Annotated in this window: 54 protein-coding genes and 1 pseudogene (2 of these 55 running past the window's edge); 29 read left to right on the top strand and 26 right to left on the bottom strand. The window is 67.4% G+C overall.

The window, feature by feature from the left end:
* The 8 genes from NFL01S_RS16845 to NFL01S_RS16810 form a co-directional block, all read left to right on the top strand.
* Window positions 1–75, top strand: partial view of a hypothetical protein gene (locus NFL01S_RS16845; RefSeq protein ID WP_062976336.1) — the end only. The gene continues 225 nt to the left of window position 1, outside the view; the window shows 75 of its 300 coding nt (coding positions 226–300); the start codon falls outside the window, past its left edge; its stop codon occupies window positions 73–75.
* A gap of 72 nt (window positions 76–147) precedes the next feature.
* Window positions 148–1,590: a hypothetical protein gene (locus NFL01S_RS16840; protein WP_210744734.1), complete on the top strand. Its 1,443-nt coding sequence runs from the start codon at window positions 148–150 to the stop codon at window positions 1,588–1,590.
* Between the two features lie 126 nt (window positions 1,591–1,716).
* A complete protein-coding gene (locus NFL01S_RS16835) occupies window positions 1,717–1,971 on the top strand; it encodes a hypothetical protein (RefSeq protein WP_062976332.1) in 255 nt (84 codons plus the stop codon).
* Window positions 1,968–2,333, top strand: coding sequence for a WhiB family transcriptional regulator (locus tag NFL01S_RS16830; protein WP_062976330.1), 366 nt, complete (start codon window positions 1,968–1,970; stop codon window positions 2,331–2,333). The genes NFL01S_RS16835 and NFL01S_RS16830 overlap by 4 nt, the downstream gene beginning before the upstream one ends.
* Window positions 2,312–2,734 (top strand): hypothetical protein, encoded by a 423-nt coding sequence (locus NFL01S_RS16825; RefSeq protein WP_062976328.1) that lies wholly within the window; start codon window positions 2,312–2,314, stop codon window positions 2,732–2,734. Before NFL01S_RS16830 ends, NFL01S_RS16825 begins: the two co-directional genes overlap by 22 nt.
* Window positions 2,731–3,015 carry a hypothetical protein gene (locus NFL01S_RS16820; RefSeq protein WP_157116606.1) on the top strand — a complete coding sequence of 95 codons (285 nt, stop codon included), beginning with the start codon at window positions 2,731–2,733 and terminating at the stop codon, window positions 3,013–3,015. Before NFL01S_RS16825 ends, NFL01S_RS16820 begins: the two co-directional genes overlap by 4 nt.
* On the top strand, window positions 3,012–3,470 hold the full coding sequence (locus NFL01S_RS16815) for a hypothetical protein (RefSeq protein ID WP_062976324.1): 459 nt from the start codon (window positions 3,012–3,014) through the stop codon (window positions 3,468–3,470). Before NFL01S_RS16820 ends, NFL01S_RS16815 begins: the two co-directional genes overlap by 4 nt.
* Before the next feature lie 177 nt (window positions 3,471–3,647).
* Entirely contained in the window at window positions 3,648–4,493 is an 846-nt protein-coding gene (locus NFL01S_RS16810) for a phage major capsid protein (RefSeq protein WP_062976321.1), read from the top strand.
* A gap of 372 nt (window positions 4,494–4,865) precedes the next feature.
* On the opposite strand, the gene NFL01S_RS16805 is transcribed toward NFL01S_RS16810, so the two are convergent.
* A complete protein-coding gene (locus NFL01S_RS16805; protein WP_063915970.1) occupies window positions 4,866–6,074 on the bottom strand; it encodes a helix-turn-helix domain-containing protein in 1,209 nt (402 codons plus the stop codon).
* Between the two features lie 166 nt (window positions 6,075–6,240).
* Between NFL01S_RS16805 and NFL01S_RS16800 the strand changes: the two genes are divergently transcribed.
* The gene (locus NFL01S_RS16800) at window positions 6,241–6,564 is read left to right on the top strand and encodes a hypothetical protein (protein WP_062976318.1); all 324 of its coding nucleotides are present in this window, start codon (window positions 6,241–6,243) and stop codon (window positions 6,562–6,564) included.
* Between the two features lie 135 nt (window positions 6,565–6,699).
* On the opposite strand, the gene NFL01S_RS16795 is transcribed toward NFL01S_RS16800, so the two are convergent.
* The 3 genes from NFL01S_RS16795 to NFL01S_RS37785 form a co-directional block, all read right to left on the bottom strand.
* The gene (locus NFL01S_RS16795; protein ID WP_062976316.1) at window positions 6,700–6,921 is read right to left on the bottom strand and encodes a hypothetical protein; all 222 of its coding nucleotides are present in this window, start codon (window positions 6,919–6,921) and stop codon (window positions 6,700–6,702) included.
* Window positions 6,922–7,506: 585 nt separating this feature from the next.
* Window positions 7,507–9,087, bottom strand: a complete 1,581-nt coding sequence (locus NFL01S_RS16790) for a PD-(D/E)XK nuclease domain-containing ATP-binding protein (RefSeq protein WP_174555694.1) — start codon at window positions 9,085–9,087, stop codon at window positions 7,507–7,509.
* A gap of 169 nt (window positions 9,088–9,256) precedes the next feature.
* Window positions 9,257–9,601: an arabinosyltransferase C-terminal domain-containing protein gene (locus NFL01S_RS37785; RefSeq protein ID WP_084492746.1), complete on the bottom strand. Its 345-nt coding sequence runs from the start codon at window positions 9,599–9,601 to the stop codon at window positions 9,257–9,259.
* On the opposite strand from NFL01S_RS37785, the gene NFL01S_RS37780 reads away from it, so the two are divergent.
* A complete protein-coding gene (locus NFL01S_RS37780) occupies window positions 9,551–9,901 on the top strand; it encodes a hypothetical protein (RefSeq protein ID WP_247606189.1) in 351 nt (116 codons plus the stop codon). The genes NFL01S_RS37785 and NFL01S_RS37780 overlap by 51 nt on opposite strands.
* A 126-nt stretch (window positions 9,902–10,027) precedes the next feature.
* Here the strand turns inward: NFL01S_RS37780 and NFL01S_RS16775 are convergent, their stop codons facing one another.
* The 3 genes from NFL01S_RS16775 to NFL01S_RS16765 all read right to left on the bottom strand — a co-directional run bounded on the left by NFL01S_RS16775 (window position 10,028) and on the right by NFL01S_RS16765 (window position 13,034).
* Window positions 10,028–11,890 carry a caspase, EACC1-associated type gene (locus tag NFL01S_RS16775; protein ID WP_168433900.1) on the bottom strand — a complete coding sequence of 621 codons (1,863 nt, stop codon included), beginning with the start codon at window positions 11,888–11,890 and terminating at the stop codon, window positions 10,028–10,030.
* Between the two features lie 5 nt (window positions 11,891–11,895).
* Window positions 11,896–12,261, bottom strand: coding sequence for an effector-associated constant component EACC1 (locus NFL01S_RS16770; protein ID WP_157116604.1), 366 nt, complete (start codon window positions 12,259–12,261; stop codon window positions 11,896–11,898).
* Window positions 12,262–12,398: 137 nt separating this feature from the next.
* Entirely contained in the window at window positions 12,399–13,034 is a 636-nt protein-coding gene (locus NFL01S_RS16765) for a maleylpyruvate isomerase family mycothiol-dependent enzyme (protein WP_062976306.1), read from the bottom strand.
* Between the two features lie 70 nt (window positions 13,035–13,104).
* On the opposite strand from NFL01S_RS16765, the gene NFL01S_RS16760 reads away from it, so the two are divergent.
* Both NFL01S_RS16760 and NFL01S_RS16755 read left to right on the top strand, forming a co-directional pair.
* Entirely contained in the window at window positions 13,105–14,019 is a 915-nt protein-coding gene (locus NFL01S_RS16760; protein WP_062976304.1) for a MerR family transcriptional regulator, read from the top strand.
* Window positions 14,020–14,308: 289 nt separating this feature from the next.
* Window positions 14,309–14,998, top strand: a complete 690-nt coding sequence (locus tag NFL01S_RS16755) for a nucleoside/nucleotide kinase family protein (RefSeq protein ID WP_062976302.1) — start codon at window positions 14,309–14,311, stop codon at window positions 14,996–14,998.
* On the opposite strand, the gene NFL01S_RS16750 is transcribed toward NFL01S_RS16755, so the two are convergent.
* From NFL01S_RS16750 to NFL01S_RS16735, 4 genes are all read right to left on the bottom strand, one after another.
* Complete coding sequence (locus tag NFL01S_RS16750) at window positions 14,955–15,887, bottom strand: PfkB family carbohydrate kinase (RefSeq protein WP_062976300.1); 933 nt, start codon at window positions 15,885–15,887, stop codon at window positions 14,955–14,957. The genes NFL01S_RS16755 and NFL01S_RS16750 overlap by 44 nt on opposite strands.
* Window positions 15,888–15,992: 105 nt before the next feature.
* Window positions 15,993–16,187 (bottom strand): hypothetical protein, encoded by a 195-nt coding sequence (locus tag NFL01S_RS35525; protein ID WP_157116602.1) that lies wholly within the window; start codon window positions 16,185–16,187, stop codon window positions 15,993–15,995.
* 349 nt (window positions 16,188–16,536) lie between these two features.
* Window positions 16,537–17,688: a polysaccharide pyruvyl transferase family protein gene (locus NFL01S_RS16740; protein WP_062976296.1), complete on the bottom strand. Its 1,152-nt coding sequence runs from the start codon at window positions 17,686–17,688 to the stop codon at window positions 16,537–16,539.
* Between the two features lie 35 nt (window positions 17,689–17,723).
* On the bottom strand, window positions 17,724–18,383 hold the full coding sequence (locus tag NFL01S_RS16735; RefSeq protein WP_062976649.1) for a TetR/AcrR family transcriptional regulator: 660 nt from the start codon (window positions 18,381–18,383) through the stop codon (window positions 17,724–17,726).
* A 115-nt stretch (window positions 18,384–18,498) separates the two neighbouring features.
* Between NFL01S_RS16735 and NFL01S_RS16730 the strand changes: the two genes are divergently transcribed.
* Window positions 18,499–19,869 carry a flavin-containing monooxygenase gene (locus NFL01S_RS16730; protein ID WP_062976294.1) on the top strand — a complete coding sequence of 457 codons (1,371 nt, stop codon included), beginning with the start codon at window positions 18,499–18,501 and terminating at the stop codon, window positions 19,867–19,869.
* On the top strand, window positions 19,869–21,014 hold the full coding sequence (locus NFL01S_RS16725) for a serine hydrolase domain-containing protein (protein WP_062976292.1): 1,146 nt from the start codon (window positions 19,869–19,871) through the stop codon (window positions 21,012–21,014). The genes NFL01S_RS16730 and NFL01S_RS16725 overlap by 1 nt, the downstream gene beginning before the upstream one ends.
* Before the next feature lie 214 nt (window positions 21,015–21,228).
* On the opposite strand, the gene NFL01S_RS16720 is transcribed toward NFL01S_RS16725, so the two are convergent.
* From NFL01S_RS16720 to NFL01S_RS16710, 3 genes are read right to left on the bottom strand one after another with little or no spacing between them, the layout of a single operon-like run.
* On the bottom strand, window positions 21,229–22,512 hold the full coding sequence (locus tag NFL01S_RS16720) for an ArsB/NhaD family transporter (RefSeq protein ID WP_062976290.1): 1,284 nt from the start codon (window positions 22,510–22,512) through the stop codon (window positions 21,229–21,231).
* A 27-nt stretch (window positions 22,513–22,539) separates the two neighbouring features.
* Window positions 22,540–22,998 carry a CBS domain-containing protein gene (locus tag NFL01S_RS16715; RefSeq protein WP_062976288.1) on the bottom strand — a complete coding sequence of 153 codons (459 nt, stop codon included), beginning with the start codon at window positions 22,996–22,998 and terminating at the stop codon, window positions 22,540–22,542.
* 35 nt (window positions 22,999–23,033) lie between these two features.
* On the bottom strand, window positions 23,034–23,309 hold the full coding sequence (locus NFL01S_RS16710) for a cation:proton antiporter regulatory subunit (protein WP_062976284.1): 276 nt from the start codon (window positions 23,307–23,309) through the stop codon (window positions 23,034–23,036).
* Window positions 23,310–23,481: 172 nt separating this feature from the next.
* On the opposite strand from NFL01S_RS16710, the gene NFL01S_RS16705 reads away from it, so the two are divergent.
* Together NFL01S_RS16705 and NFL01S_RS16700 are read left to right on the top strand one after the other, a co-directional pair.
* The gene (locus tag NFL01S_RS16705) at window positions 23,482–24,495 is read left to right on the top strand and encodes a sensor histidine kinase (protein ID WP_062976647.1); all 1,014 of its coding nucleotides are present in this window, start codon (window positions 23,482–23,484) and stop codon (window positions 24,493–24,495) included.
* Window positions 24,492–25,151: a response regulator gene (locus NFL01S_RS16700; protein WP_062976282.1), complete on the top strand. Its 660-nt coding sequence runs from the start codon at window positions 24,492–24,494 to the stop codon at window positions 25,149–25,151. Before NFL01S_RS16705 ends, NFL01S_RS16700 begins: the two co-directional genes overlap by 4 nt.
* A 95-nt stretch (window positions 25,152–25,246) precedes the next feature.
* Here the strand turns inward: NFL01S_RS16700 and NFL01S_RS16695 are convergent, their stop codons facing one another.
* The 3 genes from NFL01S_RS16695 to NFL01S_RS16685 all read right to left on the bottom strand — a co-directional run bounded on the left by NFL01S_RS16695 (window position 25,247) and on the right by NFL01S_RS16685 (window position 26,947).
* Window positions 25,247–25,687, bottom strand: coding sequence for an SgcJ/EcaC family oxidoreductase (locus NFL01S_RS16695; protein WP_062976280.1), 441 nt, complete (start codon window positions 25,685–25,687; stop codon window positions 25,247–25,249).
* Between the two features lie 46 nt (window positions 25,688–25,733).
* Entirely contained in the window at window positions 25,734–26,276 is a 543-nt protein-coding gene (locus tag NFL01S_RS16690) for a YaeQ family protein (protein WP_062976278.1), read from the bottom strand.
* 311 nt (window positions 26,277–26,587) lie between these two features.
* Entirely contained in the window at window positions 26,588–26,947 is a 360-nt protein-coding gene (locus tag NFL01S_RS16685; RefSeq protein WP_062976276.1) for a cupin domain-containing protein, read from the bottom strand.
* Window positions 26,948–26,974: 27 nt separating this feature from the next.
* Here NFL01S_RS16685 and NFL01S_RS16680 point away from each other — a divergent pair, with 27 nt between their 5' ends.
* On the top strand, window positions 26,975–27,520 hold the full coding sequence (locus NFL01S_RS16680; protein ID WP_157116600.1) for a hypothetical protein: 546 nt from the start codon (window positions 26,975–26,977) through the stop codon (window positions 27,518–27,520).
* A gap of 108 nt (window positions 27,521–27,628) precedes the next feature.
* On the opposite strand, the gene NFL01S_RS16675 is transcribed toward NFL01S_RS16680, so the two are convergent.
* A complete protein-coding gene (locus NFL01S_RS16675) occupies window positions 27,629–28,291 on the bottom strand; it encodes an MspA family porin (protein ID WP_062976272.1) in 663 nt (220 codons plus the stop codon).
* Window positions 28,292–28,357: 66 nt separating this feature from the next.
* Window positions 28,358–29,005, bottom strand: coding sequence for an MspA family porin (locus tag NFL01S_RS16670; RefSeq protein WP_062976270.1), 648 nt, complete (start codon window positions 29,003–29,005; stop codon window positions 28,358–28,360).
* Window positions 29,006–29,500: 495 nt separating this feature from the next.
* On the opposite strand from NFL01S_RS16670, the gene NFL01S_RS16665 reads away from it, so the two are divergent.
* The 8 genes from NFL01S_RS16665 (at window position 29,501) to NFL01S_RS16630 (ending at window position 43,851) form a co-directional block, all read left to right on the top strand.
* Window positions 29,501–30,526 carry a FecCD family ABC transporter permease gene (locus tag NFL01S_RS16665; protein ID WP_062976268.1) on the top strand — a complete coding sequence of 342 codons (1,026 nt, stop codon included), beginning with the start codon at window positions 29,501–29,503 and terminating at the stop codon, window positions 30,524–30,526.
* Between the two features lie 2 nt (window positions 30,527–30,528).
* Window positions 30,529–31,605, top strand: coding sequence for a FecCD family ABC transporter permease (locus tag NFL01S_RS16660; protein ID WP_062976266.1), 1,077 nt, complete (start codon window positions 30,529–30,531; stop codon window positions 31,603–31,605).
* 81 nt (window positions 31,606–31,686) lie between these two features.
* Entirely contained in the window at window positions 31,687–32,475 is a 789-nt protein-coding gene (locus NFL01S_RS16655; RefSeq protein ID WP_062976645.1) for an ABC transporter ATP-binding protein, read from the top strand.
* A 150-nt stretch (window positions 32,476–32,625) separates the two neighbouring features.
* Complete coding sequence (locus NFL01S_RS16650; protein ID WP_157116598.1) at window positions 32,626–40,305, top strand: non-ribosomal peptide synthetase; 7,680 nt, start codon at window positions 32,626–32,628, stop codon at window positions 40,303–40,305.
* A gap of 78 nt (window positions 40,306–40,383) precedes the next feature.
* A complete protein-coding gene (locus NFL01S_RS16645) occupies window positions 40,384–41,382 on the top strand; it encodes an ABC transporter substrate-binding protein (RefSeq protein WP_062976262.1) in 999 nt (332 codons plus the stop codon).
* Complete coding sequence (entS, locus tag NFL01S_RS16640) at window positions 41,379–42,683, top strand: enterobactin transporter EntS (protein WP_063915968.1); 1,305 nt, start codon at window positions 41,379–41,381, stop codon at window positions 42,681–42,683. Before NFL01S_RS16645 ends, entS begins: the two co-directional genes overlap by 4 nt.
* Window positions 42,683–43,519 (top strand): siderophore-interacting protein, encoded by an 837-nt coding sequence (locus NFL01S_RS16635; protein ID WP_062976260.1) that lies wholly within the window; start codon window positions 42,683–42,685, stop codon window positions 43,517–43,519. Before entS ends, NFL01S_RS16635 begins: the two co-directional genes overlap by 1 nt.
* An 89-nt stretch (window positions 43,520–43,608) precedes the next feature.
* Window positions 43,609–43,851, top strand: coding sequence for a phosphopantetheine-binding protein (locus tag NFL01S_RS16630; protein ID WP_062976643.1), 243 nt, complete (start codon window positions 43,609–43,611; stop codon window positions 43,849–43,851).
* Window positions 43,852–43,898: 47 nt separating this feature from the next.
* Here NFL01S_RS16630 and NFL01S_RS16625 read toward each other — a convergent pair whose 3' ends face one another.
* Window positions 43,899–45,551, bottom strand: coding sequence for a (2,3-dihydroxybenzoyl)adenylate synthase (locus NFL01S_RS16625; protein WP_062976258.1), 1,653 nt, complete (start codon window positions 45,549–45,551; stop codon window positions 43,899–43,901).
* Window positions 45,552–45,637: 86 nt separating this feature from the next.
* On the opposite strand from NFL01S_RS16625, the gene NFL01S_RS16620 reads away from it, so the two are divergent.
* From NFL01S_RS16620 to NFL01S_RS16610, 3 genes are all read left to right on the top strand, one after another.
* On the top strand, window positions 45,638–46,444 hold the full coding sequence (locus tag NFL01S_RS16620; protein WP_062976256.1) for an SDR family oxidoreductase: 807 nt from the start codon (window positions 45,638–45,640) through the stop codon (window positions 46,442–46,444).
* Between the two features lie 9 nt (window positions 46,445–46,453).
* Entirely contained in the window at window positions 46,454–47,602 is a 1,149-nt protein-coding gene (locus tag NFL01S_RS16615; RefSeq protein ID WP_062976254.1) for an isochorismate synthase, read from the top strand.
* Between the two features lie 86 nt (window positions 47,603–47,688).
* Window positions 47,689–48,342 carry an isochorismatase family protein gene (locus NFL01S_RS16610; protein WP_062976252.1) on the top strand — a complete coding sequence of 218 codons (654 nt, stop codon included), beginning with the start codon at window positions 47,689–47,691 and terminating at the stop codon, window positions 48,340–48,342.
* Between the two features lie 43 nt (window positions 48,343–48,385).
* Here NFL01S_RS16610 and NFL01S_RS16605 read toward each other — a convergent pair.
* The 4 genes and pseudogenes from NFL01S_RS16605 to NFL01S_RS16590 all read right to left on the bottom strand — a co-directional run bounded on the left by NFL01S_RS16605 (window position 48,386) and on the right by NFL01S_RS16590 (window position 53,443).
* Window positions 48,386–50,335 (bottom strand): annotated as a pseudogene (locus NFL01S_RS16605) (5-oxoprolinase/urea amidolyase family protein).
* A gap of 50 nt (window positions 50,336–50,385) precedes the next feature.
* Complete coding sequence (locus tag NFL01S_RS16600; RefSeq protein WP_062976640.1) at window positions 50,386–51,003, bottom strand: urea amidolyase associated protein UAAP2; 618 nt, start codon at window positions 51,001–51,003, stop codon at window positions 50,386–50,388.
* Window positions 51,000–51,767 (bottom strand): DUF1989 domain-containing protein, encoded by a 768-nt coding sequence (locus NFL01S_RS16595; RefSeq protein ID WP_062976250.1) that lies wholly within the window; start codon window positions 51,765–51,767, stop codon window positions 51,000–51,002. The genes NFL01S_RS16600 and NFL01S_RS16595 overlap by 4 nt, the downstream gene beginning before the upstream one ends.
* Window positions 51,768–51,802: 35 nt before the next feature.
* Window positions 51,803–53,443: a high affinity choline transporter 1 gene (locus NFL01S_RS16590; protein ID WP_245670726.1), complete on the bottom strand. Its 1,641-nt coding sequence runs from the start codon at window positions 53,441–53,443 to the stop codon at window positions 51,803–51,805.
* 293 nt (window positions 53,444–53,736) lie between these two features.
* Here NFL01S_RS16590 and NFL01S_RS16585 point away from each other — a divergent pair, with 293 nt between their 5' ends.
* Window positions 53,737–54,525, top strand: a complete 789-nt coding sequence (locus NFL01S_RS16585; protein ID WP_062976248.1) for an acyl-CoA thioesterase domain-containing protein — start codon at window positions 53,737–53,739, stop codon at window positions 54,523–54,525.
* Window positions 54,526–54,530: 5 nt separating this feature from the next.
* Here NFL01S_RS16585 and NFL01S_RS16580 read toward each other — a convergent pair whose 3' ends face one another.
* Entirely contained in the window at window positions 54,531–54,998 is a 468-nt protein-coding gene (locus tag NFL01S_RS16580) for a MarR family winged helix-turn-helix transcriptional regulator (RefSeq protein ID WP_062976246.1), read from the bottom strand.
* A 146-nt stretch (window positions 54,999–55,144) separates the two neighbouring features.
* Window positions 55,145–55,904, bottom strand: the 3' portion of a protein-coding gene (locus NFL01S_RS16575) for an NAD-dependent epimerase/dehydratase family protein (protein ID WP_062976244.1). The gene runs 257 nt beyond the window's last position; 760 of the gene's 1,017 nt are visible here — the last part of the coding sequence; its start codon lies off the right edge, out of view; it ends in the stop codon at window positions 55,145–55,147.

Here is a 55,904-nt window from a genome sequence, read left to right as displayed (position 1 = left end):
ACCGGCGGGCCTGCGCTGGACGAATCGGAATCCGCTCGGGCCGCACCGGTCCGGCGCGTCCGCCGAGTCTCGTAACCCGCACGCATCGAAACGGCCCGCCTCCACCAGGTGGGGGCGGGCCGTACGAGCAAAGGAAAGGAGCTGCGAATGACCAACGTTCGCGAGCCCAGCATACCCCAAGGGGGTGTATCGGGTGTGCGTGTAGCCGATCGCCTTCCCGAGCCCACACCGCATTGCGCAGGTCATTCGCACTACGTCCCGGACTGCTCGGAATGCCAGATCGCGTATACCTTGCGATACGGGCCCGTTGCCGCCGAGCGGCCCGGCCTCGATATGTCACCGGCCGCCCCGGTAAGCGATGGAGACACGGATGGCGACCCGTTCGAGTGGATCTGGGACACCAGGCCGGTCCTTGGGGATATCCGAGACTTCGCACGGGCGCGGCAGGCCGGTCCCTGGGCAACCCTGGGCGTGGTGCTCGCACGGGCCGTCGCGGCAACCGAACCGAATATGGTGTTGCCGCCGTTGGTTGGCTCGGACAAGTCGCTGAATCTGTTCGTAGCTCTGGTGGGCTCGTCGGGCGGCGGCAAAGGCGCTGCCGAGGGTGCCGCCGCCGATGCGGTTGAGTTCGTCGACGGTAATGGGCGCCAGATCATCATCGAGGAGTTCCCGGTCGGGTCTGGCGAAGGGGTCGCGCGAACGTTCTTGCCCTCCGATGAGCCGCGCACCCGGGCACTGTTCACCGCGGCCGAGGTCGACACGGTATCGGCGCTGGGTGGGCGCAAGGGGTCCACACTCATGCCTGAGCTACGCAAGGTCTACGCCGGTGAGCAGATCGGTTTCGCCAATGCCAGCAAGGACACCCGAACTCCGCTCGCGGCACACAGCTACCGTGCGTGTCTGACCATCGGTGTGCAGCCCCTCAAGGCTGGGCCCCTTCTTGACGATGCCGACGGTGGCACGCCTCAGCGGTTCCTGTGGTTGAAGGTCACCGACCCGTACGCACCAGCCGGACCGCTGGCCGCCCCCGAGCCGGTACAGGTGAAGGTCAAGGCCTACACCGCCGCCCGAGTACGGGTAACGGTCCCCGATATCGCCCGGGACGCGATCCGCCGGCATCGTCTCGCAGTGCTCCGTGAGGAGGACGTAAATCCTCTGGACGGTCACCGGATGCTGACCGCGCTGAAGGTGGGCGCCGCACTGGCAATCCTCGATGGACGGATCGAGATTACGGAAGAGGACTGGAAACTCGCTGGTGCGATTCTCCGAGTATCGGACCACACCCGCGCTCAGGTTCAGCAATCCGTAGCCGAGCAGTCGCGCAGCGCCAACCGTGCCCGCGCGCTGGCCGCGGCTGAACGCAATGAGGTCATCTCCGATCACGCCGAGCAGCGAGCCCGGGATCGGGTCCGTGGGTCCGTCCTGCGATACCTCGACCGGCGCACCGTGGCGACCAGGAAGGAACTCCGAGTGAATCTCCGCAGCGAGCTTCGGAGTCTGCTCGATTCCGAACTCGGCGAACTGGAGTCGGAAGGCGCGATTTCCTACGACGGAACCGTCTACAGGCGGCCGGAGGGGAGGACGGAATGAACCGGGGGGGAGGACATCGCGTACCCCCCGTCCTGTGCAGGTCAGAAGGGAGGACAGAGGGAGGACGCGCGTCCTCCCCTCCAGTTCTGTCCTCCCGTCCAAGCCCATTCACTGAAGGAGGCTCCTATGTCCGAACAGCACGCCCAGCGGGGCGCATACATCACTGCTGATGACTTGCTCGACGATCGACGCGACTGGCTCTCTGTCCATGTCGTGGAAGTCCAGCCCGGCGCCTACGACATCGTGCTCCGGATCGACGGAACGTATTTCGACCGAGACACCGCGGACGAGGTAGCCAAGTCCTTCACCCGAGACGTTCGCGCCCTGCTCGACAGCCTCGATCCCGATCGGTTCTTGACCCCGCCCAACAACGCGGCATGACCCGCCACCCCAATGCCGGATTCCCGGCCGTGGTGCAGCTGGCCGCCCGGCTCGCCGACGACCGGCTCATCGGTGCCGAGTGCATCGGCTTGGCTCGGCTGTTCGATCCCCGCGGCCAGCACGAGGACGACAGAGCATTCGCCTACCGCACCGCGGCCGCTGGGAAGGTCTGCAACCGGTGCCCGGTCCGGCGCCCGTGCGCCACCGTGGCCGCCGAGCTCGACCGAACCGCGGTCGGTATCTGGGCCGGGGAAGTCCGCGACGCCCCGAAGCCACGCGGCCGGCCGAAGAAGTCCGACCCGTCAGAACCCGCTACGCCCGACTATCGAGAGGAAACCCAATGCCCACCCGTGACGCACTGAACGCAATCATCGTTGCCGCCGAGAACTACGACAACAACAACCAACTGCACGCGGCTATCCGCATCCATACCGCCGGTCTCGGCCCCGCTGGCCTGCTCGACATCATCTCTGGTCTGGCCGGTTTCGCTGCGGCCGCCCTCGCGGACATGCGCCGCGAAGCCTCCGCAAAATACAGCGCCGAGAACCTGAGCACAGCCCGGCGTGAAGCGATCGCCCTTGCCGCTGCGGTGCTCGACTCCCGCGACCGATTCACCCGGGAACTCAGCGAGACCCAATCGGACCCGCGTCTACTGAGCGCGGCCGCCGCCCAACTGTTGGCCTACACCGCACAGTGCATCCCCGGACTCACCGCCGACGAAGTACTGGCCGCGGCCAACGCTGCCATTGGGGACACCCAGTGATCGGCGTAGGGCCCCAGCTGCCCCAGCCGGACCCGCGGGGCTGGCTGACGTTCGAGTCACTACCTGCCGACGTGCAGCGGCTCGAGGACTCGCGGCTCATGGCCGATTTCGAGGAAGCCGAGAACCACCGCGGGAAGTGGACGCGACCGGCTACCGACACCGAGCGCGCCCTACTCGAACACCTCGGCTACGAAGCGCCGGCCGAACTGACAACGACCGTCGACTACAGCGCCGGTATCCGCCGGCGCCGCTGGCTCGAACTGGAAGGAACCGCACCGTGACCACACCGGAACCCACCACGGAACCCGTAGAGCCCACGGTCGACGACCCGGCCGCGGTCGACCCGTCCGAGCAGGACGACGGTAAGACAAAGCCGGGCGCGGAAGCCGCGAGGTACCGCCGGCAGTTGCGCGATACCGAAGCCGAACGGGATTCACTGCGCGAACGCATCACCGGATACGAACGTGGAGAAGCCGAACGACTGGCCGCCGCCGGGCTGGCCGACCCCACCGACATGTGGGCCGGGGGAGTGCGGCTCGACGACCTCCGCGGTGAGGACGGGCAGATAGACCCCGAGAAGGTAGCCGCCGCCGTCTCCACGCTCACCGAGCAGCGGCCGCACTGGCGCCGACCCACCACCCCACGGCCCGACATGCGCCAAGGTGGCGGGCACGCCGACTGTCTCAGCTCCACTACGCCGTGGCACGAAGCGCTCAGCAACCGCCACCGGTCATAAGGGCAACGCCGAACCTCCGCGGCCCCGTGTGAGGTTCGGCGTAGACTCCATGATTGCGAGGACATCGGTAGCCAGGTGCACCGGTCCACCGCACGAAGCCCCAGGACGGGCACCGCGCACAGCCAGGCGCCGGCGCGGGACACACACTCCCCCGTAACTCGTCCTGGAGGAATATCCATGGCTGCCGTGTCCCATACCTCGACCGGAGTAGCAACCGCGTTCACCCCCGACGATGTGGCCGCACTCGTCGTCCAGCCCGCAATTCAGATGTCTGTCGCTATGCAGGCCGCTACCGTCGTGCCTACCGATTCGACCTCGCTGCGGTTCCCCATCATCACCGACGACCCGTCCGGTAGCTGGGTCGCAGAGGGCGCCGAGATTCCCGTGAGCGACGCGGAATCCGACGAGATCGTCGTTACCCCGTCCAAGCTGGCCACCCTCACCGTCATCTCGTCCGAACTGGCCGATGATGGCAGCCCCGAGGCACAGCAGGTGATCGGTGACGGGATCGCGCGAGATGTGGCGAAGAAGATCGACGCCGCATTCTTCGGCAACACCACCACCAATGGACCATCGGGCCTGCTCAGTATCACCGGTGTGCAGACGGTGGACACAGGAGCATCGATAACGAACACTGATGTCTTCGCCGATGCTCTCTCGAAAGCCGAGACAGTCGGCGCGGTCATCACGACGTTCGTAGCCAATCCGGCCGACATTCTGACGCTGGCGAAGGTCAAGAAGGCCACCGGAAGCAATGAACCCTTGCTCGGCAACGATCCGACACAGCCCACGCAGCGCACCGTTTTGGGGGTGCCCCTCGTTCCGAGCGCGGCCGTTTCCGCCGGCACAATCTGGGCCATCCCGCGCGACCGCGTGTTCATCGTGCTGCGCAAGGACACCTCGATCATGATCTCCGAGCACAGTCATTTCACCAGCGACCGCGTGAGTATCCGCGCCATCACCCGCGCCGGCTTCGGCTTCCCGCACCCCGGCGCGCTGGTCCGCATGCACGACGCGGCCTGAGCCAGCCGGCACCATCGCCCCGAACCCCTCTGGGAGTCGACGCCGGGCAACGCTGAGCCAGCCGCCGCCACGCCGACCCCAGGGGGAGGGGACCTCGACCCCCGACCGCCTCCGCCCCGACAGAGGGCGCTAACCCGCGCGGAGGGTTCAGACGTTCACCAGTGCTGGTTTTCGGCCTGCCTGGGGGTGCCTATTGCTCCCCGGGCACCGTTGGGCCGTCGAAGGGTGTCGGTTCGGCAGACACCCTTTGCCGAGTGAGTCCGGCTCACGCTCAACTGTTGCTCCGCGGGCAACGGTAGGCCGGTGCCCCACGGTTCAAGGGGGTGTCAATCTGGCATACCCCCTTGCTGAGGTCAGCTCAGCTGATACCAGCTACTGACCGACGCCGCACCACGCGGCGAACCCGCGCAGGCTCTCGGTGCTCCGCGCTTCCTGCCGCGCCAGCACTCGCACCGTCTCGTGCACCATCGGGTGGTACCGCGTCTGTATCGGCGCGATCTTGCGGGCCGAGTTCAATGCGTCGAGAGTCTTTGCCCGGTCGCCGTGCAGCAGGAAGCCGCGCGCCAGGTCGATATACAGATGACCCGCCCGAGACTTCGGCGTGGACGCCGGCACCGGCAGATTCCGGGCCCGGTTGATCCCCTCGGTACCGTCGAGCATTTCCACGGCCAGCCCGACCGACCAAATACCGACGTTCGTCGGGCCGAAGTAGAACACCGGTTCGTGGTAGTCCGGATCCCCGACCCGCGCCGCAGTTTCCCGAGCTTCGGCAAGGTGCGCATCCGCTGTGTCCCGGTCACCGGCCCGCGCCGCGGCCAGCCCGGATTGCAGGTGCAGACCGCCCCAGCTCACGAGGTGTTCGGTGTCGTCGTTCCCGAGCTCCGATTCCAGTTCGGCCCGGCAGCGCTCGAGGTAGACCAGCGCGGTGTTCCAATCGCCTGTCGAGGTGAGGATGGATGCCCGGAAGTACTGCGCCGAGGTCACCCACAGGCGGCTACCGGTGGACGCGGCCGCCCACCCGAGACGCTCGATAGCCACCGTCATCAGATCGGTGTATCCGAGCTTGTGTGCCAGCCCGCGGGCACACAGGTACATCTCGCACAACAGTCGATAGGCGCGCTGCAGGTTGCCGCCCTGCTCGCTGTGGACCAGGGCCCGCACTTCGGTCATGAGCACCGGGAGATCTTGGGACATCTGCCGCAGACTCGACGCGCGCCGCAAGGTCCGCATCCGCTCCACGTCCGCGGCTACCTCCGCGATCGCCCGCGGCTGGAGTCCTGCCGGCGGAATGTCGTAGGCGGCCAGTTCGCTACGGATCAGCGCGATACCGGAGGACACTTCGGTTTCGTCACGTGTCGTTCGCGGGTACGGCTGGCCGAGGATTTCGGCCGGACTGGTCTTGAATGCCTTGGCGACCGAGGACACGAACGCCGGGGAGGCCGGCGCCCGTCCTTGCTCCACGGCGCGCACCAGCGATACCGACACGTTCGCTTCCTGCGCCAGCCGGGGCTGTGTCCACCCGGCAAGCTTGCGTTCTTCTGCTACCCGCTGGCCTATGCCACGGTCTGTGTCCCTGCTCATCGTGGCTCCCATCGTGGCCGCCCCCTACCAACCAGTGTGACAAAACAATTGGTAATCCACAGCCGGGCCGAGATTGAACCTGAAACCAGCACTCGGGGCGGGTTGAACCCCGACGCCCGCCCCGAGTGTGACCACCACACAACAGAGCAGGGGACAGGGGCGCATCATGGACGGCGTACAGCCGAAGGCGATCGGACTGGTCCGGCGGACAGTGACCGCCCGCGGGCCGGATGTTCACGAGATCGCCGACCGGCACGGATACCGGGTAGTGATGAGCGTTGTTCTCGATACGGGGCCCCTGGTCTCGGCTCTGGTGATCGCCCAGCACGTCTACGAGCATCGGGCCGAGGCCGTGATCGTGCCGAGCTTCGAGCACGCCGACCCGGTGCGGCACATCATCACCGATCTGTGCGACCTGGTGACCCCAATGCAGACCTACAAGCGTGGGTACCGGTGGCCGCTCATCGACATCGACGGGCCGCTGTCCTGATGGCCGCGAATCTCGCCCTGGTCGCGCTCGCGCTCGGGCTGGCCGGGCTGACGGTCGCGCTGTTCCGCGAGTAGATGACCTTCACGGTGAAGGGCCGCTGATGCGTCGGCAAACTAGCTGACCCCTGTGACCAGCTCAGTTGTGCCAGGAAGCCGGTACGGACCGGGTGATTCGGAACGCGCGGCACGAGAACGAGCCCTGGCGCGTCGGATCCACCTCGATATCCACTGGCATGCCGATGTCGGCGGTGCCGTCGTCGAGCGTGGAGATGTGGAACCAGACGAGCGTTCCGGCGTCGGTGCGAACTACGCCGGTGCCCCTGGCCGGGCTCCAGCGCCAGACGATGCCACGGTTCATGCCAAGCCTTTCTCGATGACGCTGTGCCACAACTGCCCAGGTCGCGCAGGTTGCCGGCGTCGACAACCTGCGTGACACCGCGAAGGTTGCCGGGGGTACTCACCATCGAGTACCCCCGGCCGATCATTTTGTCGGCGCCGGCAATATGGTCCCGACCGAGAGTTTTTCGGCGATCGCCGGAACCGTTGAGTCATCGTTTATTCAGCGCGTATGGGTGAGATTCGATGAGCAACGTCACGCTATAGATGACAATCGTTCTCTACGAAATACACTGTGCGACAACGTCATATGAGAAACGATGAGATGTGACGAAACTGGTCGGCTCATAATCCATTGGTCGCGGGTTCGAGCCCCGCCCGCCCCACAAATGGCGCTCTACCAGCGAAAACGTCGGAACGCGGCAACCAATCCGATTCAGAACGTTGCTGCCTCGGCAACGTATTTGCCGGCGGACTGCTTTTGCTGCCGCTGAGAGGCCGACCGAGCCCAGGGCACGATAGCCCGGTTAGGAAACCGGGGAAACGTCACTTTGTGCGAGTGACTTTGCCGGAAGCCGCGGAGGTCGGCCGACCCCCGTCTTCGGGTTCAGGCGCGCAGGAGGGTGATGGTGCGGCCGGAGGGGCTCGTGGCGTCGCTGAACCGGGTGCGTTCGGTGATGGGGGCGGCTTTCTCGCGGCGGTCGAAGATCACCAGGACACCGGTGGGCAGATCCACCCGGTCGAGGTAGCCGTCCAGTTGGGCGAGTCCTTCGCCGAGGGGGTCTTTGTGTTTGTCCCGCCAGACTTTGAGTTCGAACGCTTCGCGCTGTTCGGCGCGCCGGCCGTCGGAATCGGTCCACGGTTGGCGGATGAGCAGGTCGATGCGGCCCCGGCCCACACCGTATTCGCGGTCGATATAACCGCCGCCGTTGACGATCCGGTGTAAGAACGCCATCAGGACCAGTTGTGGGGCGACTTCGTGGTAGCGCTGGTCACCGGCGAGAATTTCGCCGTTGAGTTTCCAGAAGGCGGCAAATTCGGTGAGTAGACGCGGGAAGTCGAGGCGGCCGTCGGGGAGCCGGAATTGGGACGGCCCTGAGGTTATGTTCTCCTCGATGCCCGAGCCGAGGACGCGGACAATGACCTCGTTGTAGATGGGGTTCGCCACTCGCAGGGGTTTCGTTCGCGCGACGAGGCCGAGGTCGCGCACGTAAGCGACGGCGTCGTTGAAGGCGGGGTCGGCGTCGATGTATCGGCCGGCGATCAGGGGCTCGATCACCCGTTGCACAACGGGATCGGTGAGTTTGTCGACCAGGGAGTCCAGGTGGGTGGCGCGGGCGACGATCATTCGCTCCTTGGCTCGGTCGATATGTTCCTCGGTGATGGTGGATTCGATCCGCATCCGGCGGATGATCTCGGAGGCGAGGGCATTTACGAGCCAGGGTTGGCCCTGGGTGTAGTAGTAGGCGAGGTCCAGGGCGCGGGGGCTGAATTCCTGGCCGGTCTCGGCGGTGTGCTGGGTGTAGAGGGCGATGACCTCGTCGCGGGTGAAATCGCCGAGACGGATGGAGTCGACTTTGATGTTGAACGGGCTGGGGCTGCCGAGTCGGGTCGGGTCGCCGCCGGAGGCGGCTTTGTAATCGCGGACGTCGCGCAGCCCGCAGAGGGCGATCGAGTGCACGAAACCGGCTCGGTTGGTGGTGTAACCGGCCCGGAGTTGCCGCAGGGTGTTGAGGAGAGCATCGTCGCGCAGGGAATCGATTTCGTCGAAGAACAGCACGAGTGGGCGCGGGCATTGCGCGACCCAGGCGGCGAGTCCGATGCCGAGAGCTGTGCCGGGTGGAGCGTCGGGCCACGGGCTCGGGGGCATCATTTCCGGTGGTAGATGTGCGATCTGTGCAGCAGCGCGGATCTGGCCGAGGAGAGCTTGTTCAGTGGCGCCGACATCGTGGGCGAAGGAACTGGCGGCCTCGCAGGAGAAGTGCAGTGCGAGGTAGTCGCCGGCGGCGGTGAGCTGCCGGGCCAGGTCGGCCAGGCTGGTGGTTTTGCCGGTCTGCCGGGGCGCGTGCAGTACGAAGTATTCGCCGTGTGCGATGTAGTCGCAGGCGTCGGGGATGCGTTCGAGGGCGGGCAGCATGTAGTGCATCTGTGGATAGCACGGCCCGGCGGTGTTGAAGTACTTGCGCATGATCCTCCCCGAACTGATCACGGGCCGCCCGGTGCGGCCGCGCGGGCGTCAGCCTACTGCGCACCACCGTCACCGGCAGGAACAGTGTTGCCGTGCCGCGTAAGCTGGCCCGTGCCGAGTTACGACGTGGTGACGGCGCATCCCGCGGGTTGGTGACGCAAACAGTCTCCTACCTGATGGCGAAGTTCAGTGGCCCCGGATTCCACAATCCGGAACGACGCACTGTATTTGTGCTCGGCCGTGCTTCGGTGGCTGCCGGGTCGTATGGAACGAGTCTGTGGATCTCACCCCAGTTGCGTTTCCAGTCGTCACGCAGGTATGAGGGCATGACCGCGGAGCGGGTCAGTAGTTCGGCGTAGCCGAGCGGCCCGCCGGAAGCGTGGCTTTGCCAGTTCGTGGTCATGATGGTGGCCGAGAATTCCGGGGTGATGCGGTACTCGGGCGTTTCGGCGACACCGTACCTGTGTCGCATCGGTTGCTGGCACGGGAACTGCAGGCCGACGAGCCGATCCATCAGTACCGGGCGGGTGTGTCCGAGAGCGAGTCGAGGAACTGTAGTCGCGGTACGCGCGGTGGTGTCACGGCCATCCACTGCGCCGGGTCCGAACTGTCGACCGACGCGACGATACGAACCGAATCGGCCTGGGCCGGTAACTGCTCGAGCTGGACTTCGGGGCCGGTCCCCAATGTCGCCGTGGTCCCGCTGGCCGGCGGGCAATGGCAGCCGGCCACGCGTCACGAGTACGGGCTCGCCGTGGTCACTCCCGGCCGTGTCGCCGGTCTGCGCCTCACTGCCGACCTGGTTTCGGCGTGAACAGCGGCATCATGCCGTCGAGACCGGTCGTCACTGGGCCTATGGCTCTGCTGTTTCCGGGTATACCCGGGCACCCGCTCGCGGGGCGGCGCATCCTGGCAACCGACTTTGCACAGTTCGGTTATGTCAATTCTGTTGTCGATTCGGTCCGGGCGGCATCGCCGACCGGGCAGCGTTCTGCCAACGTTCGGCTTCCGCGGGGTCGCCGCGCCGCTTCAGGAGCGTCGCCAATATGCTCATGCCCTCGACCTGACCGGCTTCGGCGGAGGCGCGACACACCCGTTCGGCCTCGTCCCATTGTCCCCGCTCGATATGCAGTTTGACCAGGTCGAACACGCCGATGGTGGCACCGGCCCGGATACCCCTCCGGTACCAGTCTTCCGCCTCGCTGGTGTTGCCGGACTTGTCGTGCAATCTCCCCACCTCGACCATGGCTTGCCCGTCGCCTTTCCGGGATGCCAGATGGAACCACCGAGCTGCTGAGCCCGCATCGCCGTCCGCCATGAGGGCTTTGCCTACCGCAACCATTCCACTGGTGCTGCCTGTTTCTGCGGCAGCATGGAACCAGCGGAGAGCTTCGGCATGCTCGTTGCGTTCCTCGTGCCGGCGGCCGAGATTGATCATCGCGTCGGGTTCGTGTTCGGCAGCCGCCCTTCGGAGCCACGTTTCGGCTTCGACGTTCATGCCATGGTCGGCGCACAACAACCCCAAGCACGTCCATCCGGCCGCGTCACCTGCATTCGCGGCTCGCTCATACCACGATATAGCCTGCTTCAGGTCGCCTCGCCGTTCACACAACGCACCGAGCCTGATCATGGAGCTTGCCAGACCGTCACCGACCGCGGCCCGGTAGAAATGCTCGGCCTCCTTGTTGTTTCCGAGCTTCTCGAGCACCTCGCCCAGCCGTTCGGCCGCTTGCGATTGCCCTGCTGCGGCCGCTTTTCGGTACCACGATTCGGCTTCGTCCAGATCTCCTCGATTGTCCAGGAACAAACCGAGGAAGAAGATCCCGTTGGGAAGTCCACTTCCGGCCGCCTCACGGAACCAGCGTTCGGCCCGCATATCGTTACCCAGTTGCTGGTGGTGGACGCCGAGCATCACCATTGCTTCGGTGTTACCGCGAGAGATCGCCCGCAGGTACAGCTGTGCTGCTGCAGCCGGCTGACCTTCTGATTCGAGTTGGCTGCCCAGCCGGTATACCCCGTCCACGTCGGTGAGGCCGACCGGCTCGCTCGTGCCGCCGGGGTTATGCCAGGAAGCGTTGCGGACCAATGAAAGCCGGCCGATCGTGTCGCTGCCGCTCAATCGTGGTTGTGGCAGTCCGGCACTGCGCAGTCGGTAGCGCAGTTGTTCGTAGAGCGTTGTGATATCGATCAGCTCCGGGCCGTCGGCCAGCCCGGTCCTGAGGATGTCGACGAGCTCGCCGGTGTACGCTGTGAACACAGCCCCCGCCGGAGCCTTGGCCATCTCGTTGTCTTTCGTAGCGGTCAGCACGCAGGTGCCCCTGATGTCGAGTTGGCCGACGACCTGCGTGGTACTTCCGGCCATCATTCCGATGGCTCGCCCACTGAAACAGCAATCGAGTAGCACGACCTTGCTACGAGCTTCGGAAGACAGCATGGCGCGACGTAGGTCGTCGTATGCGAGCGCGGTGAAGTGCGCACGATCTTGCAACGCATGGGAGGTGGCCAAGTAGAGATTGCCGTCAACGGACTGGTCGACAATTCCGTGCCCCGCGAAGTAAACCAAGAGCATATCGGTCGCCTGGGCAGCGATATCCTCTATTCGGAGCGCCAGCTCTTGGGCATTCGCCGGGTCTTGTATGACTACGCAGTGGTCATCGGGGAGACCCGCGAGTGAAGGATCAGTGAGGATCTCGTGGAGCGCATCGAGATTGTTCGGCACCGCCGGTAGATCCGCGAGCTGGTCGTCCTCGGCATACTTGCCCACGCCGATCAGGCATGCCCAGCTCCGGGTGGGATCTGGCATGACCATTACAATTTCTCCGTCGCCTCCCGCAGCGCCTCGACTACGGCGTGTGGGTCCTGGAGGCGCTTCGCGTCCACTTGGACGGTGCCCTTCTTTCCGCGGAAGGTCACCTTCACGTCGGAGGTGCGGTGGCGCACCCAGACACTCAACGATGTGGCCAACACCACGGCACTACCGGAATTCAGCGCTATCACCAGTGTCTCGCTCACCGTGCCCATGTCTTCCGGGCCGGGAGTCGCCGACGCCGGTTTCGGCATCGGCAGGTCATCTTCGCGTTGGAGCCAACGGAACAAGGACCGAATCTCGGCACCGGGATCCGACGTGGACGACACACTGATGGCAACGTCTACCGGATTTTCAGCGAACGACACGATACAACCATACTCGGTGCAGTTCGATGCCAGACGTATTCGATTGAATCCGTTGATTTTTCGGGGTTTGCGCGTCATCGGCTGTGGACAATTGCTCGCCCGGAACTCGATCACAAGCGCGGAGCGAGTTCAATGTTTTATTGCAGTCGGGTTGAACAGCCCGGGCGCAGGTTCGTAACGGATTTCCGGCCGGTCACGAGGAGTAGCATGTCGGCGATCGGGGCGCGCAGTGTTGTGCCGGAGCCTGCGGACCAGTCTGTGTCGGTGGCGGTCAAGTGGTGGGCGGCGAGAGTGCGGCGGGCGTGGAAGGGCCAGCCCATTTCCCAGACCCGGTCGATGGACCAGCGGGCGGCGTCGATCGGCATGTCGCGGTGGATTCCCAGCGGGGCGGCGATGTCGTGGCCGTGTACCAGTAGATCCATCAGGCGATCCACGGCGTTGGTGGCGATCGGCCGGTGCCGGAGGCCGGTGATCGCACGGAGTTCGGTCAGCAGGTTTTCGGGGGAGTTGCGGTCGGCATAGCGGATGGCGGTGCCGAAATTCATCCGGGTGATGCTGCCGCGTGCGCGCGCCGTCTGCCACAGCAGCCAGGGGAGTTTCGCTTGCGAGGTGAGCAGGATATGGGCGACCACATCCCGGACCCGCCAGCCTTCGCGCAGGGAAGGGTGATCCCACTGTTCTGCGGTCAGTTCGTGCAGTAGTCCGGCCGGGCTGGTGCGTTCGGCAGCAACGGCCGTCCAGGCGAGTTCTTCGGTGGTGGCGGTGACGTTCATCGGTCGACCTCCTGTGCTGGTTCGTTTCCGGTAGCGTAGGAATTCCAGTCGGGTGGAGGTTCCAGTAGTTGTGTCCGGCATCACTTCGGGTGCGGTGGGGATCGGGGAAGCGTCCCGGCGCACCGGCGTTCCGGTGCGGACCATCCGCTTCTATTGCGACGTGGGAATCCTCGCGACGCAGCGCACGAGCGGTGGGCATCGGATGTTCATATCGGATGCGCTCGACCGGTTGGTGCTGGTGCGGGAACTGCGCGTGGTAGGTCTCGGACTGGCCGCGATCGCCGACGTGCTCGCGGGCGTGCGTGCTGTTCCGGAGGCTGTCGCGGTGGAGCGTGCTGCGGTGGAGGACGATCTCGCTGCGCTGTCCTGGCGGTATGCGGTGCTGGTCGCGATCGAACAGGCCGATGACCCGCTGGTGTTCACGGAGCTGGCGGCAGTGGCCGAGCGTGGCGCGGCCCGCACCGTCCTCATCGACTTCTGGCGCCGGATCCTGGCCGCCATGCCGGCTTCGATGTTCGACGGTTTCGTCGAGATGGATATTCCCCGGGCGCCCCCGGTCCCGTCGCCGGGTCACGTTATACGGTTTGCCGAACTCGGGCAGCTGGCGCGATCACCGGAACTGGTGCGGGTCGTCTCCCGGCAGATCTGGGGAGCGGGGGAATGGGCGATACGGAACCGGCGAGCGTTTCTCGCCGACCTCGCGCCCGCGCACACCGCTGCGGCGGAGCGGATGATCGCCGACGACCCGCCGGAACCGGGGTCGGAATTGGACCTGTACGTCGCCGCGCACGCGACGGCCCGCGGGCGCCGCGATACCGGGGGTTTCCGGTGCGAGCTGGCCCGCGGTGTCACCATCACCGATCGCACGGCAGCGCGCTATTGGGTGCTCACCGCCGAGGCGCTCGATACCCCCTACACCACGGGCGGTGTCCAGAAGTGGCTGGACACCGCCCTCCTGCGGTCGCTCGAACCGAGTCACGGCTGATGCGGTGGGGCGGACGGGGGTCTGCGGGGTATCAGTGCAGGTCCAGCACTGCTTTGCCGTGGAGACGGCGTGCCAGTAGAGCCTCGATCGCTGTGTCGGCCTCCGACCCTCGCCCTCGCCTCGCTCTCGATATCGCCGTCGCCGCCTTCTGCTGCGCGCTCGACACCTGGAGCGCGGGGCCAGGTGATGCTGGTACGGCCACGCTCACGAGTCATACGCGGGCCGCCTTCGCTGCCGTGCCCGGGGCCCTCACTCTGGCCGTGAACTCGCGGGCGGAAACCGGAGTTCGATGAACGAAGAAACCCGCTCGCTCGTGACGGTCGGCAATCTCGCGCGGCAGGTGGTGTCGGCCGCGGACCGGGCCGGCCCCGGTCGCCGGTACCTGCTGGGGATCGCCGGACCGCCCGGGGCGGGCAAGTCCACTGTCGCGGCGCGACTGTGCGCGGCCCTGAACCGGTCGGACGCGGACCTGGCCGGGGTCGCGCCCATGGACGGATTCCACCGGACCACAAGCGAACTCACTGCGACCGAAGACCTCGAAAGGAAAGGGCAGCCGCAGACGTTCGACGTGGCCGGATTCATCACGAGGCTGCGCGCCATTCGGTATTCGGTGCCGGATACTCCGGTCGGGTGGCCGGTCTACGACCGCGAGAGACACGACCCTGTGCCGGACGGTGTGGTTTTCCATAGGCAGCGGATCGTCGTCGTCGAGGGTAACTATCTGCTGCTCGACGAACCGGGCTGGCGGGACGTGCGAACGTTGCTCGACGAGTGCTGGTACCTGGATGCCGGGACGGCGTTGATCGAGCGGCGGCTCTACGAACGGCATCTCGCCGGAGGGAAGGCTCCGGAAGTCGCGCGCGCACGGATCACGCACAACGATCTGCCCAATGCCGAGCTCGTCGCCGCAACGCGTGCGCGGGCCGATCTTGTGCTCACACCCAGGGGCGAGAAGTACCTCGTCCGGGTAGCTCACTGAGACGAGTGCACCATTCCCGGGTGCCGAAGAACCGGCAGGAGAAACTCGCCACCTCCGACGCCGATGTCAGCGCGCGCACGAAATCGTGGCCGGTACTGGTGAAGTAGGCGAACGCGCCGTGCAGGATATCGCCCGCGCCCAGGGTGTCCACGGCATCGGTTTCCGGGATACCGATGCGGAATTCACGGTTACCGGTGAGTCCGATGATCGGTTTGCCGCCGTTCGTGATCGCGATGTTCTCGACGCCCGCGCCGCGTAGGTATGCGAGCACGGCGTCGGTATCTCCTCCGGCGATACCGGGTGGTGCGAAGGCTGCGGAGCAGATCGCCGACCCGATATGCGGGAGCAGGGCGACGTGGGAGTCTTTGAACCGGCCCGCGTCCAGAACCGTCGCGATGCCGAGTGAGCGGGCCCGCTCGCACAGGCCCGCGGCCAACCCCGGATAGTGCCCGTCGACCAGCACGACGTCCACCCCGGACAGCAGGTCGGCGAGATGCCGGTCGTACTCGACGGCGATCCGGGCTCCGTCGAGCGAGACGATCGTGCGCGTGGCCGCCGATTCCGCAACCACAATGGACGATACCGGGGGCTGGTGGTCACTACCGGCGCAGACATCGACGATCCGCACGCCGTGCGCGGACAGATCGTTGCGGATCAGGTCGCCGAGCCGGTGGGTTCCCACCGCGGTGACGAGGGTGGGGGCACCACCGAGTGCGGCATACGCAACCGCGGCGTTGGTGGCGGGCCCACCTGCGCCGGTGAATTGATCGCGGGCCTGGGTTTTCGTGTCCTCCGCGGGATAGCCGTCGACGAGGTAGGCGATATCCAAGGTCGATATGCCCGCGAACACACCGGTTTTCGGCACACTCGGTGTACTGCCTTGGTTCATCTCGACTCCTGTTCGCTCACGTCACCGATAGCGGCCGGATCGATCCGGCCGGGCTGGTCACCGGCCCACGATGGGGCCGCCCGAATACCACCTCGGTGCCGCCGATCAGTCGGCCGCAGCCAGCGCGGCGTCGTCGGCGGCAGTGTCCGCATCGGTCCAGCCGGTGCCGGACGGTGGGTGTTCCAGATGCCAGCGCACGGACTCGGCGACTCGTTGGAATGGATCGGCCGGTGCCCAGCCGAGGAGTTCCTGGGCACGGGCGACGGAGATCAGCAGATGCTGGGCCGGTGCGCCGGTCAAGGTCGGGTCGGGCGGCGGAAGATGCTCGACCGGAAGCCAATCCGCAGGCTCGGAACGACCCCGGTGAACAAGCAGGACCTGATCGCCGCGTGCATGTAGACGTTCGACAACACGCCGGCCCAGAAACGGCGTTCCGCCGAGGGACAAGAACCCGCATGACGTCACCCTAGTGCGGGCCTGCCGGCGGGTGGTCCGATCACGCGCCGGGGCCCCGGCCGGTCACGATAGTGGCCGGGCAGGTCGGCGACGAGGCGGTTGTGCCGGGTCGCGCTGCCGGCATCCGGTTGCCGCCGGGGAGGCGGCCGTCTTACTCGGTGACAGACAAATAGTTGTACAGCTGCCGAAACTGTTACGGCGGGCCAGCGGCTCTATCGCCTGCCGTCGCGGTGGGCGCGTAGACGGCTCGGGCAAATGTGAGCTTCGCCCGGCGCGCTGCCTCGGCCACGGCAGCGTCGGACCCGGACCCCGCCGGCCGCCGCGGCACCTGATCGAGGTCGTCGAGCATGGTCCAGCCCGACCCGAGCTCGATCAGCGATCGATGTTTGGTGGCATAGAAATCCGCACTGATCGGGATGGCCACACCCGTGGCCCCCGCTGTCGCCGCGACCAGATGCATATGGAATCGCGTGGTCAGCCAGGTCTGCCCGGCCGTGGCCGGTAATCCGTGCTCCCAGATGTCGACGAAGGGATAGAACCGGGCGCCGGGCAGTTGGTGCTCGATGAGATCGAATACCTTCCGGTCCGCACCGGGGATCGCCTCGACCACACCGATCCGTTCCGGCGGAACCTGCCAGGCACGCAGAATCCGCAGTACGGCCGACGCCAGCGCGTCGATACCGATATCGACCTGATCGCCCTGTAGGCAGAGCATCACCTCGGGCGGATCGTCCTCGCTCGTCCGGAGCTTCGGCTGCGCCAGGAACGCATCGTCGACGCCGGGGGTGGTTCCGAGTAGATCCGCGGATGCCCGGTCGCGTACGTCCGCGATCGCGAATTCGGCGGCGGTGGCCCGTACCAGCTCCGCGGCGCCTTCCGGCTCGGGGAACAACCCCAGGCCGGTCGCCGCGCAGCGGGCACCGGAGGCGCGGGCGGCCGCGGCGGCCCCGGCGAGCAGCCCGATATGCCGTGGCCAGATCCGGTTGATATAGCCGCCGCCGAGGAGGTGGAGGACATCGGCGCGGCGTAGTAGTGCGATACCGCGATCCCATCGTGGGGCCAGACCGGGGTCGGCTACGGCCCGGCGCACCCAGGACGCCACCTGCCACGGGTCGTCCGACGGTGCCTCCCAGCACAGCCGCCACAACGTATCGGTGAAGCGCGCTCGCGGATGCAGAGCGCCGAGCAGTACCTGTGCGGGCCCGGGGGAGTGGGTATCGACCCACACCTCCGCCTCGGGCGCGGTTTCGGCGAGGTAGTTCAGCCAGCCGGCGGTGATGAGTTCGTCCCCGTAGTTGGGGTGACCTGCAGGGCCGGCCAGATAGTAGAGCGGTGGTGCGTCCATGCGGCTCCGATCGAGCGAGGAGGCGTCCGGTCATGCTATCCCGGCAGCCCCGGTGTTTCGGCGTCCGATTCGCGCTCGGGTGCTTGCAGGGCCGGGAACCAGATACCGGTGAGAACTTCGGCTGCCTGCTCCGCGGAGACCTCGATGGTGCCCTGCATGGCCCAGCGTGTGAAGAAACGTTCCAGCTGCGCTACCAGCAATTCGATACGTAACCGCGCCTCGTCGTGGCGCGCGGCGGGCCAGCGGTCGAGGTAACCCGGCATGCTGTCGGCGAGGGTCATGATGCCCTCGCGGACAGTCCGGCGAAATTCCGGTTCGAGGGCGGTGGCCTCGTCCCAGGCGGGCAGCATGTCCTTGTTCTCGAAGAACCAATCGATGGCGCGGGCCATCCAGGCCGCGAATTCTTCGCGCGACCGGGTGGTGAGAACTCGGTCGAGATCGGCGTAGAAGAACCGGACGCCGGCCTGCGTGCCCTGGTTGGCAATCGCCCGCAGCACCTCCGGCTTACCGGTGAAATGCAGGTAGAAGGTGGCCCTGCTACAGCCCGCCGCAGCGGCGATGTCGTCGACGCGCACCGCGGAATAGCCCCGGGTTTCGAAGAGGTCGCGTGCGGCGTCGACGATGCGCACGGTGGTCGAGCGCTTCTGTTCCTCGCGCAACGTGCCACGGCGTACTGCGGGCGGTTCGGTCGGCATGAGCACCATTCTAGATGTTGTGAACACTCACTGGACGGTATGTCCAGTGAGTGTTACGTTGTGGTTCAGGTCACGGCGGTGGGGGCCGTTGATCGCGGCCGGACAGGAGTTGTGCATGAATTCACCGGAACTGCCCAAGGTATGCGTTATCGGCGCCGGTCCCTCGGGGATCACCACCGCCAAACGCCTCGCCGAATACGGGATCCCGTTCGACTGCTACGAAGCATCCGACGAGGTCGGCGGTAACTGGTATTTCAAGAACCCCAACGGGATGTCAGCCTGCTATCAGAGCCTGCATATCGATACGTCGAAGTACCGGCTGCAATTCGAAGACTTCCCGGCCCCCGCGGACTGGCCGGACTTTCCGCATCATTCGCAGCTGCTGCAATACTTCAAGGATTACGTCGACCACTTCGGCCTACGCGACCGGATTCGTTTCGACACACTGGTCACCGGCGCCGAACGCGCCGCCGACGGCCTGTGGACGGTGACGACGAGCGCCGGTGACACCGAGATCTACGACGCGCTCATCGTCTGCAACGGCCACCATTGGGACCCCCGATTCCCCGACTATCCGGGCGAATTCGACGGCGTACTCATGCACAGCCACGCCTACAACGACCCCTTCGACCCGATCGATATGCGCGGCAAGCGCATCGTGGTCGTGGGTATGGGCAACTCCGGTCTGGATATCGCCTCCGAGCTGTCGCAGCGGTTCCTCGCCGAGAAACTGTTCGTCTCGGCGCGCCGCGGTGTCTGGGTGCTGCCGAAATATGTGAAGGGCCGGGCGAGCGACCGCCGTTCGATGCCGCCCTGGATGCCGGCGAAGCTCTGCTTGAAACTGCGGCAGCGGTTCGTGCGCAGATACCGCGGGGAGATGCAGAACTACGGGCTGCCCGCACCGGACCACGAACCGCTGGAGGCGCATCCTTCGGCTAGTGAAGAGTTTCTGCACCGCGCCGGCTGCGGCGATATCGAGTTCAAACCCGCTATCACCGAATTGGACGGTGACCGTGTTCATTTCGCCGACGGCAGTAGTGAACAGATCGATGTCGTGCTGTGCGCCACCGGGTATCACATCAGTTTCCCGTTCTTCGCCGATCCCGCGTTGCTCCCGGATACGGAGAACCGGTTTCCGTTGTTCGCGATGATGATGAAACCGGAGATCGATAATCTCTTCTTCCTCGGCTTGGCCCAGCCGCTGCCGACACTGGTCAATTTCGCCGAACAGCAGAGCAAATTCGTCGCCGCCTACCTGACCGGCCGCTATCATCTGCCGCCGCGTGCGGAGATCGATCGGCAACTACGTGAGCAGGAATCCCGGCGCCGCGGGCGGTATTACGATTCGCCGCGGCACACCATCCAGGTCGAGTTCCAGCCCTATGTCCAGCGATTGACCAAGGAGCTCGAGGCCGGTGCCGTCCGGGCTGCCGCCGCGGGCCATGCGCTGCCCGTGGCCGCCGCCGCGATGCAGGGCGCGCGGTGATGGGTGGCTCCGCGGGGTTCTGCCGTGACGAATTCGCGCAGGTGCGTGCAGTATTCGACGAGCAGATCGAATCTCGGGCCGAGCTCGGCGCGGCCTTGTGCGTGACCGTCGACGGGGAGCCGGTACTCGACCTGTGGGGCGGCTACGCCGATCCCGCCCGGACGAGACCGTGGGAAGCCGACACCTTGGTGAACGTCTTCTCCGTCACCAAGACCATGACCGCGTTGTGCGCGCTACTGCTGGTCGATCGCGGTGAACTGGACGTTCACGAACGCGTGGCCCACTACTGGCCGGAGTTCGCCGCCCACGGGAAAGCCGAGATCGAGGTCCGGCATCTGCTGTCGCACACCTCGGGCGTATCGGGCTGGGAGCCACCGATCGAGCTGGCCGATATCTACGACGCCGAGGCCGCCGCCGCCCGCTTGGCGGCGCAGGCACCGTGGTGGGAACCGGGCACGGCATCGGGTTACCACGCACTGAACTACGGCCACCTGATCGGCGAACTCGTCCGCCGCATCACCGGGACAACGCTCGGGCAGTTCTTCGCGGCGGAACTGGCCGGGCCGTTGAACGCCGATTTCTCCATCGGCACCGGCCCCGAGAAGGCCGACCGCATCGCGACCCTGATACCGCCGGGAGCGACGCAGTTCGATATGACAGCACTCGACCGCGACAGCGTGCTCGTCAAAACGCTCACCAGCCCGCTGCTCGATATCGCCGAAACCGCCACCCCGGCCTGGCGGGTGGCGGAAATCGGCGGGGTCAACGGCCACGGCAACGCGCGGTCGGTGGCCCGGGTGCAATCGCTGATCTCGTGCGGGGGAGTGCTCGACGGGCGGCGCTACCTGTCACCGGACACCGTGGCCCTGATCTTCCGGGAGCAGGCCGACGGTATCGACAAGGCACTGCTGACCCCGCTGCGCTTCGGTATCGGCTACGGCCTCCCGCACCCGCAGACCGCGCCGTATGTGCCGGGCGGGCGGGTGTGCTGGTGGTCCGGTTACGGCGGTTCGATGGTGGTCAACGATCTGGACCGCCGGATCACCTTCGCGTACACGATGAACCGGATGGCGACCGGCCTGATCGGCTCCGATCGATGCGACCGTTACCTGAAGGCGGTTTTCGACACGGCAGGTAGCCCCTGATAGCCGCTGCCCGGGAACCGTTCGCAGGTCGACGTGTCGTGCACCGGTGACCGGGCCGCCGATGCACGGTGAGCCGGTACGCCGGTGGCGCCACGGGCGCCTGGACGGCGGAAGTAGCCAGCCCGAGCATCCGAGATGCCCCGGACGGCGAGCCACTCGCCACAGCGCGCAACCCAGCTGGGCGGGCCGGATCGCCGAGCGTACCGGACTGCGGTCAGAAATAGCGTAGGACGATATAAGCCCAGGCGAGCACGCTGCTGAGGGCGGTGACGACGATGCCGTATCGGGTGAACTGCCAGAATGTGATCGCCTGCCCGGCCCGCTGGGCGATCCCGAGCGCGACCACATTCGCGCTTGCGGCCACCGCGGTGCCGTTCCCGCTGAAATCCGCGCCGAAGGCGAACGACCACCACAGCGCTCGGCCCTGTGTCGGGTCGGGTGTCTGTTCGACCAGCCCTTCGACCACCGGCGCCATGGTGGTCGTGTAGGGGATGTTGTCGATGAACGCGGCCACCACTGCCGACCCGAAGACCAGGACTCCCGAGGCCAGGAGCGGGTTGTCGCCGAAGGCGGCGACGGCGGCGTCACCGAGCAGGCCGATGACACCGGTGTGCACGAGACCGGCCACCATCACGAACAGGCCCATGAAGAAAACCAGCGTCGCCCATTCGACTTCGCGCAGGACATCGCGGATATCGAGCCCGGAGATCAGCACCATGGCGCCGGCGCCGAGCAGCGCGACGATCGACGGCGCCACATGCAGCCACGAATGCAGGCCGAATCCGATCACCACTCCGGCCAGTACGAGCATCGACCGGGTGAGCAGCCGTGGATCGGTGATGGCACGACGCTCCTGCAAGGTCATCACCGTGGTGATGTGCTTGGAGGGTTCCCGCAGATGCGCGCGGAACAGCCAGCGGGTGAACAGCACGAACAGGACGAAGATCACGGCCACCGCAGGCGCCATGTGGATCAGGAAATCGTTGAAACTCAGGCCCGCCCGGCTGCCGATGATGATATTGGGTGGATCACCGACCAGGGTGGCGGCGCCGCCGATATTTGCGGCGAGGACCTCGGCGATGAGGAACGGCTGCGCGGCGAAACCCAGCCGGCCGCAGACGACGATGGTCACCGGTGCGACCAGCATGATGATGGTGACATTGTCGAGGAGCGGGGAGGCGACCGCGGTGATGATCATCAACATCACCATCAAGCGGAACGGGCTGCCGCGGGAGCGTTTCGCGGCCCAGATCGCCAGGAAGTCGAACAGGCCGGTGTGTTTGACGACGCCGACGATCACCATCATGCCCAGCAGCAGGAAGATGACATTCCAGTCGATCCCGGCGTGCGCGTTGTAGAAGACGTCCTCACCCGGGACCAGCCCGAGCACCGTCATGGCCGCCGCGGCGATCAGCACGACTTTGACCTTGTCGGCGCGTTCGGTCGCGATGAACCAGAACGCCCCGACGAAAATGGCCACGGCCAGGATCTGATTCATCGGCTACCTCGCCTCGGCCCGGCGGGATCAGTCCTCGGGCCCGGCGACGGCCAGGCTGATCAGCAATCGTTCGAGGGTGATTCCGCCGATGAGGGCGTGCGCGCGGTCCACCACGGCTACCAGAGGGCTGTGCCGCTGCGCCATCAACGCCGCGATCTCCAGCAGAGTTGCATCACGCGGGACGACCGCCGGCCGCGGCGCGTGCTGCGGGAGACAGTCCCCGACGGTGAGATGACCCGGTTCGCGCCAGAACAATTCGGCGTTCAGTTCGTCGATGGTGCGCACGAGAGCCGGATCGTTCTGATAGGAACTGGGAATCGCCAGCCGCAGCACCTGAGTACCGGGCAGCACGGCCACCGGCCGGTCCGCCTCGTCCACCACGATCATGCCGGGCAGCCGGTTCACCACCATCAGGCGCATGGCCTTTGCGACAGGATCCTCGGGCCGGACGGTCGGCAGGTGGACGGCGATATCGTGAGCTTGCATGGGAGGATCCCGTCGCGCGTGCGGGGAAAGCGTGGTCATGGCCGCGGCCCGTCGCCGGTGAGCTGGTCCACCAACCGCTCCAGGCGGGCGACCCGGTCGGGTAGCGGTGCGCTGTGCAACAGGTCGGCGAATTGGTCCGCCTCGTCGGTGTCCAGGGCAACGGACTGGATGGGTGCGTCCTCTGCGCCGTGGTAGACGAGGATGTGTTTCGCGCCGTCGGCGGCGGTGACCAGTGCGAACCGGTCACCACTGCGGGTCCGCAGATGGTGCACGGTGCCCTGGCCCGGTACGGTGCTGCGGTCGATATACACCCGAACGCTCCTCCCGCCCCCGATCGACTCGCATTCAGTTTTCGCGAGCGAGGGTGCCGCCGACCATCGGCACCGGCACCCATCTGTGGTGGCCGGCATCGTGTAGTCCGCGGCCGGAAAATGGGTACCCGCCCTCATGGACACCCCGGCGGTCAGCGGCCAGACTGAGGTCATGGACCGTCCGGGAAGTGGTATCGGCCTGTTCCGGCGGCACACCCGGACCCCGGCGGACGCGCTGTTCCGGCGGATCTTTCTCATCAACGGGCTGGTGTTCACGCTGGGCACGCTGGTGCTCGCACTGTCACCGGCGACGGTGTCGTCGCGGGTGCGGTTGACCGAGATACCGGTGCTGGCGGTGGGCCTCGCGGTCATCCTCACGGCCAACGCCTTCCTGCTCCGGACGAGCCTGGCGCCGCTGGAGGAACTCATCGCCTCCATGCGGCGGGTCGACCCGTTGCGCCGCAGCGGCCGCGTCGACGGCCGAGGTAACGGAGATCTGTCCCATCTGATCGATTCGTTCAACGCCATGGTCGATCGGCTCGAAACCGAACGGGCCGCGGCCAGCGCCTCCGCTCTGGCCGCTCAGGAAGGCGAACGGCAGCGCATCGCTCGTGAACTGCACGACGAGATCGGGCAGAGTCTCACGGTGGCGTTGCTGTCGATGAAACGGGCCGCCGACCGCGCACCCACCGATGTGGTCGATGTACTGCACGGCGCTCAAGAGACGGTGCGCGGCTGCCTGGACGAGGTCCGCGGGATCGCCCGGCGGCTGCGTCCCGATGTGCTCGACGATCTCGGGTTGTCCAGTGCACTGAGCGCGCTGTGCAGTGAGTTCTCCACCACCGCGGGGATCGGGGTACATCGCGAGGTCGATCGGAACCTGCCGCGGCTGGCGCCGGATATCGAACTGGTCTGCTATCGGGTGGCGCAGGAGAGCTTGACCAATATTGCCCGCCACGCCGACGCCGGCCGGGTCGGGCTGAGCCTGCGCGTCGGCGCGGAGGCGCTGATACTGCGGGTCACCGACGACGGCCGCGGCGGGGTGGCCGAGGACGGTGCGGGCATCCGCGGGATGCGCGAACGCGCGCTGCTCGTGAACGCCACCCTCACCATCGATTCACCACCCGGGCACGGCACGGTGGTCTGCCTGACCATCCCGCACCGCGGGGAAGGGAGTGCGCCATGACAGCAGCGGCACCGGCTCGTATCCTGCTCGCCGACGATCACGCACTGGTCCGGTCAGGGCTGCGGATGATCCTCGACGCCGAACCGGATCTCACCGTGGTCGCCGAAGCCGCCAATGGGCACGAGGCCGTCCAGCAGGCCGGAGCCGTGCCGGTCGACCTCGCGATCCTCGATATCGCCATGCCCCGGCTGACCGGTATCCAGGCCGCCCGCGAGATCAGCCGTAACACACCCGGGGTGCGCATCCTGATGTTGTCGATGTACGACAACGAACAGTATTTCTTCGAATCGCTACGGGTCGGCGCCTCCGGCTACGTACTGAAATCCGTCGCCGACCGCGATCTGCTCGAAGCCTGCCGCGCCACCCTGCGCGGCGAACCCTATCTGTATCCCGGTGCCGTGAATTCCCTGATCCGCGAATGGCTGCAACGCGCCGAACGTGACGAACCGGTTCCGCAGACACTGCTCACACCGCGCGAGGAGGAGATAGTCAAACTCGTCGCCGAGGGGTATTCGTCGCGCGAGATCGCGACAGACCTGGTGATCAGTGTGAAAACCGTGGACCGCCACCGCGCCAACGTCCTGCAGAAACTGGGCCTGCGTGATCGCCTGGCCCTCACCCGCTATGCCATCCGGGCAGGTCTCATCGAACCTTGATCAGCGGACCGTGCCGGGAATCTCCGCACGGGCGGGGCCGATCCGGCGGTGAACCGGCGCCCCCGTGCGGTGCGGACGAAGGCGCGGCCCCGCCGCTACGTGCCGGTGGTGCGGCCCGCAGTGAAGTCGTCGAGGCCGTTGGTTCTCGTATTGTGTGCGGCCCTGATGAGCCAGCGGCCCTGCCGTTTCACCATGACCAAGGTGATCAGGCCGCCCCGGTCCTCGGGCGCTTCCGCGCCCGGCAGTCGATGCCCGGGCCAGCTCCAGCGGGTGTGGACCAAGGCGACCTCGGGCGTGATCTCGGCGATGTCCAGCACCTGCTGGGTGTAGTTCTTCTTCTGCGGTAACACCGACTCGGGGACATCCTTGTGGCCGTCGATGTTTTCCTGGCGGGTGCGCCACCGGATTCCGCGGTGGGTGATGAAGTCCGAGTTCTCGGTGAAGTAGGTGCCCCATTCGTCCATCTCATGGCGCGTCCACAGCGCGGTATGGGCTGCGAGCGTCGTCCTGATGGCCTGTTCGTCGTCCGGATGCATACGACAACTCTGAAACCTGAAGTGGGCTTGATGTCAACGGCAGGGGTCAGAGGAGTCTGTGCTCGTCGATCGCGGTGGTGAGGTCGGTGCCGTTCAGTTCGAGATAGAGCTGTCGTTCCAGCACCGACACAGTGGCCGTATTGCGGCGTTGCAGGGCGGCGGCCGCGGCGTCGACGAAGGTGCGGTCGAGGCTGTAGAGCGGGATGGTCTCGCTCCGGTGTATCCGTTTCCCCGGCAGCGCCGCGAGGACCTTCGCGGGGTCGCGGTGGGTGTAGACGGCGACCCGGCCGGCGAGTTTGCTGCCGCGATGGACCCGGTCGGCGTCGGGCGCGCCCACCTCGACCCATGCGGTGATCTGCCCGGTCAGATCCCGGACCAGCACGGCGGGTTCATCGGTGGACGACACCCCGCCGTCGCTGAAGGCGATTCCGTCCTCGTATTCGAGGGAGTAGGCCAGCAGCCTGGTGACCAGGAATTCCGCGGTTTCCGACGGATGCCGGGCCAGGCGCAACTCCAACCCCTGGTAGACGCCGCGATCGACGTCGGAGAGTTGGACTGCGAAGGTGTGCAGAGTCGCGCCGATAGCCATAGGCAGGCCAGCCTAATACTCCGGCCGGCCGAGGTAACCATGCGGATGGACCGCTGCTCGCGGCCCGCCACGCGCCGGCTGATCCGCCGAACATTCCGGCAGTGGCCGTCGGCGAGTTCGAATTCGGAGCCTCCGGTGCGTACCGGCCGCGCCTGGACCCCAGGGCGCAACGAGACCTGGACCAGCCTGCCTGCCCTACGGGCTCCGGTACTGTTCGCTCGCCCTGGGGGCGGAGTCCGGCCGGACGCGTCCATGACATCGGACGGGGCCGGCCGAAGCGTTCCGGGTGCCCGGTGATCTCGGTAGCCGGATCAGGAGGGCGCCGGTCCGGATACGTTGCGGTGCAGGACGACCTGGACCACCGAATCGTCGGTCGCGGTGAGCCGGTGCCTCAGGCTTCCTTCGATATGGAGCACCGATCCCGCCGGGAGCCGGTGGGTTTCCCGGCCGGCCGAGGTGTCGACATCCAATTCGATATCGCCGCTGAGGCATTGGACGAAGATCGGGCCGGGGGCGCGGTGTTCGTCCAGGATCTGACCGCGGCGGAAACTGATCCGGACCATGGTGAGGCCGCTACCGCTCAGCAGTCGCTGGGCCTGCGGTGCGGCGCCGTCGCGGGGTGTCCAGTCGGTCGTGCCGGTGGCTACGGGGCTGGTGGTTTTTTCGGTCATGCCAGCGGCTTCCTGACGATGATTTCGATGGCGGTGAGATGGTCGCGGTGGCGGTTGAAGGTCGCACGCATACTGTTCCCCCGGGCCTGGACCTCGGCACTGGCCCGCTGGATCTTCTACGGTGTCGTCGCCGCCCTGGTCACGCTGATACTGGTGGTGCTGATCATGACGGTGCTGCCGCTGCGCTTCCCGCAGGTATACGGCGCGGTCGATATCGGCAGCCCGGCGGGCCTCCGGTTCCTGTGGGCGGTACCGCTCTACGCATTCATCGCCTGCGGGATCGGTATCGCCGTCGGCTCGCTGGTACGTGCCCCCGCGGCGGCCGTGGCGGTGGTGCTGTTCTGGGTGCATCTGGCCGAGAACTCGATCGGTCTGCTGCCCAACGGCTATGCCCTGCAGGCTTATGCACCGTTCCTCAACAGTGTGGCGGCGACCGGGCAGGAGATGGCGTTCCTCCCGCGCTTCGGGCCGGCCGGATCGCTCATCTACTTTCTGACCGTCGCGCTCGTGCTGTTCCTGCTGTCTGCGGTGGTGCGGGCAGCCGCGCCGCGCCGGCCGCGCCGGCGACGGTGAGGCGCCCGGGCGGCTATCACCGGCACACCGGCGCAGCGCACCCGCGAGATGACGACAGCCCCGGCCGAAAGGCCGGGGCTGTCGCTGTTTCCTCGAGGCTGTGCTCGATCAGCCGAGGCTGAACGGCTGACCCCAGACACGGAACTCGGAGGTGCCGTTATCGGTGGCCACCTCGACGCGTACGAACGCGCGGGCCTGAGCGTAGCCACCGCATCCGTTGAGGGCGATGGTGCTGTCGGACCAGGTCACCGAGCCGCTGGGACCGGTGAACTTGGTGGCGAACGTATGGCCTTCGTTGCCGTACACGTCCGGCTTCTCGATATCGAGGAGCAGGAACGAGGTGGCCTGGCCGGGGCCCAGGGTGAGGTTGCCGCCGGTGCTGAGTTTGCCCGTGACGGTGTCCCCGTTGGTGGTCGCGTCGGCGCCGCCGTTGGCGCCACCGCCGCTGATATCGACCTGGCAGCCCACGACATAACCCGGGGTGATCTTGGTGCCGTTGTGCTCACCGTGCACCTCCACCTGCGCGCTGGCCGATACCCAGGCGTTGCGGTGCAGCGGGGTGGAACCCATCGAGGGGTTGATCAGTGCGGATTCATGGGCGATCCGGGCGGTGACCCCGAGCCCGTTGGGCAGGGTGTGGTGGAGTTCGGCGCCGGGCAGCGGCACGAACGTATCGGCGTTGGCGGCGCCGGTCGAGAACAGACCGACAGCGGCGGCGGCCGCGGCGGCGACGCTCGCGATGCGCACGGCGCTCTTCTTCACTACAGACATGAGATTTTCCCTCTCGGAAGAGATATTCCGTTCAGCGACGGATTGATCGACCAGTGGTGACGAGCGTCAGCCGATGCTGAACGGGGCTCCGTACAGGGTGGACTTGGAGTAGTGGTCACCGATGATTTCGAGAACCGTGTAGGACCGGGCCTGGGCGAAGCCGCCGCAGCCCTCGATGTTCATCTCGACATCCTTGTAGTCGATCCAGTACGGACCGGGCTTCTTGATGTCGACGCCCTCGATGTGAACGAACTTCACTTCGCCCGGGCCGAGCTTCACACTCAGGGATCCGCTGCCACCCAGGGTCGAGGTGCTCAGGGTGCCACCGATACCGGCCTGGAAGGCGTTCTCGGCGATGCTGACCTGGCAGCCGACGATGTAGCCGGTGCTCAGCCGCGAGGAGCCGTGGGTGGAGGAGTTGTTGGTACCCGGTGCGTTGGTCGGGCCCTTCCACGGTCCCGGGTCGCCCTCGGGGGTCTGGGTGACGTCTGCGTGAATCTGTCCGGTCACCCAGGCGACCCGGCCCGCGCCGTTGGCCGACATCGACGGCGAGATCAGCGCGCTCTCGTTGACGCGCGCGACTTTCCCGTTCGGCCCGGCCTTCTCGCCGCCGGGCAGCGGCACGAAGGTGTCCGCGGTCGCCGTTCCACCGGCAACGCCGAGTACCGCCGCCGCCGTCATCGCCGCGCCGGCAGCAATCCCTTTGATGTTCATCGTGTGTCCCTCATGGTCTAGCGAATGTCGCCGGATACGGCCGTAGCCGCGGGAGCCGGCGAAAGCGGCAGCACGGAATTCCGGATCGGGACACGCGAAAACGCGAGTCAGGTCCGGTTGCTGCGCACTCGCAGGTGAAATCCGGTGGGTACGGAATGCCCACCGGCGGTTCGGATCGTCTCAACCTGGGCGATCAGGTGACGAAATGCTGCGCCATCAATCCCTCATCCCTGTGTATCTCTTACAACCCGGCCAGGTGTGGCCGGCGGCCCCACGCCGGGACAGAGCGGATGGGGACGCGTTACAGCCGGCAGCGGAGTGCATCCCGTCATCCTTTCGCTCCTCGGCACAGTCTGTTGCTAAGCCTGTTCAGGTTAGGTTAGCCTGCGCTCACTATAAAGGTTAGTTAACAAAATTTGTGAGCTATGACCGTGACGTATCTCATATACGCCGGGAAGGGACGGGTTCGATGCACAGTTCCTGTAGCACCGCGTCATGACGGCCGGTTCGTCCTATGAATACCACACTCGGGTCTCGGTCCGCAGGTGGATCGGCTGGTTACTTGCCGCGGCCTTTCTGGTACTTGCCTGCGTGCTCAGCCTTGTGGTGGGGGTCAAACATATTCCGATCACGGAAATCATTACTGCGCTGTGGCAGCCCAACGGGTCCCCGGACGACCTGATCATCAGCGAATACCGCCTGCCGCGTACCCTGCTGGGCCTGCTCGCGGGTAGTGCGCTCGGGATCGCCGGATGCCTCATGCAGGGGTTGACGCGGAATCCGCTGGCCGACCCCGGGCTGCTCGGGATCAATGCGGGCGCGGCCTTTGCCATCGCCGTGGCCGTGGCCTATCTGGGCGCCAGTGGTATCGGCTCCTACGTCTGGTTCGGATTCGCCGGTGCGGCGGTAGTGTCGGTGGTGGTGTACCGGCTGGGGACCGTCGGTCGCGGTGGTACCGACCCGATTCGCCTCACCCTGGCCGGCGTTGCGGTGACAGCCGTGCTCACCGGTATCACCAAGGGGCTGATCCTGCTGAACTCGAGCGCTTTCGAAGAGATGCGGCAGTGGGACGCCGGTGCGCTGACCGGCCGCGGCTACGACGTACTCGCCGGCGCGACCCCTTTCATTCTCGTCGGGATCGTTTTCGCCGCCGCCGCCGCCCGCTCGCTCAACGCTGTGGCGCTCGGTGACGATATGGCGCGCGCACTCGGCGTACATGTGACACGGACCCGCGCATTCACCGCCCTGGCGCTGATTCTGCTGTGCGGAACGGCAACCGCCGCGGTCGGGCCGATCACCTTCGTCGGCCTGGCGGTGCCACATATCGCCCGCTGGATCGTCGGACCCGACTATCGCTGGATCGTCGCCTATTCGCTGCTCCTCGCGCCGACGCTGGTGCTCTTCGCCGATGTCCTCGGCCGGATCGCCATTCCGCCGGACGAGATCGCGGCGGGTGTGGTCACAGCCTTCCTGGGGGCGCCGGTACTCATCTGGCTCGCCCGCCGTTCGGAGATGAGGTAGTCGTGACCCTGCGTGATAAACCGCGGATCGGCGCCGTGGCCAGTGTCGAGTTCGGCCGCACGGTGCGCGTGCTGCGGCTGCGCCGCCTCACGGCCCGGTTCGGTGTACGCAGCGTGGTGGTGTCGGCGGTGCTGCTCGTCGCCGCCTGCGTCGTTTCGCTACTGGCGCTGGGCACCGGGGATTTCGATATCCCGCCCGACCGGGTGCTGCGGGCGCTGCTGGGCAGTGGGGTCGGCAGTGACGAACTCGTGGTGCTGCAGTGGCGGTTCCCGCGGGTACTGATGGCGCTGGTGCTCGGCGCGGCGCTCGGAATCAGCGGCGCGATCCTGCAGTCGGTGACCCGGAACCCGCTGGGCAGCCCCGATATCGTCGGATTCAACAACGGTGCGTACACCGGCGCACTGCTGGTCATCCTGGCCGGCGGCGGCTACTACGCCACCGCGGCCGGTGCGATCGGCGGCGGGCTCGTCACCGCGCTGGCGATCTTCCTGCTCGCCTTCCGGCAGAGCATCAAGGGATTCCGGCTGGTGATCGTCGGTATCGGTATCGGTTCGATGCTGGCCGCGGCCAACACCTGGCTCATCCTGCGCGCCGACCTCGATACCGCTATGTCGGCCGCGGCCTGGGGAGTGGGCACACTGGACGGGCTGACCTGGGCCGAGATCACACCGGCGCTGGTGGTATTGGCCGTGCTCGCGATCGCGGTAGTGCCCGCGGCACACCAGTTGCCGATTCTGGAACTGGGTGACGATGCGGCGCAGGCGCTGGGGGTCCGGGTGGGGCGGGCGCGGTTGCTGCTCACCATCCTCAGTGTCGCGTTCACCGCTGTCGGTACGGCCGTTGCGGGACCGATCGCCTTCGTGGCGCTGGCGGCCCCGCAGCTGGGCCGGCGATTGGCCCGCACCCCGACGACAGCGCTGCTTCCGGCGGCGGCGATGGGGGCGTTGCTGCTGGCGGTCTGTGATTGGATCTCGCGCCGCGTCTTCGCGCCGACCTCCGTGCCGGTCGGTGTGGTGACGGCGTCGGTCGGTGGTGCATACCTGGCTTATCTGCTGGTGGTCGAGGCTCGACGGAACTGAGGAATCTTCGTGGACGAAAATCTCGAGCGCAGCGAATCTGCGCAACAGGCCCTCACCCCGCCCGCCGCCACCGACGTCCGGTTGCGGGCCGACCGGCTGCGGTTGGGCTACCGGAACCGGGTGATCAGCGACGAGCTCACCGTCGATATCCCCGACGGCACCTTCACCGCCATCATCGGGCCGAACGCCTGCGGTAAATCGACGCTGCTGCGGGCGTTGTCGCGGCTGCTGGCACCCGAATCCGGCGCGGTACTGCTGGACGGCAAGGCCATCGGGTCCTATCCGGCAAAGGAGGTGGCCCGCCGTATCGGGCTGCTGCCGCAGAGTTCGACCGCGCCGGAGGGGATCCGGGTCGCCGATCTGGTGGCGCGCGGCCGGTATCCGCACCAATCGCTGGTCCGGCAGTGGTCGCGGCACGACGAGGAGGCGGTGGCCGCGGCGATGGCTGCCACCGGGGTGACGGAGCTGTCCGGGCGGCTGGTCGACGAACTGTCCGGCGGGCAGCGTCAGCGGGTGTGGATCGCGATGGTGCTGGCGCAGGAGACGCCGATCGTGCTGCTCGACGAGCCCACCACCTTTCTCGATATCGCGCACCAGATCCAACTGCTCGACCTGTGCCGGGAACTCAACCGGGATACCGGCCGGACGGTGGTTGCGGTGCTGCACGATCTCAATCACGCGTTCCGGTACGCCGATCATCTGATTGCCATGCGTGACGGTGCGGTGGTCGCGGCCGGGGCGCCGCGGGAGATCGTCACCGCGGAACTGGTGCAGAAGGTTTTCGACCTGGGCTGCCGGGTTATCGACGATCCGGAAACGGGCACGCCACTGGTGGTTCCGCTGAGTGAGAAGGCGGTCCGGGTGGGCTGATCGACGAAACCGAGCGCAAAGTACGACTACAGTCAAGATGTTTCACTTTAGTAAAGGTTAGGCTAACCTCAACTGTGGTCGTGTGTTGTGCCGTGGTGTTCCCACCGGTGGCACAGCAGGCGAAAGTGGTTCACAGCGAAGGGAGTTGCCGTGCCGGCGGCAATGCAGAACGCGTCGACGATCAGCGGGGCAGGACTACCGCTCACCGGCCCTCAGCTGGGAATCTGGAACGCGCAGCAGTTCGACCCGGAATCCGGCCGCTACCTGGTCGGCGAGGTACTCGAAATATCCGGCTCCGAGCCGATCGATGTCGATGCATTGGCCGAGGCCATCGCGCTGACCGTCGCCGAGGCCGAGAACATGCGGCTGCGGTTCCGCGATACCGATTCCGGCCCCCGGCAATTCGTCGGCAACGAACCCGCCGTGCTGCGGCCGATGATCGACCTGCGTGGCGCCACCGATCCGATTTCCCTGGCCCACGAGGCCGTCGCCCTCGAACGGCACGAGGCCGCCCAGCGGTGCCGGGGCATGGTCGACCGGCGGCTCTACAACTACACGCTGATCCGGCTCACCGAATGCGAAGTGTGGTGTGTGCAGCTGTACCACCACCTGATCGTCGACGGCTACAGCGCGGCGCTGCTGTCACGGCGGGTGGCCGCGCACTACACCGCCCTGCGCCGGGGCACCGAACCCCCCAAGGCGACCTTCGGCACCATCGCCGACCTGGTGGCCGACGAGCAGGCCTACCGTGAGAGCGAGCATTTCACTGCCGACCAGGAGTATTGGCGTGAACAGCTCAGCCCCGCACCGGCGCTGGACGGGCGCGGTACCGCGCTCGGCGGTGCGGTGGAACGCACGATCCGCGCCGAGGCGATCCTGCCGGTCGCGACCCTCGACCGGCTGCGCCATTGCGCCGAGCGCTACCGGATCACCTGGGCGGACGGGCTGATCGCCTGCTACGCCGCGTATATCCAACGGCAGCTGGGCACCTCCGATGTGGTGCTCTCGATGCTGATGATGGGCCGAGTCGGGCGGGTCGCGCTCAGTACACCGTCGATGGCGGTGAACGTGCTGCCGCTGCGGCTGGCCGTGCACGCGCACGAAACGGTGGGCGAATTGGGCGTCCGAGTCGCGGAATCACTGCGCGAGATGCGTAAGCACCAGCGCTACAGCGGTGCCGACCTGGCGCGTGACCTGAGCGGTTTCGGTGCCGGTGAGTTGCTGCACGGGGTCGGGATCAACCTGAAGGTTTTCGATTTCGCGCTCGACTTCGACGGCGCCAAGGGGGTGCTGCGCAACGTGGCGGGCGGGCCGCCGGAAGATCTCGGCCTGGTCGCGACTCCGCTGCCCGACAAATCCGTACTGCTGAACTTCGAATGCGATGCGCGCACCAACGATCCGGAGACGGCCTATCGCCGGATGGCGGGACTGGTCCGGGTCATCGAGGCCTTCACCGAACTGGACAAGGTGCAGGTCGGTGCGCTGGAACTGATCGACCGCGACGACCGGGCCCGGTTACTGGCACAGCGTTGCGGGCCGGCGGCCGCCGCCGCAACCGAACTGGTTCCGGCGGCGCTGGACCGGATGGTCGCCGAATACGCCGGCGATACCGTGCTGGTCGCCGGCGCACGCCGATATACCGGTGCCGAACTGGGCGCGCAGGTGTATCGGCTGGTCCGGTACCTGCGCGACCAGGGCGTGCAGCCGGGAGACCGGGTGGGTGTCGCACTTCCGCGCACAGCGGATCTGGTGGTGGCGCTGCTGGCCGTCTGGCGGACCGGCGGAACCTATCTACCGCTGGACCCGGAACATCCGGCGGCGCGGCTGCAGACGATGATCGACGACTCTCGCCCGGTGCTGGTCCTCACCGGCAACGCACTGGTCGGCGAACTAGATTGCCGTACGGTCGCCGTGGACGGCGACGAGGTGCGCGCCGTGGTGCAGGAGTATCCGGACAGCCGCCCGGCCGAAGCCGCTATCCGGGGCGACCACGCCGCCTATGTTCTCTACACCTCCGGATCCACCGGCACCCCCAAGGGCGTCGTGATCGACCACACCGCCCTCGCCCAGCTGGTCGCCGGCCATCGGTCCGGTATCTACGCCGAAACCGTCGAACGGTCCGGCGGCCGCCGGCTCGCCGTCGCCCACACCACCTCGTTCGCCTTCGACGCCGCGCTCGACCCGCTGCTGTGGCTGCTGGACGGCCACCGGATCCACCTGTACGACAGTGTGACCCGTCGTGACCCCGCCGCGCTGGTGGCGGCCTTCGGCGCGGACGGGATCGAGGTCGCCGACGGCACCCCCACGCTGGCCGCCGCTCTGTTCACGCACGGGCTGGCCGAAGTGGCGCCGCGCCTGCTGGTCCTCGGCGGTGAGGCCTGCCCACCGGACCTCTGGCAGCAGGTGCAGACCGCCGGAATCACCGCGGTCAATCTGTACGGGCCCACCGAGGCCACGGTCGACGCCATCGGCGCACCCGTACGCGGCCCCGATCCCCATATCGGGGTGCCGCTGCCCGGAGTGCGGGCGTATCTGCTGGACAACGGATTACAGGTGGTCGCGGACGGGCAGTCCGGCGAGCTGTACCTGGCGGGGACCGGGATCGCGCAGGGTTATCTGGGCCGGCCCGGACTGAGCGCCGAACGATTCGTGGCCGACCCGTTCGGCCCGCCGGGCGCCCGGATGTACCGCACCGGCGATCTGGCGCGCTGGATGCCGGGCCAGGGCTACTTCTATGCGGGCCGGGCGGACGCGCAGATCAAGATCCGCGGGCACCGGATCGAAATCGGTGAGGTGGAAGCCGCGTTGAGCGGGCTGCCCGAGGTCGTCGCCGCGGCCGCCGATATCCGCGAGCTGACGGGGCGGCAAAGCCTGATCGGTTATGTGGTCGCCACCGGCGAGGCCTCGGCGCAGGTACGCGACGGTGCCGCGGATCTGGGGGCGCGGTTACGCAACCGGTTGGCCGAAACGCTACCCGACCCCATGGTTCCCACCCGGATCATGGTGCTCGACGAACTCCCGTGGACGGTCAACGGCAAGGTGGACCGGCCCGCGCTCCCCGATCCGGTGGAATCCACCGCCGGGCGGGCACCGGCGACACCGGCCGAACAGGCGATCGCCGAGGTGGTGGCCGAACTGCTCGGCCGCAACAGCGATACCGTCGATATCGACGACGATTTCTTCGGCGCCGGCGGTGACAGCATCACCGCGATCGGTGTCTGCGCGAAACTGCGCGAGCGCGGTTTCGTCCTGGCACCGCAGGATCTGCTGACCCGCCGCGGTCTCGCCGATCTGGCGGCCGCGGCCGAACCCGCGACGGTGTCGGTGGACAACCGTCCGGCGGCGCCACGCGCGGAAACCGTCACGATCGCGCTACCGCCGCAGGATCTTGCGGAACTCGCCGCCGTGCACGGAGCGGTCGCCGATGTGCTACCGCTGTCACCGCTGCAGGAAGGGTTGCTGTTCCATGCGCTGCGTGACGGTGCCGCCGACGTCTACACCCTGACGGCACGGTTCGAGCTGTCCGGCCCCGTGGACCCCGACCGGCTGGGCGCCGCGTTCACCGAAGTACTGCACCGGCACCCGAACCTGGGTGCCGCATTCCATTACGACCGGGTCGATCGGCCGGTCCAGGTGATTCCACGCAGCCCGCAGATCGCGTGGCGGGTCGAGGATCTGCGCGACCGGCCGGACGCCGCGGACCGCGCGCCGGCGCTGGAGCAGACGGCGGGCGCGGAACTCTTCGATATCGGCGATCCGCCGTTGCTGCGCGCCCTGCTGATCCGGCTCTCCGATACCGTGCACCGGCTGGTGCTCACCGCCCACCACCTACTGGCCGACGGCTGGTCGATCCCGATCGTGCTGCGCGAGATACTCGCCCGCTATCACGGTGAAAATCTGCCCGAACCCGGCTACTACGGCACTTATCTGGCGTGGCTCGCCGCCCGCGATACGGCCGCGGAAACCCGACGCTGGGGCGAATACCTGGCGGGGCTGGAGGCGCCGAGCCTGATCGGCGCACCCGGACCGCGTTCGGCCGCGGTCGGGTTGCAGGTGCCGCTGGGCGAGGAGACCGCGGTCGCGCTCGAATCCTTCGGCCGGGCACACGGGCTCACGATGAACACCCTGCTGCAGGGCGCCTGGTCGATGGTGCTGGCCGATCAGCTCGGCCGGACCGATGTGGTGTTCGGAGCGGTGGTGTCGGGCCGGCCCGCCGATCTGCCCGGTGTGGGCGGCATGGTCGGCCTGTTCAGCAATACGGTTCCGGTGCGGATGACCCTCGATACCGGGCGGCCGGTCGCCGAGCAGTTCGCCGCATTCCAGCGGACCACACTGGAACTGCAGAACCAGGGCTATCTGGGCCTGGCGACCGTAGAACGCGCGGCGGGGGTCGGGCGGCTCTTCGATACGCTCGTCGTCTACGAGAACTTCCCGAAAACCGGTGTGGGGCCGAAGGAAACGCACGAGGTCGGCGTTGCCGACGTCGCCGTGCACAGCCTCACCCACTACCCGGTGACGGTGACGGCACTGCCCGGCGACCGGTTCCGGCTCATGCTGCACTACGCGCCGGGCGCGATCGAGGAGGCGAACGGGCAGCGGATGGCGGCGCGGCTGGGTGCCGTGCTCACCGCGCTGGCCGGCGATCCGGCGGCCACCGTCGGCGCGATACTCGACCGAACCCGGCATCCGGACAGTCACGGTGCAACGCTGGCCGATTGGACATCGAACGCGGAGATAGATCCGGCCTCCCCGGCGCTCACCGCCGAGGGAATCACCATTTCCTACCGTGAGTTCGACGAACGTGCCGATCGCCTGGCCCGCTGGCTGATTTCTCAGCGGATCGGCCCGGAGACGGTGGTCGTGGTCGCGATGCGACGCTGCGGTGAGGCTGTGATCGCCGCCCACGCGATCAGTCGTGCCGGTGGGGTCTACCTTCCGGTGGACCCGGGGCAGCCGGCCGAACGGCTGGACACGATTCTCGAGACCGCCGCTCCGGCACTCGTCCTCACTACGCGCACCGACGATTTCGCGACCGGGCGGGCCTCTGTCATCGCGACCGACACCCTCGACCTCACCGGATTCGCGGCGGATACGCTCACCGACGCGGACCGGCTCGCACCGCTGCGCCCGGACAATGCCGCCTATCTGCTGTTCACCTCCGGGTCCACCGGTGTGCCGAAGGGCGTTTCGGTGAGCCACGCGGCCATCGTCAATACGTTCGCTTGGCTGCAGGAACAGCACCGGTTCGGGCCGGGTGACACCATGCTGTACCGCACCCCGGCCACCTTCGACGCTTCGCTGCTGGAGATCTACCTGCCGCTGCTGGTGGGTGCCCGGATCGTGGTCGCCCGGCCCAACGGCCACCGCGACCCCTACTACCAGGCCGAACTCATGGCCGATGAGCAGGTGACGGCCGTGCAGATGACCTCCTCCATGCTCACCACCATGGCCGAGGAAAGCGATCTCACCGGGTGTTCCGCACTCCGTTGCGTATTCACCGGCGGTGAGCCGCTACCACCGGCCACCGCGCAGCGGTTCCGGGAAGTCACCGGCACCGAGGTGAACAACCTCTACGGCCCCACCGAGGCCGCGGTCTGCATCACCTATCACGTCACCGACGACACCGATCTGGATACGGTTCCCATCGGCCGCCCGCCCGGCGGCGCGGGGGTGCGCGTGCTGGACGAGAAGCTGCGACCGGTGCCGTTCGGCACGGTCGGTGAGCTCTACCTCACCGGCGTGCAACTCGCCCGCGGCTACCTGCACGAACCGGCACGCACCGCGCATACCTTCGTCGCCGACCCCGCCGGCCGCGGTGAACTCATGTACCGCACCGGTGATCTGGTGCGCTGGGGCGCCGAAGGCGAACTCGACTACATCGGCCGCACCGACAGTCAGGTGAAACTGCGCGGCCAGCGGATCGAGCTCGGCGATATCGAATCGGCGGTCCTGCGCCGCCCCGAGATCGCCCAGGCCGCCGTGATCCTGCGGGAGGATATTCCCGGCGACCAACGCCTGGTCGCCTACCTGCGGGCCCGCTCCGGCGCCACCGTCGACACCGAAGAACTGCGGGTCGCGCTGCGGAGCGTGCTGCCCTCCTACATGATTCCCGCGGCCTTCGTGGAGCTCGACGAGATCCCGATGACCGTCAGCGACAAACTGGACCGCAAAGCGCTGCCCGTCCCGGAATACCCGGTGGACGTGGCCGCCGCTGGACCGGCCGCGAGCTCGGCTGCTGCTTCCGGTGCAGTGCTCGTGCCCCCTGCTGCCGCTTCTGGCGGACAGGGCGTGGGGCCGGCTGCCGCTTCCGGCGTACCGGGCTCGGCCTCAGCTGCTGCTTCCGGTGCAGTGCTCGTCCCCCCGGCCAGCACTTCTGGCGTTCAGGGCTCAGCCCCGGCTGTAGCTTCTGACGCACCGGTCGCAGCTTCGGTTGCCTCCGGCGTACCGGTCGTGCCCCCGACCGCGGCTCCAGGCGCACCGGTTGCGGCCCAGGCGGCGGATCCGGGGATGCAGACGGCGGGCTCGGATGTATCTGCGGCCGCTCTCGGCGCGCTGGCTATGACTTCGAATGCATCGACCGTGGCACAGGGCGGACCGGCCGCTTCGAATGGGTCGGCCGTGGCTCCGGAAGCGCAGACCGCGGCTTCGGGTGTGCAGACCGCGGTTCCCGGGGCGCTGACGGCGATTCCCGGCGGTCCCGCGGGCGGGTCGGGAGTGGTCGGCGCGGTTACGGCAGCCATGGCCGCGGTACTGGGTATCGCGGCGATCGGGCCGGACGACGATTTCTTCGCCGCCGGCGGACATTCTCTGACCGCTGTGCGGTTGGTAGGGCGGTTGCGCCGGGCCGGATACGGGGTCGTCGTCGACGACGTTTTCGAGGCGCCGACCGTTCGCGCCCTCACGGCACGTATCGAAGGCGTGGCAGCGGTCGGCGCAGACGCCCCCGCCGGCCGGGATTCCGTTGTCCCGGATGCCGCAGCGCCGAATCCCGCAGCGCCGAACCCCGCTGCGACGGAGACCACCGCGCCGGAGACCCTGTCACCGGAGACCGCTGTGGCGCAGACTGTGTCCCCGGCGCCGGTGTCCGAGGAGATCGCCATGCTGGGCCGGCGCCTCGATCACGTGCTGCGGTTACGCGACCGCGGCGCGGCCGAACCGCTGTTCTGTGTGCATCCCGTGGGCGGTACCGCTTGGCAGTTCGCTCCACTGGCCCGGCGGCTGCGCGCCGACCGGCCGCTGATCGGCCTGCAATTGCCTGCCCTGCGTGGTGTCGATTCCGGAGCCGCGACCATCGACGAACTGGCCGCCCACTACCTGGGAACCGTGCGCGAGATCCAGCCGGAAGGCCCGTATCACCTGCTCGGCTATTCGCTCGGCGGCAATATCGTGCACGCCATGGCGGCCGCGCTCACCGCGAGCGGCGCGGAGGTCGCATTCGTGGGCTTGGTCGATTCGCATCCGCTGGCCGACCTCGCCGCACAGGCCACCGAGGTGCTGGCAGATCCGGCCCGGCTGGACCGGTTGCTTCCGGAACTGCCCGAGGACGCCCCGGACCTCGCCGCGCTGGTCCGCGGCGCCGCCGGCGAATTGCTGCGTATGGTCACGAAATCCGAGGCGCCCCGGTATTCCGGGCCCATGGCGCTCTACGCCGCCGACCCCGGCGAGGAACAGGACGCTCCGCGCGTCACCGCCCAGCTGGCCGGCTGGCGGGCGGCCGGCGCCCGGATCATCCCGCGTCGCCTGCCCTACACCCATTTCGGGATCGTCGCCGACGACGGCTGGGCCGAGGTTGCCGCGCTGCTCGATACCGACCCGGCGTTGCGGACCTGACCGTGCGGGCCGGCCTCAACGACTCTGCCGCGGCATCATCCGGTGCCCCGGTAGTTCGAGAAAGAAAGTGAAACACCTATGTCGCTGTTATCCCACAGCCGCTTCGCGGCCTGGCTACGTGCTGTAGTCGGTCTGTTCGTCGCGGTCGTCGCGGTCGCGGGCTGTAGCTCCGATGCCGAGCCTGCCGCCGAAGCCGGGACCCGGCCGATCCAGACCGAGAAGGGCGCCGTCGAGGTGCCGGCCGACCCGCAGCGGGTCGTGGTGCTCAACGGCGCCCTCGCGGGCTACCTCTACGACCTCGATGTCCCGGTGGCCGCGGCGGATACCCGGGTTCTCGGTGTCACCGACCGCAGCGGAAAGTTCCCCCCGACATGGGCGGATGACGCGACCGAACAGGGCACCCAGGTGGTGCCGATCGGGCAGACCGTGAACGTGGAGTTCGTGGCCTCGATGCAGCCCGATCTGATCATCGGTGGTGGCCAGGGCTTCCCGGCCAAACAGTCGGTGGACGCCTATGACCAGCTCAGTGCGATCGCGCCGACCGTGCTGGTGCCCGGTGATGTCACCGATTGGCAGGGACAGCTGAAGCTGCTGGCCGATGTGGTCGACAAGGGCGACAAGGTGAACGAACTGATCACCGCCTACGACGACAAACTCGAGCAGGTTGCCGAAACCGTCAAGGCGCCCGAGCAGCAGATCGGCTTCTTCCAGTCCGCCGCCGATGGCAAGCCGAAGATGATCCTGCCGAATGCCGCGCTGCCGACGTTGCTGGCCGAGCTGGGTTTCACGGCCGACGAGCAAGTTGTCGCCAAGGCCGGTAACCCGGAGATCAACCCCTCCGCCGACTGGTTCAACTTCAGCCCCGAACTGCTGACCAAGGTCGTGGATCAGCCCGTGGTGATCGTGGTTCCGCTCAGCGGCGCCAAGAGTGCGGCAGATCTCGCGAAGGACCCGATGTTCGCGCAGCTGCCCGCGTTCAAGAGCAAGAAAGTCTATGAGCTGCCGGCCACCAGCTACCGGCCGGACTACCGCGGCGTGATGAACACCCTCGACCTGATCCAGGAGCAGTTCAAGTGACAGCCACCGCCGGCCTCCTCATCGATATCTCCCCGTTGCGGGAGAGCCGGCGGTTCCGCTGTGCCTTCGGCGCGCGGCTGATCTCCGTACTCGGCATCGGGCTGCTGATGGTGGCCCTGCCGGTACAGGTCTACGACCTCACCGGATCGAGCCTGCACGTGGCCGGAGTATCGACGACCATGGCGGTCGCCCTGTTCGTCGGCAGCCTGGGCGGCGGGGTGATCGCCGACCGGTTCGACCGGCGCACGGTGATGCAATGGTCGCGGACCGCGGCGGGGCTGGCGTTCCTGGCCCTGGGCCTCAACGCGATACTGGCCAGCCCCACCCTGGCGGTGATCTACGCCGCCGCCGTCGTGGACGGCCTGGCGGGCGGGATCAGCGGGTCGGCCATGATGGCGCTGGTGCCGATGCTGGTCGAGCGCGCGAAGATGCCGGCGGCGGGCGCACTGATCACCTTGACCTCGGATCTGGGCACCATGATCACCCCGGCCATCGCCGGTGTGCTGATCGCCCAGATCGGGGTCCCTTTCGCGTTCTTCGCCGCTGCGGCGGCGACTGCGGCCACCGTGGGCCTGATCCGGGCCATCGGGGCCGCCCCGCCACCGGCGCGCGAACTGCGCAACCCGCTGGTGGAAATGGGGCAGGGGATCGGGTTCGCGGTGCGCCACCGCGTGATCCGCGCGGTCTTGGTGAGTGGTCTGCTCGCCATGCTCGTGAGCGGGCCGTTGGTGTTGTTGCCGGCGTTCTCGGATCAGGCGCTGAATGCCGGTCCGGCGACGCTGGGCCTGCTCTACGCCGCGCCCGGTGCGGGTGCCGTACTCGGATCGCTGACCAGCGGCTGGATCGGCCGTTCCCGCCGCAACGGCCTCGCGTTGCTGGCTTCGCTGGCTCTCATGCCGCTGGGGCTGATCATGGCCGGTGTCTGGCCGCAGGTGGCATGGAGTTTCCTGGGGCTCGCCGCGTTCGGGATCGCCCGGGCCGTGAACAACATCCTGCGGTACTCGGTACTACAGCAGCATTCGCCGGAGGATATGCGCGGCCGGTTGTCGAGTCTGCAACTGGTGCAGTCGGTGACCGGAACGGCGCTCGGGTCGATGGCAGCCGGCGTGATCGGCGGTCTGGTGACACCGGGGGCCGCCCTGGTGGTCTACGGCGGTGCGGTGCTCGTGCTGCTAGTCCCCACCATGGTGTTCCTGGCACCGCTGGCCCGGCTCACCGCTCCCGGCAAACCCGCTGAGCCGCCGGTGAAACCGCCGGTGGAGCCCACCGGAATCGCGGACAAAGGAAAGGACGGTGTGTGATGGATCGCGGTGCCTACCGTGAGCGGATCGCCGAGGTCATGGCCGGATCCCATGGGGCCAAGGTCGGCTATCCGATCGAATTGCGGGAACTCGAGGTGATTCGCACCCGGCAGGTGGGTTCGGGTCTGCTCCGGGTCACCTTCGGCGGTCCGGAGCTCGCCGGATTCCACAGCTATGTACCCGACGAACACGTCCGTGTGGTCTTCCCCGACACCGACGGCACGCTACGCCTGCCGGTGAAAGACGGCCTCTCGCTGGAATGGCCTGCACCGCGGCCGATCTCACGGGAGTACACGGTGCGCCACTACGACGCCGAGGCGGGCGAACTCGATATCGAATTCGCGCTGCATCCCGGCGGTCTCGCCTCGGACTGGGCGCTGGCCGCCGCACCGGGCGACCGTATCCACATCGCCGGCCCGCCGGGCGGTGTGGTGGTGCCGGAGAGCTACGACAACTACTTGTTCGCCGGGGATATCACCGCGCTGCCCGCGATGGCCCGTTGGCTGGAACGGCTGCCGCGTGCGACCGAGGGCTGGGTGTTCGTCGAGGTCACCGACGCGAGCCAGGAGATCGAGATCGATGCGCCGACCGGGTTCGAGATCCAGTGGCTGCACCGCGGTGATGCCGCGCCGGGTACCGGGGATCTGCTGGAGAAGGCGATCCGCACGGTCACGGTGCCCGCCGGGCAGAGCGTGTACGCGTGGGTGGCCGGTGAAGCCGGGCAGTTGCGCCCGATCCGCAAATGGATCCGCAATGAACTCGGTGTCGGGTCGAAGGACTGCCTGATCGCGGGCTACTGGAAGCACGGGATCGCGAATTTCGACGGCGAAGAATAAAGAGAGGACCCGGCATGATCGGGTCGAGTGCGAAGGAGGCAGCGCAGCGTAACCACGCAGCGCTCCCGATCATGTCGAAAGGACAGAGCATGACGAACGACGCAGCGGCCATGACCGATCGCGACCGCTTCATCCAGGATGTCGCGGAAGTGATGGGCGTACCGGCCGGGGACCTGTCCACCGATACCAATCTGCTCGATGCCGGGCTCGATTCGGTGCGCATCATGCAGCTGGTGGAGAAATGGCGGTCGGAGGGACATGAGACCGTCGATCCGATGATGCTGGCCGGGGATCCCGTATTGGAGTCCTGGCTGGAGGTTCTGTGCCCGTGACCGGACGCCGCGAACCGCGCCGGATGCGTGGTTCGCGGCACCGGGGGTCACGGTGCGCGGTGTTCCTCGGCCAGCAGCCGGCGCAGATCGCGGCGGCTGGTCTTCCCGACCCCGGTCTCCGGGAACTCCTCGATGGTCACCACGGCGTCGGGCATCTTCCACGCGGCGATACCGCGTCCGCGGACGAAGCTGCGGACCGTGGTCAGCGTCGGGGGAGTTGCGGGATCGACGGGTTGGACGAAGGCGCAGATCCGTTGCCCGAGTATCGGATCCGGCGTACCGACGATGACCGCGTCGCGGATGCCGGGATGTTCGAGCAGATGGGCCTCGAGCTCCTCGGCCGATACCTTCTCACCGCCGCGGTTGACCCAGTCGCCCGCCCGGCCCTTCACGACGAGGTTGCCGTCCGGGCGCAGCGCGACGATATCGCCGGTGCTGTACCAGCCGTCGGGGTCGAAACTGCGGGCATTGGCCTCGGGATTGTCGTAGTAGCCGCGAATCGTGTAGGGCCCTTGGGTTTTCAGATTTCCGTCGGCGCCCGGCGCGACCTCGTCGCCCTCGTCGTCGACGATCTTTATCCGGTCGAGTTCCGACATCGGCCGGCCCTGGGTGGCGACGACGGCATCGATAGGATCGTCCAGCCGGGTGTAACACACCAGGCCCTCGGCCATTCCGAACACTTGCTGCAGGGTTACGCCCAGCGCGGGTCCGACCCGGCGGGCCAATTCGTCGGGGCAGCGGGCGCCGCCCACCTGGACCACCCGCAGGCTGGACAGATCCGGCAGTTCGCCGCCTTTTTCGGCCCGCTCGACCCACAGCCGTGCCAGCGGCGGTACAAGCCCGGTGATGGTGACCCCGAAGCGTTCGATCGCCGCGAACGCGGTGGAGGGCGTCGGATCCGGTGTCATCGCGACCGTTCCGCCCGCGTACAGTGCGCCCAGGATTCCCGGCGAGCTCATCGGGAAGTTGTGGGCTACGGGCAATGTTGCCAGATAGACCGAGTCCGGACCCAGGCCGGTGATTTCGGCGCTGCGCCGCACGCTGTAGAGGTAGTCGTCGTGGGTGCGGGGGATGAGCTTAGGAATTCCTGTACTGCCGCCGGAGAGCTGCAGGAACGCGACATCGCCGGCGTCGAGTTCGGGCATCTCGGCCGGTTCGTCGCGGTATCCGGCGAGATCGGCGGCGCCCTCGGCGAACTCGGTCTCCGGGTCGTCGATGACCAGCAGGACGTGGCGCAGGGAGTCGACCCGGCGCCGGACGGTATCGGCCAGCGCCGCATGATCGAAACGCTGGTGGGTGGCGCAGGTGATCATGGCGACCGCGTTGCTCGCGTTGCCGATCGGCACCAGCTCGGATTCGCGGTGTGCGGGCAGGCAGAACACCGGCAGCGCACCGATTTCGAACAGTGCGAAGATGACTTCCACGAATTCGGCCCGGTTGGGCAGTTGGACGAGGACGCGGTCGTGGTGGTCGATGCCGAGGCGCATGAGGCCGGTGGCCAGCGACCGGGCGCGGCGGTCAAGTTCGGCGTAGCTCCAGCGGTGGGTCGCGTCGACGACGGCGATCGCCTCGGGGGTTTGTGCGGCGCGGGTGCGCAGCAGTTGCGCGAACGTCTCACCGGTCCAGCACTTTTCGTCGCGGTACCGAGTGGTGAGTTCCGGTGGCCAGGGTGTGAAACCGGGCAGGACGGACGATGGCATGGCGCCCCTCTCTCCGATCGGCGATCTTGTTCGATGTCACACCGAAATACTAGCCTTACGGTGTAATTTTAGGTTAGCTTAACCTAATGGTCACGAAGCAATGGGGTGAAGGGGTCATCGTCACCGGAGCCGCCGGGGGGATCGGGGCGGCCGTCTCCACCGCACTCGCAGGCGCTACTCCGCTCATCGAACTGTGGGATACCGATTCCCGGGTGCACGAGGTGGCCGAACGGCTCGGGCGGCAGTACGAGGGAATTGCCGCGCGGGGCGCCGACATCGATCTCGCCGATGCTGCGGCCGTCGCCACGGCCTTCGATCGCATGGTCGCCGAGCACGGCGCACCGCGCATCGTCGTGCACACCGCCGGCGCGATGATCGGCGGCTCCGCCCTGGATACCGGCGCCGACGACTGGGAGCGCTGCCTCGCGGTCAACACCAACGCCGCCGTGTACGTGGCACAGCGCGCCGCCCGCGAAATGGTCGCCCTGCAGCGCGGTTCCATCGTGGTGGTCTCCTCGAATTCCGCGACGACACCCAGGGTCGGCCTCGCCGCCTACGGCGCCGCCAAGGCCGCGACCACGGCGTTCACCCGGTCGCTGGCGCTGCAGGTCGCACCGCACGGGGTCCGGGTGAACCTGGTGTCGCCGGGTTCCACCGACACTCCTCTGCTCCGCGGAATGTATGCCGATTCCGGCGAACACGGGCTCGGCGATGCCGCGCGCACCAGCCTGCTCGACGGCGATCCGGAGAACTACCGGCTGGGAATCCCGCTGCGGCGGATCGCCGAACCGGCCGATATCGCCGCCGCCGTCCACTTCCTGGTTTCCGACGCCGCGCGCCATATCACCATGCACGACCTGCGGGTCGACGGCGGCGCAACGCTGGATATGTGACACGAGAGGATGATCACCATCGATACCGAGAACTCCGCTTTTTCCGCGGATCCCGCTTTTGTCCTGTCCCGGCCGCAACGTACGGTGACCGCGTCGGCCGGGGATCGTGTCTTCCACAGTGCCGCCGCAGCCGCTGCTCAGTTGCGGGCCGGACGCGTGCGCCATATCGTCGGCGCGCTGCCGTTCACGCCCGGCGCCCCGGCCGCGTTGTGGGCGCCGGAATCGATTGCGGTGACCGACGGTCCCCGCAGGCCACGTGCGGTCACCGCACCCGATATCACGATCACCGACAACCTGCCCGAACCCGAGGAACACCTCCGCCGGGTGGGTGCCGCTATCCGGCTGCTGTCCGATCCCGCGCATGCGCTGCGGAAAGTGGTGCTGGCCAGAAAGCTCCGCGCCCGCGCCGATCGTGCGGTGCGCGCCGCCGACCTGCTCGACCTGCTGGTGTCCACCGATCCCGCCGGTAACGGGTACCTGGTCGACCTGTCCGCCGCCGGCGGCGTCTACACCGGCCGGCACCTGGTGGGCTCCAGCCCGGAGATCCTGGTGCGCCGGCTCGGGCCCGAGGTCACCAGCCATCCGCTGGCTGGGTCCGCACGCCGGATGCCGGAGGATCCGGTGGCCGATCGGATCGCGGCCGAATCCCTGCTCGGGTCCGCCAAGGATCGCCATGAGCACGGCTATGTGGTCGATCATGTGGCCGATATCCTGCGCGACCGGTGCACCGATGTGCGAACTCCCGCGAACCCCGACCTCACCGAGACCCCGGCCATGTGGCATCTGGGCACCACGATCGGCGCCACGGTGCCGGTTACCGGGCCGACCGCGCTGGAACTGGCCGATGCCCTGCATCCCACCCCCGCGATCTGCGGTACACCGACTGCCGCCGCGGCCCGGTTGATCGCCGAGCTCGAGGGCGAACGCGGTTTCTACGCCGGCGCGGTGGGCTGGTGCGATGCCGACGGCAACGGGGAATGGATGGTGAGCATCCGCTGCATGGAACTGGCCGCGGACCACCGGACCGTACTGGCCTACGCGGGCGGCGGAATCGTCGCCGAATCCGATCCCGAGGACGAACTGGCCGAGACCACCGGGAAACTCCAGCGTGTCCTCGGGCCGCTCGGGGTCGGCGGGAAGGCTGCCGCCGTGTCCTGATCCGAAAAGCTCACTGATACTGCGCCCCCGGCTCCGCAGCCTACCGGAAGGTTGCGGGCCACAAGAAATGATGAGGAGTTCTGGCCATGCCCATGCAGCCGATCGCACCCTATGCGATGCCGCCGTTGGACGAGGAGATCGCGAACCAGGTGTCCTGGGGGATCGAACCCGACAGATGCGCCCTGCTGATCCACGATATGCAGAACTACTTCCTCACCGCGTATCAGCTCGATCGCGATCCGGCCCGGACCATGATCGACAATATTTCCCGATTACGCGATAGATGCCATGAGCTCGGCATTCCGGTCATCTACAGTATGCAGCCCGGTGACCAGCACCCCGACCGGCGTGGATTGCTCGCCGATTTCTGGGGCGCCGGGATGCCGGACGGTCGCGATACCGAGGTCATCGCGGAGCTGGAACCCGATGAGAACGATATCCAGGTCACCAAATGGCGCTATTCGGCGTTCCAGCGCACCGATCTGCGCCAGCTGCTGGGCTACCGCAACCGCGATCAGCTGATCGTCACCGGTGTGTACGCGCATATGGGGTGCATGCTCAGTGCCGCGGAGGCGTTCATGAACGATATCCGCGCGTTCATGGTGCACGACGCGGTCGCGGATTTCAGCCGTGACGCACACCGGATCGCGTTGCAATACACCGCGCGGCGCTGTGGCATGGTGCTGAACACCGACGCTGTGCTGGCGCAGCTCGGGGCTCCGGTACCCGCCGGCGCCTGAACCGCCGGGCCGGCTCGTGGTCGAATGGCGAGCCGGCCGGCCCTCATTCGGTCAGTTCGCCCGACCTGCGCCAGGAGTCGCGTTCGGCCGCGAAGGCCGTGGCCTGGCGTGTCCGGAAGGCGTCGATGGATTCGGCGTGCTCGGTCAGGAAACGGCGGTGATCGGCCAGCCGGAACTCGCCGTCGCGGGCGCGTAGTTCGCCGCGGCCGGCGGCGAAGTCCGCCCGTAGGTCCAGTAGCTCTTCCGCACTGACCGGGTGCCAGCGGATGCGATCGAAAAACTGCAGTAGCCAGGGATCTTCACGGTCCGTATGCCGGCTCCACACCTGGGTAGTGCGGCCGACGAATTGATAGCCGCCCGGACCCTCCATACCGTAGATGCACAGGTACGCACCGCCGATCCCCACCGCGTTCTCCGGAGTCCAGGTGCGGGCAGGGTTGTATTTGGTGGTGATCAGGCGGTGTCGCGGATCGGTCGGGGTGGCCAGTGGGGCGCCGAGGTAGACATCGCCGAGGCCGAGGACGAGGTATTCGGCCGCGAAAGCGGTGTCGAACACTTCGGCTACGGTCTCCAGCCCGTTCATACGGCGAATGAACTCGGTATTCCACGGGCACCACGGGGCGTCGGCGCGCACGCCGTGCATATACCGGGTGATGGCTTCGCGCGTAGCCGGATCGTCCCAGGACAGCGGCAGTTCCACCGTTCGGCTCGGCACCACCAGATCGTCGGCGGCCGGTAGTTCTGTCTCCACTTCGGCCAGCATGTCCAGCGCGGCCGCGGTGGAAACGGCGGTGGGGTCGAGACGGATCTGCAGCGACCGCACACCGGGGGTCAGTTCGGTGATACCCCGCCCCGCATCCGGGCGCAGCCCTTCGTACAGCGCGTGCACCCGGGCGCGCAGTCCGAGATCCAGGGTCATCGTGCCGTATTCGACGAGAATGCCGTCGTCACCGGCGCGGCGGTAGGTGACGGGGATGCCGTCGGTTGTTTCGGTATACCGCAGGACACCGTCGTCGCCGTCGCCCCCGGCAGACAATACGGCGGACCAGGCCGCCCGCCGTCCCGGGCCGAGGATGCGCGGGGAAGCGGTCCGGTCGGCCCGGACGGGTACGAAACGTACCGTATCGCCGGGACACAACTGCCCGAGTTTCCAGCGGTCGGCGGCGGTCACGGTGACCGGGCAGACGAATCCGCCGAGACTGGGACCGCCCGTCCCAGCAGGATCGGGGTATCGCCGGTGAAATCGAGGGCGCCGACGCTGTAGGCGGTGTCGTGAATATACGACGGATGCAGCCCGGCCTCGCCGCCGTCGGGCCGGGCCCAGCGGGGTTTGGGCCCGATGAGCCGGACACCGGTGCGGTCGGAGTTGAAATGCACTTCGTAGGCGGTGCCGTACAGGGTGCCGATATCGGCGCGGGTGAAGAATTCCGGCGCGCCGTGCGGCCCCTCGGTGACGGCCAGCTGCCAGTTTCGGGTCAGCGCCGGTTGCTCACCGTCGGGCACCGCGCCCGACGGAGCGCGCACGGCCGGGCCGAGCGGCAGGATATCTCCGGCGGCGAGGGCGCGACCGGTCACGCCGCCGAACCCCGCCGAGGGTGAAGGTGGCCGCGCTGCCCAGATACTCCGGTACCGCCACACCACCGGAAACGAGGACATAGCAGCGCATCCCGGGCCCCTGGGTCATCCCGATATCGAGTAGTCCGTCCGCCGGGACCAGCACCGGCCGCCACAGCGGTACCCGGCGGCCCGTCACGGTCACCTCGACCGGTGCCCCGGTGACACAGACCCACGTCGGCACGGCGAAACGCAGGGCCGGCCCGGCCATCGTGCATTCCAGCCCCGCTGCGCCCTCCTCGTTGTCCAGCACGCGATTGCCCAGCCGGAACGACAGATCGTCCATCGGCCCCGACGGCGGTACACCCACATGCCAGTAGCCGGTCCGGCCGGGCCAATCCTGCACGGTGGTGAGCAATCCGGGTCGTTCCACCACCATGTGCGATATCCGCACCGGGTCTGTGGCCGGTGCGAGCGCTGTCGGCGCGGTTATCGCGACACCACCATTCGCACCGGCGTCGGAACGAAACCGTTGCACGGATTGTTGATCTGCGGGCAGTTCGACACCAGCACCAGGGTGTCCGCCTCGGCCCGCAGCGAGACCGTTTTACCAGGCGCGGACAGACCGTCGACGATGCCGAGGGTTCCATCGGATTCCACCGGTACGTTCATGAACCAGTTGATATTCGACACCAGGTCCCGTTTGCCCATACCCCATTTCGCGGCCTCGGCGAGGAAGTTCTCCACGCAGGCGTGCTGGTGGCGGGTGTGGTGGCCGTAGCGCAGCGTATTCGATTCCTGGGAACAGGCCCCGGCGATGGTGTCGTGGTTGCCGACGTCGTCGGCGATCACGGTCATCAACGTGGTTCCCGTATCGGTGCGCAGCACACTGCCCGTGGTGAGGAAGATATTGCGCTGGGCGGTGATCGTGGCCTGGGCGCTGTAGCGGTCGGTGTGATCGGCCGCGGAGTACAGCAGGCAGTCCACGGCCTGGTTGCCGTGCAGGTCGACGATATCGAGGCGGTCACCCGCCCGTACGATCGCCGACCACGGCGCGCACGCCGGCACGATGTCGTCGAGGACAATGGTCGCGGTGATGTTGCTCATACCCACTCCTGTCGGGTCCGGGCGGCCGACCAGGCCTGTTCGGTGTTCTGTACGGCCCGCAGATATTCCGGGTCGTTGTTCACGGTGGTGGTGTCGAGGAGGTCGCCGGGCCAGGCCACCAGATCGAGCTCGGTGACCGGGGTGTCGTCGAGCGGGTGCGGGGTATCGGCCACGAGCACGGTCACCGGCAGGTGGATCAGCAGTTCGATATGGGCGCCCGGCCCCGCGGAGCCGTTCGCGGCGAGGTCCCCTTCGCTACCGACCCGCACACCACGGAGCAGCGACAGCGTCGGGCCGATATCGCGGGGTTCGAGACCGTATTTGGCCGCGGCGCGTTCCAGCAGCAGCCGGCCCGCACGCGAGGTGCCGCACAGCGTGTCGTGGTGGCCGGAGGTATCGGTGACGACCGTGGCCAGCACCCGGCCCTGGTCCGACAGCAAGGGGTGACCGGCGCCGAGATAAGCCTGCCACGGCACCTTTACGGTGTCGGCGATATTGAGTCGCTCCCAGGGAGCTTCCGCCCGAAGCAGGAACAGGTGCGCGCATGCCGAACCGTGCGGATCGGTCAGCCGCAGTCTGGTGCCGCGCCCGAGCACCGCACCGGTGTATCCGCCGGGGGGCAGCCGGACGGTCCAGGTCGTGTCGGCCGGGTGGATCCCGGCGGGCAGGCCGGGGGTCGCCGGGGCGGCCGAGCCCTGGGCCCGGGCATGCGCGCGGGCGCCGGTGGTCGAGGCGGTGGTGGGTGCCTGTGCGGGCGGTGTCATCGTCTCTCCTTGCTCATGGGAGCGGGCGTGCTCTGTCAGCCGGGCTGTTTGACGGGTTCCGGTGTGGACACCGGAGCGGGTGGTAGGACCGAGGCGGGCGGTATGCCGGTCGCGGCGCGGGCGCGTAGTCGTCCGGCGGCGTGAGTCGCCAGGAACGCGATGAGTGACGCCAGGAATCCGAGGAAGGTCGGCCACCCGTCGAAGCCGGGGCCGATCAGCGAATTATTCAGATACAACACCGTATTCGGCACCCCGTACATCGTGGGAGTGAGAACGAACAGCAGCAGGCGCACACCGAGCCCGGCGACCATCGCGGCGACCGCCGCCGCGGTCGTGACCCGCCGGGGCAGGTGGGCGGCCACGAACGGGACGATCAGCCCGGCCAGCATCAGATCGAAGGCGAGGGTGAGCAGGATGCCGGTCTGCGGGACCTGGACCGCGAAGAAGATCGCCACCGCCGCAACCGGAATCATGGTGATGCGGACATCACGCAGCAGGGTGTCGCGACCGGCGGTATCGGTGCGTTCGGTACGCCCGGCGATATTGCGGGTGGCCACGGCAGCGGTGCCGAGGATGGCGCCGTTGGCGGTGGAACACGAGGCGGCGACGACGGCCGAAAGCACCAGGATCGCCAGTCCGGCGGGTGCGTGTTCGTCCAGCAGGGCCAGCAGGCGCGGACCGCCGTCCGGGTCGACGATATCGGTGGTGGCCAGCGCGACCAGCGCGTACGGAATACCCACCACGGCGGTACCGGCGGCGCTGGCGAAGCAGGCGCGGCGCGCGATCTCGGGGGAGCGTGCCGAGAAGATACGCTGCATGAAATCGATGGCGACGATATCGCCGATACCCAGCGCGATGAGGGTGGCCCAGTTGATGGCCGCACCCTCGGACGTGTTGCTCAACTGGCCCAGATCGAACGGGCCCATCCCGTCGGGGATATCGATCCCGTACGTGGAGCCGACCCAGATCAGCAGCGCCAGTGAGCCGATCACCGTGATCACCGTCTGAGCCAGCGCCGTATAGGCGTCGCTGAACATGCCACCGGTGACGTTGTAGGTGAGCACGATGGCCACGATGAGCAGCACGCCGGCGGTGTAGGGGATGCCCAGGAAACGTTCGAACAGATAGCCGCCGGCCACCAGATTGCCGGCCAGCAGAATGCAGAAACTGAAGATCATCAGGATCGAGGCGGCCAGTTCGACCCCGCGGCCGTATTTGATCTTGTAGAAATCGGGCAGCGTGAGCAGCTTCATGCGGTTCATCGGCTTCGCGAAGAAGATTCCGGTGAGCAGCAGGCACAGGCCGAGGCCGAGCGGGAGTGAGGCGCCGGCCCAGAAACCCACCGACCCGGCGAGGTCGGTATTGCCCAGCGTGGCATTGGAATCCACTGCCTGACCCATCAGGCCCGCCGCCACCAGCGGTAGCCCCAGGGATCGCCCGGCCACGAGGAAGTTGACGCTGTCGCCGTCCACCTTGCGGGAAACCAGCAGGCCGATGCCGATTACCGCGAGCACGCTGACCGCGATTCCGAGGCTGATCATGGCCGGTGGCCCTTCGTCCGACATGAATACGGTGCCCAGCGGGCAATCGCCGACGCCGCGCTCAGAGTCCTCGGCTGGACTGGCGACCTCGCCGCGGTCGGAGCGGCGGCCGACGCCCTCCTGGACGCTGCGCATGTGTGACCGGCCGGTCAGTGCGGGCGGCTGAGCTCGAGCTGCTTGCCGACGGGCCGACGTCGTGTTCCTGACCCGGGCGTCGGGGCCCGGTTGCCGGGCAGGCGGCCGCGGCAGGGCTGCCCGCGTCCTGGCCTGCGGGCGCGCGAGCCGGGTTTCGAATGCGCTGTCGACGAGGCGGTTGCTGCTGCCCCGCGGAGTCGGGCGGAGGCAACGCGGCCGGGCACCTCTCGGTGGAGCTGAACTAGAACGTGTTGTAATTCTCTCGTGGGTTGCCCACGAGAGGAGTCGATACCGTGTTGGCGTTCTACAACCGAGAGGGTGTGCAATACCTGCCCACCCGGGTAGCCATATCCAGCTGGAGCCCGACCCAGGTCAGCGGGCCGGCCATCTGCGGGCTGCTCGCCCGGGAACTCGAGACGCGCGCGCCGGGCCCGGAGTTCGTCCCGGCTCGGCTCACTGTGGACCTGTTCAGTGCGGTATCCGACGAGCCCACGACCGTACGCAGCACGGTGGTCCGGGAGGGTAAACGTATCTGCGTGGCCGACGCCGAACTGCTCCAGCGCGACGAGGTGCGCTCCCGCGCCACCGTCGTGTACCTGCGGACGGGCGAGGTGCCGGCCGGTGAACTGTGGCAACCCGGCCGCCAGCTACCGGTGCCCGGTGTTCCGGACGAATCCGAAGCGGGCGGGCATCCGCTGTTGAAGAGCGGCGACCAGGCGTGGACACGCAATTTCGGCGCCAATCAGAACGCCGACCGCAAGGCGATCTGGCAGAACATGCTGCCGGTGGTCGCCGGTGATCCGGTGACTCCGTTCCAGCGGGTGGCGATGGCCGGGGACGCGGCGAGTTTCATGAGCAACTGGGGGAGCGCAGGTATCGGCTACATCAACTCCGATGTGACCCTGACACTTGCCCGGTTGCCCATCGGGCCCGGAATCGGGGTGCTGGCGCAGGATCATGTGGCCGACGCGGGGATATCGGTGGGCACGGTGAGCCTCTACGACCGGAGCGGCCCGCTGGGCACGGCGGTGGTCACCGCGGTATCCAATGTGCGGCGGCAGGTCGATATGACGCAGTTCTGACGCGGCTATCCGCGGGGCTCGGTATACGAGGGGCGGGGCCAGGGCCGGGCTTCCTGCGCTTCGAGGTCGGTGTTGAAACGCTCGAGGTAGGCGGCGAAGGTCTGCAGGTCCTCGTCGCTCCAGCCGCGTAACACCCGATCCAGGGCGTTGACGTTGTAGTCGCGGTCGGCCCGGAGGCGGCGTTTGCCTTCGGCGGTGATCCGGAACTTTCGAGCCACGCCGCCGGCCGGGTCGGAGATGCGTTCGGCCAGGCCGGCCTTCATGATCGCCGCCGTCTGCCGGTGCACGGTGGAGGTGTCCAGGCCGAATGCCTCGCTCAGCTCCCCGATGGACATCGGGCCCTCGATCCACAACCGGCTCAGCACCAGGTAGGCGCTGCGTTCCAGATGGTCGGGGCGGCGTAGGTGCGCATTGAGGCTGTGCCGCCCCAGTAGCATGGTTTCGAATTCGATCAGGCGGGTCGGCTTGTCCATGGCGGGTGTCCTGCTCGTGTGCTCATGCCGTGGTGGCCCGGCGGGCGCCCCCGGTCGTCATACCACGCCGCCGGGGTTGGTTTGTATCCTACACACTCGTTGCATAATGCATACGCGCGCCTGGCCATCAGCCCTCACCGATGCGGTCACCCGGCCGTGGTGGCGGGCCGGCGGCCTCGTCGATCCACGAAGAACCGGGCGGCAGCGGCGACGGCATCCAGTACCGGCTCCGGTTGCCAGCCGAGTTCGCGTCCGGCCTTACCGTGGTCCATCCGCGACATCACATGCATCAGGTTCACCGAGGTCACCGTGAGACGGCTGTCGCGCCCGCGGACCCGGGCCGCCGTATCGGCGACACCCGCGGCCGCATACAGCGCCGGCAGCGGAATCGCCAGGCGCGGCGGCTGCCGGTCCGCGGCATGCGCGGCAGCGGTGACCAGTTCCGCATTGGTGAGAAAGCGTTCGGCGACGATATACCGTTCGCCGGGTCTTCCGTATTCGCTCGCGAGCAGCAGGGCGCGGGCGGCATCGGCGACCCCCACCGATTCCGAACCGGTCCCGGCGAACCGGAACGGTAGTTTGCCGAGTGCGGCGGCGGCCACGAAGGAGCCGTGTGGGGTGGGCTGCCAATCGCCCGGCCCGTAGGTATTGGCCACACACATCGCGACGGCCGGCAGGCCGCGTTCGGTCGCATAGCGCAACACCAGATCCTCGGCCTCGACCCGCGAGCGAACATAAGGTCCGCCCAGGCGGGGCCAATTGAACGGCACGGTCTCGTCGACGACGGAGCCCGGGCGGCGGCCGATAGTGGCGGCGGAGCTGGTGAACACGAAACGGCGCAGTCCCGCGCCGAGGGCTGCGTCGAGGACATGGCGCAGTCCGGCGATATTGGTGCGGAACAGGGGG

The sequence above is a fragment of the Nocardia flavorosea NBRC 108225 genome (assembly GCF_001613385.1).
Classification (GTDB): Bacteria; Actinomycetota; Actinomycetes; order Mycobacteriales; family Mycobacteriaceae; genus Nocardia; species Nocardia flavorosea.
This window is presented reverse-complemented; position numbering and strand designations above follow the sequence as displayed.

Excerpts from the sequence above, each read along its gene's own strand:
- NFL01S_RS16805 (WP_063915970.1), bottom strand. The coding sequence starts at position 6,074 with ATGAGCAGGGACACAGACCGTGGCATAGGCCAGCGGGTAGCAGAAGAA.
- NFL01S_RS16695 (WP_062976280.1), bottom strand. The coding sequence starts at position 25,687 with ATGCATCCGGACGACGAACAGGCCATCAGGACGACGCTCGCAGCCCAT.
- NFL01S_RS16835 (WP_062976332.1), top strand. The coding sequence starts at position 1,717 with ATGTCCGAACAGCACGCCCAGCGGGGCGCATACATCACTGCTGATGAC.
- NFL01S_RS16610 (WP_062976252.1), top strand. The coding sequence starts at position 47,689 with ATGCCCATGCAGCCGATCGCACCCTATGCGATGCCGCCGTTGGACGAG.
- NFL01S_RS16755 (WP_062976302.1), top strand. The coding sequence starts at position 14,309 with ATGAACGAAGAAACCCGCTCGCTCGTGACGGTCGGCAATCTCGCGCGG.
- NFL01S_RS16795 (WP_062976316.1), bottom strand. The coding sequence starts at position 6,921 with ATGAACCGTGGCATCGTCTGGCGCTGGAGCCCGGCCAGGGGCACCGGC.
- NFL01S_RS16615 (WP_062976254.1), top strand. The coding sequence starts at position 46,454 with ATGATCACCATCGATACCGAGAACTCCGCTTTTTCCGCGGATCCCGCT.
- NFL01S_RS16730 (WP_062976294.1), top strand. The coding sequence starts at position 18,499 with ATGAATTCACCGGAACTGCCCAAGGTATGCGTTATCGGCGCCGGTCCC.
- NFL01S_RS16800 (WP_062976318.1), top strand. The coding sequence starts at position 6,241 with ATGGACGGCGTACAGCCGAAGGCGATCGGACTGGTCCGGCGGACAGTG.
- NFL01S_RS16620 (WP_062976256.1), top strand. The coding sequence starts at position 45,638 with ATGGTCACGAAGCAATGGGGTGAAGGGGTCATCGTCACCGGAGCCGCC.
- NFL01S_RS16675 (WP_062976272.1), bottom strand. The coding sequence starts at position 28,291 with ATGTCTGTAGTGAAGAAGAGCGCCGTGCGCATCGCGAGCGTCGCCGCC.
- NFL01S_RS16680 (WP_157116600.1), top strand. The coding sequence starts at position 26,975 with ATGGCGGTGAGATGGTCGCGGTGGCGGTTGAAGGTCGCACGCATACTG.
- NFL01S_RS16765 (WP_062976306.1), bottom strand. The coding sequence starts at position 13,034 with ATGAACGTCACCGCCACCACCGAAGAACTCGCCTGGACGGCCGTTGCT.
- NFL01S_RS16690 (WP_062976278.1), bottom strand. The coding sequence starts at position 26,276 with ATGGCTATCGGCGCGACTCTGCACACCTTCGCAGTCCAACTCTCCGAC.
- NFL01S_RS16825 (WP_062976328.1), top strand. The coding sequence starts at position 2,312 with ATGCCCACCCGTGACGCACTGAACGCAATCATCGTTGCCGCCGAGAAC.
- NFL01S_RS16830 (WP_062976330.1), top strand. The coding sequence starts at position 1,968 with ATGACCCGCCACCCCAATGCCGGATTCCCGGCCGTGGTGCAGCTGGCC.
- NFL01S_RS16685 (WP_062976276.1), bottom strand. The coding sequence starts at position 26,947 with ATGACCGAAAAAACCACCAGCCCCGTAGCCACCGGCACGACCGACTGG.
- NFL01S_RS16590 (WP_245670726.1), bottom strand. The coding sequence starts at position 53,443 with ATGCGCAGCGTCCAGGAGGGCGTCGGCCGCCGCTCCGACCGCGGCGAG.
- NFL01S_RS16725 (WP_062976292.1), top strand. The coding sequence starts at position 19,869 with ATGGGTGGCTCCGCGGGGTTCTGCCGTGACGAATTCGCGCAGGTGCGT.
- NFL01S_RS16735 (WP_062976649.1), bottom strand. The coding sequence starts at position 18,383 with ATGCCGACCGAACCGCCCGCAGTACGCCGTGGCACGTTGCGCGAGGAA.
- NFL01S_RS16790 (WP_174555694.1), bottom strand. The coding sequence starts at position 9,087 with ATGCGCAAGTACTTCAACACCGCCGGGCCGTGCTATCCACAGATGCAC.
- NFL01S_RS16720 (WP_062976290.1), bottom strand. The coding sequence starts at position 22,512 with ATGAATCAGATCCTGGCCGTGGCCATTTTCGTCGGGGCGTTCTGGTTC.
- NFL01S_RS16775 (WP_168433900.1), bottom strand. The coding sequence starts at position 11,890 with ATGCCAGATCCCACCCGGAGCTGGGCATGCCTGATCGGCGTGGGCAAG.
- NFL01S_RS37785 (WP_084492746.1), bottom strand. The coding sequence starts at position 9,601 with ATGGATCGGCTCGTCGGCCTGCAGTTCCCGTGCCAGCAACCGATGCGA.
- NFL01S_RS16715 (WP_062976288.1), bottom strand. The coding sequence starts at position 22,998 with ATGCAAGCTCACGATATCGCCGTCCACCTGCCGACCGTCCGGCCCGAG.
- NFL01S_RS16645 (WP_062976262.1), top strand. The coding sequence starts at position 40,384 with ATGTCGCTGTTATCCCACAGCCGCTTCGCGGCCTGGCTACGTGCTGTA.
- NFL01S_RS16700 (WP_062976282.1), top strand. The coding sequence starts at position 24,492 with ATGACAGCAGCGGCACCGGCTCGTATCCTGCTCGCCGACGATCACGCA.
- NFL01S_RS16840 (WP_210744734.1), top strand. The coding sequence starts at position 148 with ATGACCAACGTTCGCGAGCCCAGCATACCCCAAGGGGGTGTATCGGGT.
- NFL01S_RS16625 (WP_062976258.1), bottom strand. The coding sequence starts at position 45,551 with ATGCCATCGTCCGTCCTGCCCGGTTTCACACCCTGGCCACCGGAACTC.
- NFL01S_RS16665 (WP_062976268.1), top strand. The coding sequence starts at position 29,501 with ATGACGGCCGGTTCGTCCTATGAATACCACACTCGGGTCTCGGTCCGC.
- NFL01S_RS16600 (WP_062976640.1), bottom strand. The coding sequence starts at position 51,003 with ATGAGCAACATCACCGCGACCATTGTCCTCGACGACATCGTGCCGGCG.
- NFL01S_RS16810 (WP_062976321.1), top strand. The coding sequence starts at position 3,648 with ATGGCTGCCGTGTCCCATACCTCGACCGGAGTAGCAACCGCGTTCACC.
- NFL01S_RS16740 (WP_062976296.1), bottom strand. The coding sequence starts at position 17,688 with ATGGACGCACCACCGCTCTACTATCTGGCCGGCCCTGCAGGTCACCCC.
- NFL01S_RS16705 (WP_062976647.1), top strand. The coding sequence starts at position 23,482 with ATGGACCGTCCGGGAAGTGGTATCGGCCTGTTCCGGCGGCACACCCGG.
- NFL01S_RS16750 (WP_062976300.1), bottom strand. The coding sequence starts at position 15,887 with ATGAACCAAGGCAGTACACCGAGTGTGCCGAAAACCGGTGTGTTCGCG.
- NFL01S_RS16595 (WP_062976250.1), bottom strand. The coding sequence starts at position 51,767 with ATGACACCGCCCGCACAGGCACCCACCACCGCCTCGACCACCGGCGCC.
- NFL01S_RS16670 (WP_062976270.1), bottom strand. The coding sequence starts at position 29,005 with ATGAACATCAAAGGGATTGCTGCCGGCGCGGCGATGACGGCGGCGGCG.
- NFL01S_RS16580 (WP_062976246.1), bottom strand. The coding sequence starts at position 54,998 with ATGGACAAGCCGACCCGCCTGATCGAATTCGAAACCATGCTACTGGGG.
- NFL01S_RS16635 (WP_062976260.1), top strand. The coding sequence starts at position 42,683 with ATGGATCGCGGTGCCTACCGTGAGCGGATCGCCGAGGTCATGGCCGGA.
- NFL01S_RS16630 (WP_062976643.1), top strand. The coding sequence starts at position 43,609 with ATGACGAACGACGCAGCGGCCATGACCGATCGCGACCGCTTCATCCAG.